Here is a 57671-nt window from a genome sequence, read left to right as displayed (position 1 = left end):
GCGCGGCTTATACCAAAGAATATCAAGAAAAAGCCCGCGAAGTTGCAGACAAATTATCGATTGATCTTCAGGAAGGCGTTTATCTTGGCATGACCGGTCCAACGTATGAAACTCCTGCGGAAATTCGGATGGCGCGGACGATTGGCGCGGATGCTGTCGGTATGTCAACCGTACCCGAAGTCATTGTTGCGGCACACAGCGGCATGAAGGTTCTAGGGATTTCTTGCATTACCAACTTAGCGGCAGGCATGCAAGCCAACCTGAACCACGCGGAAGTTGTGGAAACCACAGAACGTGTGAAAGAAGACTTTAAGAAACTAATCAAAGAAACTTTGGCAGTTCTGTAAGAAATTTATTAAGACGATAATTAATGAAGTAGGAGGAATACAATGAGCGTTCATATTGAAGCGAAACAAGGGGAGATTGCGGATAAAATTTTATTGCCAGGAGATCCATTGCGGGCAAAATTTATCGCGGAGAACTTTTTGGAAGATGCGAAATGCTATAACAATGTGCGAGGAATGTTAGGCTACACTGGAACTTATAAGGGTGAGCGTGTTTCTGTACAAGGGACTGGGATGGGAATGCCATCTGCTGGAATCTATGCGCAAGAATTGATCCAATCTTACGGCGTGAAGAAATTGATTCGTGTGGGTACCTGCGGAGCGTTGTCTAAAGACGTTCACGTGCGTGACTTGATTATTGCTCAAGGTGCGGTAACAAGTTCTTCAATGGTGAAAAAACATTTCCCAGATTTCCACTTTGCACCAATTGCCGATTTTGATTTGATGATGAAGGCCTATGAAGTGGCGAAGGAAAAAGGCTTCACGACACATGTTGGAAATGTGCTGTCAGAAGATACCTTCTACAAAGATGATTTGGCACCAACCTTTAAATTAGCCGAGTATGGTGTGATGGGCGTTGAAATGGAAGCGGCGATCCTGTATTACTTAGGCGCCAAATTCCACGTTCAAGCACTAGGTATTATGACCGTTAGCGATCATATGGTGACGGGAGAAGAAACAACTTCTGAAGAACGTCAAAATACCTTTAAAGACATGATGTATGTTGGATTGGAAACGTTGATTGCAGAATAATTTGGTAGAGACCGTTCTTCATTAATGAAGGGCGGTTTTGTCGTGCATTTCAAGATTGCTAGGTATAATGAAAGAAATACTCAGTAGGAGGAATAAGATGAAAGTAGTTGTACGTAAGCGCACAGTAGGAAATATTCCCTTGCTGGAGGTCGTCGCGGAGGATAAAATTTATGAACCGCTGCCGCTGATCATCTATTATCATGGCTGGCAGACAGCTAAGGAATTAGTATTGACGCAGGGACGGAAATTGGCGGCAAAAAATTTTCGGGTGCTGTTGCCGGATGCGGCGAATCACGGGGAACGTAAGACGAAAACATCGGAGATTCCTTCCCTGACGTTTTGGGATAGTATTCAAACAAACTTGTATGAGTTTGGCTATTTAGTGGATTATTTTGAAAATCTTGGCTTGGTCATGGGGAAAATCGGTGTTGGCGGAATTTCAATGGGTGGAATCACAACGTGTATGCTCCTGACGCATCACCCTGAGATTGATGTGGCGGCTTGTGTGATGGGCTCACCGGCACCAATCAAATACCGTGAACGAATCGCCATGCACGCAGGAGAACTGGGATTTTATTTACCGAAGGATTATCGTCAGTTGACCTCTTGGTTGGAAGGATATGATCTATCATTAGCCCCGGAAAAAGTTGCTGGTCGTCCAGTTATCTTTTGGCATGGAACGCAAGATGAGAAAGTCCCTTATCAACATACCGCGGACTTTATTGAAGCGAATCCACAGGATAATATCACATTTGTCAGTGCGGATGAACGGCATTTTGTTCAGATCGCCACGATGGATCAGATCACAGAATTTTTTGCAGATAATCTAAGCGTCTAACTCTTAATAAAGAAATCATTTTTCTTAAAATCGAAAAAAAATGAGTTTATTGTCGTCGCGCATACCATTTTTCTAATTACGCTGGTCTTCTCTACAATTATGGAGATAAATTTTTAGAAGAATTTATTCGGATTTTCGATGACATATCATTCTACTAACCTGTTAAAGCAGGAAGTATAACTGACAAAGCGTAAAGAAAAACTGGCAAGTTAGTTTCATTCTGGAAAGCTTTGGTTTATGCTTATTGGATAGAAGTAAACAGGGGGAATATTAAATGGAAAACTTTGATTTTCATGTAACAACGGATATTCGTTTCGGGAAAGACCGCTTGGCTGAATTACCAGAGGTGTTGAACCAATACGGTAAAAAAGTCTTAATCGTTTACGGCGGCGGCAGTATCAAGAAGATCGGTTTATACGATAAGGTGATGGAACAGCTGAAAGCCAATGGCAATGAAGTCTTTGAGTTAGCGGGTGTTGAACCTAATCCGCGTGTGGAAACGGTACGTCGCGGTGCGGAAATCTGTCGCAAGGAAAATGTCGATGTGATCTTAGCAGTCGGCGGTGGTTCAACGATCGACTGTGCAAAGGTCGTGGCAGCGGCGACGAAATTTGACGGAGATGCTTGGGACTTAGTCTTACAACGACGCAAATATCAAGGCGGTGCATTGCCATTAGTAACCATCTTGACGCTAGCTGCAACGGGTAGTGAAATGAACAGTGGTGCGGTTATTTCTAATCTTTCGACCCATCAAAAATTAGGAACAGGCAGCAGAGCGATGTTGCCTAAAGTATCTTTCTTAGATCCGCAAAATACCTTTAGCGTGAACAAATATCAAACAGCGGCTGGGTCTGCGGATATCATGAGTCATTTGATCGAAAACTATTTCAAACGGACGGAAGGGACCGATGTTCAGGATTCGGTTTCAGAGGGCTTGATGCGTTCGGTTATCAAGAATTGTCCGATTGCCTTGAAATATCCTGAGGATTACGATGCTCGTGCGAACTTGATGTGGGCAAGTACCTTGGCTTTAAATGGCTTGACTGGCAGCGGTAAAGCAGGTGCCTGGTCATGTCATCCGATGGAACATGAACTGAGTGCTTTCTATGACATTACGCATGGGGTGGGGCTAGCAATCTTGACGCCACGTTGGATGGAGTATGCCTTGAATGATGAAACAGTTGATAAATTTGCGAAATTCGCTTGGAATGTTTGGGACGTTGATGAAAGAGTTCCAATGCTGGCAGCACGTATTGGGATTCAAAAATTATACGACTATTTCAAAGCTTGCGGGATTCCAATGACCTTGCCGGAAGTCGGTATCAACGAAGAAAAATTTGATGAAATGGCTAAACAAGCCGTTGATCACAGTATGATCAAGACGGATGCCTATGTGCCAATGGACGAAGCAGCCGTTAAAGAAATCTTCACAGCTTGTTTAACCGAGAGTAATTTTGAATAGACAATAAATTAAAAACGGCGACTCATGACGAGTCGCCGTTTTTGTTGCCTTTGTTTGGCATAATAAAATGTAAAATTCGAGCAAGTGTTTTTCGCAGAATTTCTGTGACTTTTGGATGAGATAGCAGATAAGTAATAAAGACGCTGCCCGTCACTAAGAGAATCAAATGAAGAACAGGGTTATCTTCAAATTGTGTAAATTCAACTAATGGTGCCACTAGGTAAACATGGAGTAAATAAATAGCTAAAGTGCGCTGTCCCCATGTAGTAAAAAAGTGTGGCTTATTGTTGACGAGAGCCAGAAAGACGAAGATAAAGGCAAAGCCAATCCCGTATAAAAAGATGATCGTCAGTATATTCTGCAGCAGTGGAACAGGGAAGAACGCATAGGCACGATCACGCCATAATAGTTCTGGCGGCAAATTGTTTTTTGACCAAAAATAGGCATTCACCAAACCGAAAATGATGATTCCAAAGCTGATTGTTTTACGAAATGGAATTTTACGCAGTCGAGTAACAAGCTCTGGCGTAGTAAAATATCCAGCCAAGAAATAAGGGAGAAAGCCTAATGTCCGTGCCATCGCCATATAGGTTCCGAACTCGGTTAAAAAGCCGGAGAAAATCCCGATAATAAAACTTAAAATTAAGATTCTGCGTACTTTTACCAGGTCAGGTAGCAATAAACGCCAGATAAACATACAATATAAGTACCAAAGGGTCCATCCTGGACTCAAAATCATGAACTGATCGATTTTACCGATGGCCAGCATAATGAGGGTTAAAATTAAATTTAACAGCAAATAAGGGACAAGGAAAGTCTCCACTGCGGTGGAACGCCCCTTCTTCAGGTTTTTTGAAAAATAGCCAGAAATAAAGATAAAAACGGGCATGTGGAATAGGTAAATGAAAACGTAAAGAAATTCACCGACCTTGTTATCTAAACGAAAATATTCCAATGCGTGTCCTAAGACCACAAGTAAAATCAAGATGCCGCGAATATTATCAAAAAGGTACTCGCGATTTGGTTTTGTGATTGTGGACACCTCCTTCAGATTCCGTTATGCTTAAGAAGCAGACTGCAATAGTCCACCTTGTCTATTGTAGCATGAAAAGTCGGATTCTATGCGATTATGTGGGAATTATTTGGAGGATACAGCGATGCGCTATTCAGCAAAATTTGTAAAGAATGTGTTTAAAGTAATCAATATGAAAAAATTGGTGGGGGCGACGATGGTCGATCCGCCGAAGCGTCGGCGTTTGATCAGCCGTCAGCTTTCGCAAACGGATATCCCGCAAAAGATCACGGAGATCGATGGACATCAATTGATTACGTTATTTCCTGGTCATCCTACGAAGCGGCATGTGTTCTATTTGCATGGCGGCGGGTATGCGTTAGAAGCATCGCCCTTTCACAAGGAGATCCAAGAGCGTTTCGTTAAACGCTATAATTTAAAAGTAAGTTATTTCGATTATCCATTGGCGCCGGAAAATACGGCCGAAAAGACGGTACCTTTAACAGAAAAGGCTTTTCGTCAATTGACATATCTGTATCCCGATGACTGTTTCTTTTTATTTGGTGATTCAGCAGGAGGCGGGTTAGCGATGAGTTTGGCGCAGCATTTACGTAATATTGATCTGCCTAAACGTCCGAAAAAAATCGCGTTGGCCTCCCCGTGGTTGGACGCTTCATTAAGTGACCCACGTTCACAGGAGCTTCAAGAAAAAGATGTATTATTGGAAAAGGATTTATTGGCGGAAGCCGGGGAAAACTATGCGGGGAAATTACCGTTGACTGATCCCATGGTTTCGCCGATCTATGGCAGCTTTGATGACCTTGGTCGACTGTTGGTAGTAGCAGGGACCGATGAAATATTATATCCAGATGTTTTACGTCTTAGAGATCGAATCAGACGCAGTAAAGGAACTACGATGCGTTTGGAGGTCGTGGAAGGCATGATGCATGATTTTGTTGTTTACCCATTAAAGGAATCACTCCCGTATGTCGATCAGATCGGCGAATTTTATCAATAAGCCAGTTTTACTTCCTACTTTTAGTAGGTTAGTAAAATGGTTCGCGTGAAGACGATTGGAATCATTTTTCATGATTTTAGAAAAATAATTTCTTTAATAGGAATTAGCGTCAATCAAGTTCCGCAAGAAAATAATTATCTAAATTTCACATTTATGCACTTGTTAAGGAGGGGAAGGATGGCACAAAAAACGAGACAGCGCGCACCTTGGCAGCAAAAAGTGATTCAAATCGCACCTGTCGTTGGTCTAGCAGCGTTTATTCTTATATTGATCTATACTAGACGCTCCGGCATGTTCAGCTCGGTAGCGGACTTGCAGCATTTTATTAAGAATTTCGGTAATTTTGCGATCGTGGCTTTCATCGTCGTGCAGGCGATCCAGCCGATTGTTCCATTCTTGCCTGGTGGTTTTGCGACGATCGTAGGGATGCTGATGTTTGGCAATATCCCTGGGATCATCTATAGTTACATCGGTCTGGTGATTGGTGAAGTTGGATTATTCCTGCTGGTAAGGCGCTTCGGCCCGAAGTTTGCCCGACTGGTCTTATCTGAGAAGAATTTTGATAAATTTGAGACGACACTGCAGGATCATACGCAGGATATCAAGAAGCTACTAATCGTCTGTTTCATCTTCCCCTTCTTGCCGGATGATTTAACTTGTTTAGTGGCAGGGATGACTGATCTCTCTTTTCGGGAGTATTTGAAAATTGTGTTGATTTTTAAGATATGGTCTGTCGGTTCCTACGGCTACTTTTGTTTGTTTGTCTTGAACAAAACATTTGCAGGGCTCTAGAATAAATGATAATAGTAAAGGAAAAGAACTGGTTTATTCAAATCAGTTCTTTTATGTTCATTAGGGGGAAATAAAATGATACGTTACGGCATTTTAAGTACAGCACAGGTGGTTCCGCGTTTTGTAGCGGGAGTAAAGGAAAGTCAGGATGGCGTTGTGACTGCGATCGCTTCTCGCGGGATTGAAAAAGCGCAAAAGATGGCACAGGAACTGAAGATTCCTAATGCTTTTGGCAGCTACGAAGAATTGTGTCAAAGTGAGGAAGTCGATATTGTTTATGTAGCGGTTTACAACAAAGCTCACTATGATGCGGCTAAGTTGGCATTGCTGAATAATAAGCACGTTTTGTTAGAGAAGCCATTTACCATGACCCTTGCTCAAGCAGAGGAATTATTTGCGCTAGCTAGGGAACGCAACTTGTTCTTAATGGAAGCGCAAAAGGCACTGTTCTTACCGATCACTAAGCAAATCCAACAGATGATTCAAGCAGGAAAAATCGGAGCAGTTCGCTGGCTAGATTCAGTGACAGCCTATCCCAACATTGACCACATTTCTTGGTTCCGTGATCTAAGTGCGGGGGGCGGTGTTTTTCGCGGCGCGGGAACGTATCCGTTAGAGTATATGCAGCATTTATTAGCCGCTTCACCTAAAGAGTTCAAAGGAACTTTGACGTTTCCAGAGGACCAATCCGATGCTCAGGCACAGGCAACGTTGAACTTTCCCAATGGCGTGATCGGTACGATCTTTTTGACCGTTGATCTGGATTTATCAAAGCGCATGATTATTTATGGAGAGAAAGGCAAGATCGTTATTCCTGATTTTTGGAAGACAGATACTGCTGAGGTTCACTATCTAGATGGAAAAATAGAAACGCTCCATAGTACGCAAAATAGTGAGTTTGTCTTTGAAGTGAATCATGTGAATGAATGCTTGGAGCAAGGGCTGTTGGAAAGTCCAGTCGTAACCAAAGAATTGACGTTGAAAACCGTGGAGATTACCGAAACGATTTATAAGAACTATCAAAAATGATGGCAATGATCCAGCCGATGTGCTATAGTATGTCCCATGCGACGAGTCGAGTGGATCTGAAACATTGATCCTTCGATACCAGAGGCACAAAGACGTAAGTCACCTGTCGGATTTCAGGGTGTCGGAGAGTAGCTTAGTGGACGAAGAACCTTTCTATCAAATTTTTGATACTGGTCAAAAAACTCTTGGATTTTATTCCGAGAGTTTTTTTGTATACAAAATTAAGTTGAAAGAAATCCTTGACCTTTCCGTTACGTCAAGGTGTAAGATGGTTTTAGTCAGGAGGTGCAGGATGAGTTATACAGTTAAACAAATGGCGGAAATCTCTGGCGTCAGTGCACGGACGCTGCGGTTTTATGATGAGCGCTCATTATTAAAGCCAGCTTATCTAAGCGAGGCAGGCTATCGCATGTATACTGAAAGAGAAATTGATCGGCTGCAGCAGATTCTTTTGTATCGCTCAATGGGAATCCCATTGAAAACGATCAAAGAACTAATTGACCGCCCTGACGAAAAAATCGAGGACACATTGATCCAGCAAAAAAACCAGTTGGAGCAAAAGCGCGAAGAATTGGATAAGTTGTTGGAGACTGTCGAAAAGACCTTGAGTTACTATAAAGGGGAACTGAAAATGACAAATAAAGAAAAATTTGAAGCCTTCAAACAAGAAAAACTTGCGGAAAATGAAGCGAATTATGGCCAAGAAATCCGTGAAAAATATGGTGAAGAAACAGTCGAAGCATCGAATAAAAAATGGCAGAACATGAGTGAAGCCGATTATCAAAAGATGCAGGAAACCGAAGCTGAACTAATTGAAAAATTGCGGCAATACGTAACTGACGAAAATCCAGAATTGGCAGAAAAAATCTATCGTCTCCATAAAGACTGGATAAGCTTCAGCTGGGGGAAATACTCCGGTGAAGCGCATAAAGGATTGGCAGAGATGTATCTGGCTGACGAACGCTTCACCCAGTATTACGATGAAAAAAGCGGGACAGGAGCCACGGAGGCTTTGGTCCAAATTATTCAGGATTATGCATAGGCAAGCAAAAAAACAAATCAAAGGGGAAAAAGACTGACACTACCGTCTTCTTCCCCTTTTAATTTTACTTTGGAACCAGTAAAATAATGGAGTAAAAGCAACTATTTCGAAGTAATCTTTTTTATTTGTTTGGAAGAAGTGTGGAACAAATTGCCACCTCAAGAGAAATGAGTTGGCTTACTCAATGGGTTCAAGTTTTTTCATTAGGTGAAAGTGATTAAGTTTAAATTGGAGGGAAAGCTATTGTTGAAGCCGATTTTAGAGAACAAGGAAATGAAGGGTATTGAGAAAAGAAAAGCCATTATTGAACTGATAACGACGAATGAATTAAATGTAAAGGACTTAGCGGCAGAGAGTGTTGATTTGGATAGTAAGAAGCAGGTGATACTCTTTGAAGCGGTAGAGGCAATGACCAAGGAGAATCCGAGGCGATTTGATTCAACTATTGTAGATTTTATGAACGCTTATCTTTCAAATGAATCTAATCCAATAAAGAGAGAGACTTCAAGAATTATTGGCAATGTGGCAGTTGCTTATCCCGATAATTTAGAAGAAAGTATAGTATTGTTAATCCAAAATACTACGAATCCTGGGACGGTTGTTCGCTGGGGAAGTGCTTATGCCTTAAGTCGAATTTTGTTGCTTCCTAATTATGTGAACTCTTCTCTTTATGATACGTTGAAGAAGTTAAGCGATCAGGAAGAAGAGAACGGCGTGAAAAAGCAATATTTAAATGCCTTGAAAAAGGCAGATAAGAAGCGAAGCTGAAAAGATGGATAAAAAATATAACTAGAGCAGGTTAAGGAGTGCATTCTCAATAGGGAATGCGCCCTTTTTTTTATAGTCCTCAAATTGGAACGGCTATTATATACAACTTCTGCTGCACACATGATTTTTCAAGCGGTACTGCCATGATCAAATAATTGTTCACCATAAGTAACGTTTTGTCTTCCTACATCGATTGCTCTGAAATAGTGTGACTTGCTATTTAGAAGAAACTCGATAGTTTTTTGAATCTTTATGACTTCCTTGTATCCAGATAATTTTTTGCTCAGTGTGAATTTTCGTAACTGAAACAAACATTTCTTGTCTATGCTGCTTGGTTGTTCAGAGGGAGATTCCTGCTAGACTTTAAGTAAAGGAGGTAGGAATAATATGAAAAAGCCGAAGGAATTGACGATCAGTAAAAATTTGTGTTTTTTACGTAAGCAGTATCAATTTTCCTTAGAAGAAATCGCCGAGAAACTAGGAGTCACCCGTCAGACTGTGTCAGAATGGGAAACAGGGGAAGCAATCCCAGATTTGGTCAACACTTTAGCGTTCGCTGATCTGTATGATGTAACGGTTAACGATCTCGTAAGTTTTAATGAAACGGCGATCGGCTCGAAAATTCCGCCCAAGGGTAAGCACATGTTTGGCATCGTAAAGGTGCAGGAACGAGGACAGATCGTGATCCCTAAAGATGCTCGGAATATTTTTGACATCAATAAAGGAGACAATTTTGTTTTGTTGGGTGATGAATCGCCGGAATCCTTTGGTTTGGCTTTGGTTCCGGTTGAATTATTTTTAGGATTTTCTGATGTGCTGTTGGAGCAATTAAGGAATGGTGAAGGTCAGACTGGAAAGACTCGCGAAAGCTGACTATTTATCGAGAGAGTGAGTTTTTTAATTGTTGGCTGGATTTGAAAATACTTAAGTCTTTTAGAGAATAGTCTAAAGGGCTTTTTGTTAACGTCACATATAAATTTTGCAGTCGACTCAAAGGACGAAAGGATATAAATTTTTGACAAAATTTATGCTTATTTTCGTCGACATACCATTCTGCTAAACAGCTCGATTGATATGATAACTTTTACAAAATAAAAGAATTTCGAATAGTTAATTCTGCGAAAAGCAGAACTGGCAACTGACAGCTATCTCCAAAATAAGGAGACATTTTTCGAAACCCACGAAAAATGACATATCGTCGTCACGCATACGATTCTATTAACCTGCTAAGAGCAGGAAGTGGAACTCGCAGCTAGCTCATAAATAAGGAGAGAATTTTTCTAACGTAAAAATTCTTTCTATTTTCGTACGCATATCATTTTTCTAGCCACGCTAAAGCGTGAAGAAAAACTGACAAAATAAAGACGATCGAATATGTCGGTCGATCGTCTTTGTTCGTTAGTTTGGTTTTGGAAAGAGAAACTAACGGGGTCAGTATAACATAGAATTATTTTTTTGTTTTAAAGCAGTCTGTGAAATGAGTGGTTCTTTAGGAGCGTCTTTGCTCGAAATGGTTGAAAAGTTAAAATCATGTTCAAAAAGTGTGCACAATTTTAGTTTGCTTGCTGCAGCTTATTTTTTTCCATCATGATTTTACGGACCATGGATTGAACATTTTTCAAATCTTCGTATTTGTCTTTGCATTCTAAAAATAGAATCGGCTTGTTTTGGCTGTTTTCGATCGGGAAAAATTTATTAGTGCTGATAATTAAATCGACGGATTCATCTGCTAATAAAAAGCGATTCGGATCGACGAAGTTTAGTTTGACCAGCCCTCTGGTGCTCTTCATAAAGAATTTTTTCAGCCAAATGGAATTGAACTCGCCTTTTGAATCGTCAATAAAAATTGATAATTCGTATTCGGTCATAAATTCGTTGGCTAGGCTTAGAGCCGCATAAAGAAAGATCGCGTAGTCCAGCTGTGAATAGATCAAGCTGTTGCGCGGGCAAATCGTTTCAAAACGGACGCGCAGGTTTTCCTGAACAATCGCCATATCTTCAGGATAAAGATTGTGGTGCTCGCCGATCGGGACATAGTTATAGAAGCTTTTGAACAATAAGCGTGTGTGAATGACATAGAGTTCTTTTTCCAGTTCATCATAGTCAAACTGAAATTGATTGAAGAGCATGCCGATATTTTGGATGAAAAACTGATTGGCTTGATAAATATTCGAGTCGATCTCTTTATGGTATTTCTTTAGTTCATGGAAGAAATTGGTATTGCGATAAAAGACCATTTTTGATTGCAGGAATAATAGCATGAAATAGAGTTCGTCTTTGAAATTCGCGTATGCCGAGACATTTTCTTCCGTGATAAAGTGAAAATGCTGCACAAATTTATTGCCAATCAGGATCGATTCGACCGGCAATTCATTGTTCTCGATCTTATGTCCAGATAAATAGCGGATCAATGTGATATCTACTAAATAATCATATTGGATCTTGGTGATGGGATCGATTTGATCTGACAGCAAAAAACTCAGCTTCTCAAAAATAAAATTCTTCTCGGTCGAGTTTTCAATATTGAATGGGTGACCATAGCCGCCATACAGCTGCCAAAAGAAACTTAAGAAGAATAGCCGGATCGTCGGCTCTAACCCCGATAAGACCAACTCACCATTTCTGATATGAAGATCGATATTGGCTTCTCTGAGGAAATCCCGTACTTCGTAAACGTCCTTCTTTAAGGTGGAATAACTCAAGTTATATTTATCCGTCAACGAATCCATCGTATTTTCTTTATTTAATAGCAGGCCCTCCAGCAAGTCGATCTTGATGGAGATATGGTAGATAGCTAAGCAAAGTTCCTTATTTTGTGCATAATTTGTTTGGATGATTTGATAGTTTCGTTCAGAGGTAGTCAGCGGGGAGGTTCCGACTTGGTCCTTTACTTCATCGGAAAGCGCAGCTAAACGCTCCAGGTATTTGCTGGTTGTTCGTTTCTCAAAGCCGATTTGTTCTGAAATTTCATTGATATCATGAAAGCCAGGATGCTCTTTTAAATAAGTAAAGATGGCAAAAAGTGCCTGACTCTCAAAATCTAATAATAGATCAATGCTCATGAATTAACACTCCTTCAAGTTCACCAGTATAAGTCATCATCATTAAAGAAGGGATAAGCACTGTGTGAAAGTTGATTTAAAGATATCTGCGAGCTTTCTCCTTTTCTTTGAATTACTATCATTTGATTTAAATAAGCCTTGGATATTCCAAAAGTTTGCCGTGATTTTCTGCACAATTCAAACCTTTCTTGTTTTTTCTTAAAAAGCGTTTTTATCATAAGTCTGAATAAAAGTTGAAGTGATGATTATTAAAGGGTTTCTGCCATTTTGATGTCAGAATTATTTTTAATAAAGCTTCTAATAGAGGGATTAACAGTCGTTTGACTTTGATTTTTTAAGGGCTAATATGATGGCTGTAGTTCGGAAGTGCGCACTTCGATTGCAATGAATTTAAAGGATGTGTCACAAATGAATAACGAAGAGGAGAACACTTCTTTAAGCGATCACAACCAGCTTACGGGTGTTCAATTATTCTCAATGACTACTTCAATGGTCATGACTGTGTACGGTTTTGCGGCCTTTGCTAAACAAGGACCAACAGCTTTGTTCTTCCTATTTTTAGCAGGTATTCTATGGTTCATTCCCGTTACTCGTTCAGCGGGTGAAATGGCATCAGTCGATGGTTGGAGTAAAGGTGGAATCTTCACTTGGGGTCGTCACATGTTAGGCGAACGTCTAGGATGGTCCGCTCTGTTTTATCAATGGATTCATATTACGGTTGGTATGTGTACCATGATGTATTTCATCATTGGCTGTTTATCGATCACTTTCAATGTTCCGGTTATCAATACCAATCCATTGTTCAAATTCATCATTATGATGGTGATCTTGTGGGGCTTGATCTTCGCACAACAACGAGGAACAAAGATCACAGGGAAGATCGCTCAATGGAGCTTTACGATCGGTGTTATTATTCCAGTCTTTCTACTATTGTTCTTAACTGTTACGTACTTGGTTAAAGGGAATCCAATGTTGATCCATATCAACCCACATACGATCTTGCCAAAAAGCTGGAGCGGCAGTGTGTTAGTCGGATTTGTTCCATTTATCTTAGCCTTTGCGGGTGCTGAAGGATCAGCTACTCACGTAAAAGACTTAAAGAAACCATCTGTTTATCCTAAAGTTATGATGGCTTTAGCGATTTGTGCGATTGCTTCTGATATTATCGGAACCATTTCGATTGGTGCAACGATTCCAAACGCGAAGATTCAATTAAGTACGGGTATCGTTTATGCTTACGGCGCTTTGGTTCAACAATTTCCATGGATCAACGTGGTATTTATTGAACGCTTGATTGGCTTATTACTTGCGATCGGAATCATCGGCGAAATCAGTAGCTGGGTCGTTGGACCAAATGCTGGGATGTATGAAGCAGCTAAGGAAGGCTATTTGCCTGAACGTTTTGCCAAAACCAATGCATATGGCGTTGAAACCAACGTTATGATTTTGCAAGGTGTGATCGTTTCAATCATGGCTGCACTGTTGACCTTTGGTGCCGGCGGTGATAAATCAAATCTTTCATTCCAAACAGCAATGAGTTTGACCGTTGCTCTGTATACCTTAATGTATATGCTGATGTTCGTTACTTATTTGGTTTTAGTGTTCAAACACGACGATTTGAATCGGACGTTCCGAGCAGCGAAATCGAAAGTAATGCGTGTCATCATGGGTGTTCTAGGTCTAGTATTATCAGCTTTCGGATTTGTCGTAACATTCTTCCCGCCAGCTGCTTACACGATGCATCAAAAACATACGTATCTAACTTTGCTGTTATCAGCATTTATCGTCGTTTTCTTCATTCCATTTATCATGTATCTGTTCCACGGAAATTGGACATTGCATCATCATGATAAAACAGGAAACGACTTGCACCACCAAGCACATTAAAATATAAACAATTAGGAGATCTTTTAAATGCAAACAGATTATTTAGAAAGTTCATTTTTAGGAAGCAAAGAAGCTGCTCGCAGCATGCCTAAAGAAGTATTACCTGATGAGGGTATGAACCCTGACACAGCCGAGACGCTCGTCAATCATATTCGGTTGAATGAAGCCAAGGCGGATCAAAATTTGGCAACATTTTGTACCACTCAAATGGAACCACAAGCGGATCGCTTGATGCTTGGTTCACTTGAAACGAATGCGATTGACAAATCAGAATATCCAAAAACCACCGCAATGGAAAACTATACCATCAGTATGGTTGCTCATATGTGGAATATCGGTGAAGGTAAAAAATTATTTCAAGACTTCATCGGAACTTCAACAGTAGGTTCTTCAGAAGGTTGTATGCTAGGTGGACTTGCATTATTGCACAGCTGGAAACATCGTGCAAAAGCAGCCGGCTTAGATATCGACAACTTACATGAACACAAACCTAACTTAGTTATCAACTCAGCGTTCCAAGTTGTATGGGAAAAATTCTGTACGTACTGGAATGTCGAGATGCGGGAAGTTCCAATGGATGAAAACCATATGTCATTAAACACTGACACCGTCATGGATTATGTTGACGAAAACACCATTGGTATCGTAGGTATCCAAGGGATCACTTACACCGGCCGCGTTGATGATATTCAAAGACTAGATGAACTTGTTTCTGAATACAACAAAACAGCAAAATTACCAATCAAGATCCATGTCGACGCAGCATTTGGCGGCTTCTTTGCACCATTTGTTGATGGTTTCAAACCATGGGACTTCCGTTTAAAAAATGTAGCATCAATCAATGTTTCAGGGCATAAATACGGGATGGTCTATCCTGGTATTGGCTGGATTGTTTGGCGCGAAAATACGGAAGACTATTTACCAGCAGAAATGCGTTTCTCAGTTCCTTACCTTGGCAGCAGCGTAGATTCTATCGCTATCAACTTCTCACATAGCGGAGCACACATCGTTGCCCAATACTACAACATGATTCGCTTTGGTCGTGAAGGCTTCACTGCCATCATGAACAATGTTCGCAGCGTATCACAACGAATCAATCAAGAATTGAAGGACCTAGGTATTTTCGAAATCATCAATGATGGTTCACAATTACCTATCAACTGCTGGAAAATTGCAGACAATGTGGAATTAACTTGGAATCTTTATGACTTAGAAGATAAGTTGAAAGAATACGGCTGGCAAGTGCCTGCTTACCCACTTCCTGTAAGTCTGGAAGATGTCACAATTAGTCGAATCGTTGTTCGCCCATCCATGACAATGGCCATTTGTGATGATTTTATTGAAGATTTGACTCGGGCAATTGACGATCTAAATCGTAATCATTTGATTCATCACGCATCTTAACATATAATAGCATCTGTTATTAAAGCCCTGATAAAGTAAGTCATTTATTAGGGCTTTTAAACTGGAGGGAATCAAATTGAAAAAAGATAAAGTAGAAGTTACCGGCGACGTACGAGTTCGATACGCACCAAGTCCAACAGGTTTTTTGCATTTAGGGAATGCGCAATCCGCGTTATTCAACTATTTGTTTGCCAAACATTATAAAGGCACTTGGGTCTTACGAATCGAAGATACTGACTTGAAACGAAATGTGGAACATGGCGAAGAAAGTCAGATGGAAAATCTTCATTGGTTAGGTATCGACTGGGATGAAGGTCCGGATAAACCGAAAGTCGAATTTGCCCCTTACCATCAAAAAGATCGTGTGAACTTGTATCACAAATACGTACAACAATTATTAGACGCTGGTTTAGCCTATAAAGACTATGCCACCGAAGAAGAATTAAAAGAACTACATGATCAACAAATCGAAGCCAAAATCGCGCCTCATTATGACGGTCGCTGGTATGGTGCATCAGAAGAACAAATCAAACAAGCCGAAGCAGAAGGACGCAAGCCAACTGTTCGTCTGCATTTACCCGCCGACCATGTTTACGGCTGGGATGATATGATTAAAGGCCGAGTAGAGTTCAACTCTGATAACATCGGCGGAGATTTCATCATTGAAAAGAGCAACGGCATGGCGACTTACAACTTTGCGGTAGTTATTGATGATTATCTAATGAAGATGACCCACGTATTGCGTGGCGATGACCATATTGCCAATACGCCTAAACAAATCGCTGTATACGAAGCGCTAGGTATCCCACAACCGCTATTCGGTCATATTACACTGATCTATAGCTTGGATACTCATAAAAAATTGAGTAAACGGGATAAAAACACGCTGCAATTCATCAGCCAATATCGCAAATATGGTTATTTGAATGAAGCGTTGCTGAATTTTATCGCTTTCCTTGGCTGGTCACCAGTCGGAGAAAAGGAATTGTTCACGCGAGAAGAATTGATCGAAGCGTATGACATCAACCGGATGTCTGCATCGCCTGCTTACTTTGACCAAAAGAAACTCGACTGGACCAATGCAGAATATATCAAGAAAACTTCTGTCGACGAATTGACTAGACGGATCATGCTCTTAGTTGATGCTGCCGAAACCGATGTAGCAGAACAACTAAAAGCGATCAACATTGATAAGGATCTTGATTTCGTCAAAAAGGTCGTGGACATCTATCATACGGAAGCGAAAACCTTAATGACATTTATGGAAAAAATCTTGTTTATCAAAAATGCCAATCAAGTGACCTTCACTTATGCCGACTTGGCAGAATTTGATAGCGAAGGCGTCAAACAAATTTTAACCGCGATGTCACCAAAAGTGAAAGATGCAGTAGAACCAGTGGACTATCCAGCGATTCTTTCAGCCGTTCAAAAAGAAACTGAACAAAAAGGACGCAAGCTGTACATGCCATTGAACGTCGTCTTCACCGACAGTAAATCTGCTCCTCAAATCACGGATATCATGTCGGTAATGCCGAAAGAAACAGTTCAACATTTGATCGACAATGCGTTGACTTACTTAAATAAATAATTTCTCTAACTTGAGCGTTTAGTCCTGATTTCCACAGAACTGAACGCTCAAGTTTTTTTATTTGGTTGTAAGAGTTAGATTGTTCGAAGGTAAAATGTATTTCTTAACTGACTCTTAACTAGATGCTAAATAGACCTTAAGCGAGATTCTTTTCTTCTTTCCAAACACAATACACCAATTCTCTTTTCGTTTTTATTTCTCGTTTATCTGACCAAAATGCTGATTTTCCGATTTTCTTAAATGGAGTGTTCCGTGGGAGATCACACTTTTTTTTCTAATAAAATGAAAGATTTAAGAATTGAAGGAGTAAGCAAACGGATTGCTTATGGACTGTAAAAGTCCTATATTTTAGCCAGCAAAGGGAAACAAGTGAAAAGGAGATTGTCGTTATGAAAAGTGAAAAGATAAAAATCCTTTTGATCACAGGTAGTTCTTCAATCGACAAAAGTCCACCATGTCGAATGTGTCGCTTGTAGGTAAAAATCGACTAGAGGAATTTACTGAGATGGAGTGATCAAGATGTCAAAGAAAAAACAAGAAGCAATCAAAAAATTTAAAAGAGCTAAAAGAAAAGTAACCACACCGATCGTCGCTTTAGGAGTAAGCAGTCTATTTGCATTAGGCGCTCAAGCAATCAATGTTGCTGCTGAAACAACATCAACGAATAATGCAGCGATCACGAATACGATGAATGAGCAACAAAATTTAACTAGTAATATCAAAGATAGCATCACTGTTCCAGACAGCTATTTGAAGAATGCGAAATATCCTGGTCCATTCACTGCTGGTGTCAATCAAGTAATTCCGTTTGAAGCCTTTGGTGGGGACGGCATGTTGACACGTTTACTATTGAATTCTTCTGATGGTGCAGCATGGTCAGACAACGGCTCGGCTAAAAATAGCGCGTTACTACCAGTGGAAGGATTACAAAATGGTCAGTATTTCTATGAAGTTGATTTAGATGGCAATGCTGCTGGAAAACAAGATGACGCTTTATTGAGTGATTTGCAAAGTGGTCAGGCTACAAGCTATAACGCAACAGTGAAAGTTTATGCTGCCAAAGATGGCAAAGCTGATACATCTCAAGCAGTCGCTCAAAAGAATGTAAAAATCAATTTCGCCTCTGATATTCAAAAAGCTGTTTCAGCAAATATCAAAGACAGCATTACCGTTCCGCAAAACTATTTGGCTAATGCGAAATACCCTGGGCCATTCACAGCAGGAGTGAACCAAGTGATTCCGTTTGAAGCCTTCGGTGGGGACGGCATGTTGACCCGTTTGCTGTTAAACTCATCTGATGGCGCAGCATGGTCAGACAACGGCTCGGCTAAAAATAGTGCGTTACTACCAGTTGAAGGATTACAAAATGGTCAGTATTTCTATGAAGTCGATCTTGATGGAGATGCAGCTGGTAAACAAGATGCTGCATTGTTGAGTGATCTACAAAGTGGAAAAACAACAGCTTACAATGCCACTGTCAAAGTCTACGCTGCCAAAGATGGCAAAGCCGATACTTCGAAAACAGTCGCTGAAAAGAGTGCCAAAGTCAACTTTACACCCGCTGTTCAAAAAGATCTGACAACCAATATCAAAGACAGTATTACTGTTCCGAAAAACTATTTACTTAACGCTGTTTCACCTGGTCCATTCACAGCAGGAGTGAACCAAGTAATTCCGTTTGAAGCCTTTGGTGGAGATGGCATGTTAACTCGCTTGCTATTGAACTCATCTGATGGTGCACCATGGTCAGACAACGGCAGCAAGAAGAACGCCGCCTTATTACCAGTTGAAGGATTACAAAATGGTCAATATTTCTATGAAGTTGATCTTGATGGCAATGCAGCTGGCAAGCAAGATGCGTCTTTATTAGATGGTTTGAAGGCTTCAACCGCAACAAAATACAATGCAACAGTGAAAATTTACGCTGCTAAAGATGGCAAAGCCGATACTTCTAAAGTCGTTGGACAAAAAGCAGTGACAATCAATTTAGCATCAACTGTTCAAACGAATCTAGATGCGAATATCAAAGACAGCATTACTGTTCCAGCAAATTACTTGAAGAATGCCGTTTACCCAGGACCATTTACCGCCGGAGTGAACCAAGTGATTCCATTCGAAGCCTTTGGTGGGGACGGTATGTTAACTCGCTTGCTATTGAACGCTTCTGATAAGGCTCCATGGTCAGACAATGGCAGCAAGAAGAATGCCGCATTACTACCAATCGAAGGCCTGCAAAATGGTCAATACTTCTATGAAGTTGATCTAGCTGGAAATGCCGCTGGAAAAAGCGATGCCGCTTTATTGAAAGAATTGAAGGATGGCAAAGCGGACTCTTACAAAGCGACAGTGAAGGTTTACGCCGCTAAAGATGGCAAAGCCGATACTTCTCAAGTTGTTGGTCAAAAGAATGTGACCGTCAATTTGAAGCGTGACGCTGCAAAACCAGTCGTGGATAAAGGCGTCGTTTTATACCGTGCCTACAATCCAAATTCTGGTGAACACTTATATACAGCAGATAAGACAGAATTTGACAAAGCCGTCAAAGCTGGCTGGCATGATGAAGGAACTGCTTGGAAAGCAGCTACTTCAGGTACACCTGTTTATCGCTTGTACAACCCAAATTCTGGTGAACACTTCTACACAATGGATCTAAAAGAATACAACAAAGTCGCAGCAGCCGGTTGGCATAAAGAAGGTTTTGCCTTCTACTCAAATACAGCTAAGGGTACACCAATCTATCGTGCCTTTAATCCAAATGCCAAAGGTGCAGGTTCTCACTTCTTTACTTCTTCAGAAAAAGAATGGAATCACCTTGCTAAGGTCGGTTGGCGCCAAGAAGGCATTGCCTTCTATGGTGTGAAATAAGAAAAACACTACTGATAAATCCGAAAAAATGTCGCGGAATCTGCGGCATTTTTTTGTTTTAAAAAGAATAGACAAATCAAAAAGAAGCTTGCTATGATAAGGCTAACAAATGGGGGTGAGGTCATGATTAATCGTAGGGATATTCCAGCTTATCGAAATCGGCAGCGGATCATTTTTGGGAATGACGACTGTCTGTACATCAAGCCTCATCTAGCGTTACAGCCGTATATCTCAAACTATACGCTGACATTCCCAACAAGAGCGGCTATTTCTGAACAATACACGGTGATTCCCCATGGCTGTGGGACCTTGATTTTGGGCGTGAATGATCAGCAGATTGATAGCCAAATTTTTGGTCCGGCAACGAAAGCAGCTAGAGTTGGTAACCAAGCGACTAGTTTTGATCAGCTATTCATCGTGGAATTTCAACCGGCTGGACTGCATGCTTTTTTAGGCTTCAACCAACATGAATTAATGGATCAGCTTTTTCCCCTTGAGCTAGTGCATGCCCAGCTGAATCAGGGAATGCTGGCGTTGTTAGAAACTGTGGAAAGTGTTCAGGAGCTGTTGTTAGGTGTGGATCAACTGTTTTTAAGGGCTATTTTAAAAACTTGCCCACCAGAATTGACCACTTCGACTAAAACGATCGTCAATCGAATGGGCAATGTTTCGCTGAAGCAATTGTCCGAAGAGGCTTTTTACAGTGAGCGTCACCTGACTCGTTTATTCAACGAATATTTAGGGATGAGCACCAAAACATTTTCCCGCTTGGTTCGCATCAACCAGGCCCTTCGTTTATTGAATAATCCTGCCAACGGTATTACACAAGTCCACGAAGCAACGGGGTACTATGATGTCTCCCACTTCAACCGTGATTTTAAGCAGATCACCGGAAAGACACCGCAACTATATCGGCAAAAGATGTCCGATTTTTACAGTGAAATCGCTAAATTCTAGCGGTATAGTGGAGGAAATGAAGAGGGAGTTGGTGCTGGCTATGAATTATGGCGGAATAATGATCGCAGTCAAGGACATGAACAAGGCGAGACAGTTTTACGAAGAAGTGATGGAACAAAAAGTTATGATGAATCTGGATAATATGCATGTGGCTTATGAGAGCGGCTTTTCTATGCAAGCAGATTACGCGGGATTGCTGGACGTTCCATTGGAAATGAAGGAGCAGCCCAATAATTTTCAGCTCTATTTTGAAGTTGAAGATTTAGATATGTGGGAAGAAAAGCTTTCAAAAGTGGAAGGCATCGAGTTTCTTCATCACAGCAAGGAATATCCTTGGGGACAACGGGTGATACGTTTTTATGATCCTGACAAATTTATCGTGGAAGTCTCTGAAAGTATGACAAGTGTGGCGAAGCGCTACTTGGCCCAAGGGATGTCGGTAGAAGAGACGGCGGAAAAAACCATGTTTCCAGTGGAGTTTGTAAAAGAACTGGTTTAATAGGAACAAAGGATAGAGGTCTGAACCAGACCTCTATTTGCTAGCCGCCAACAATGCGCGTAGAATGACCTTAACAAGAGGGGGTCGTTGCAATGCATGAACATGATATTGTCCCGCCTATCCAACCTAAGGATTTTATTGATGAAGTGAACACCACATAGCGAATGTCGCAAAATTTTTCAAGGGAAGACCAGCAAGCAAACATTGAGATAAAGAAAGACAAAAACAATCAAGACGTTCTTGTTGTGATCCCTGATCCAAAGCCTGTTACGTTCGATCTGCAAAAAGATCTCGCCATGAAGGAAAAGCGAAGAATCAAAGGAGAGTTTGTCGAGGAACAAGATGAGTAATTATTAGAGTAAAGAAAAAGCTGCCGCGAAATTTGCGACAGCTTGTCTTTTTCTACTCATAACGCAGTGCATTAATTGGATCTAAACGTGCTGCTCGATTAGCAGGGAAGGTTCCAGCTAAAAAGGCAATTAGCATGATCACTACTAAGATGATCAGCATGGAAGGCCAAGAGAATTGCAGCAGGGTTAGGCCGGTTAAGCCATCCAAAAAGGATGTCGTAGCAAAATCATTTAAAAATTGTCCGGCTATAACTGCTCCGGCAATGCCTGTGACGCCACCCCAGAAACCAATTAATAAGGCTTCAATACTGAAGGTTAAAAAGACTTTGAAGCGTCCCATGCCCATCGCCTTCATCAAACCGATCTCCCTTGTGCGATCTTGAACGGACATGTAGAGAGTATTGATGATCCCAAAGCTGGCGGCTAATAATGCGATTGCTCCAAAGAGTGTCAATACGCCTGTGATCGCGTTGATGACTTGCCGGATCATACCAATTTCATCTTCAACCGTCATAGCGGTAAAGCCTTTTTTAGTCAGGCGTTCCTTCAACTGAGTAATTTGTGCATTGGATAAATTCTTATCCATCGTAGCGAAAAGCGTGCCGTATTTGTTTTTCATGTTTTCCGGCATACCGTTTTCGTTAATACGAACAATTCTATCTGATAATGCTTTACTCATGATCGACTGGCCTTGCTGAATCAAACTTACATTTCGAACGCCTACGATGGTTGCCTCTAGAAATTCCTGCTCACCAGTCGCTTGACTGCTGACAGCAATTTTAATGCGTTGGTTAAGTGCTGCTTTTGCATTTTTAAAGCCTAAAGCGTCCAGGTATTCTGGTGCTATATTGATTTCGTATTTGTCACCAGCGCTGTTTACTTCGCGACCAGCCTCTAAATCAATCGAAATATCACTGACACTAACGGCTGATAAAAGGTATTTTTTTCCATCCTTTCGCTGGACGTAATCGGTCGATAGAAAATGGAAAGGTTCAACCTTCTTGATTCCTTTTGTTGCTTTGATTTTATCTAAATCCTTGGTTGTCAGGTAATCAGCATCCGCGCCTGAGGATTTATCAGGATCGTATTCCTGTGGATCATCGTCAGCAGAACCCATTTGCGATTCAGGGAAAACCATCAATTGATCCTCACCACCAACACCGTTGATTTGACGATCAATATAATCGTTGACCCCGTTATTGACTCCAGTGGTTAAAGAGATCGTAAACGCACCAATAAAAATGGCGATTATCGTTAGAACCGTTCGTCCTTTATTACGCCATAAATTTGAGCTTGCCGATTTAATAATGTCAAATAGCTTCATGTTAGGCACCCTCCAATAGTTGACCGTCTTTAATGTGAATCTGACGATCGCATCGATCCGCTAATTCGGGATCGTGGGTGACAATGATCAAAGTAATCCCTTTTTTCTGATTCAATTCGAAAAGCAGTTTCTCTATTTTTTCACCAGTCACGGTATCTAAATTTCCTGTTGGTTCATCGGCAAAAATGATTTCCGGTTGATTGACGATGGCACGGGCGATACAGACACGCTGTTTTTGGCCACCTGATAAATCATTGGCTTTGTTGTCTGCTTTGTCACTCAATTCAACGGATTCTAAAGCATCCATGGCCATTTGCTTTCTTTTTCTGCTTGGAATTCCGGCAATTTTTAATGGCAATAAGACATTAGCCAGAACGGTGTCTTTCGGATTGATGAAAAATTGTTGAAACACAAAACCAAATGTTTCGTTCCGCATTTTATTCAGTGAACTATTTTTAATTTGGCGGGTATCTTGATTAAGTAAAGCGATTTTTCCAGAACTAGGTCGATCAAGCAATGCTAATATATGCATCAGAGTTGACTTGCCAGAGCCGCTCTTGCCGATAATTGCGACGGATTCCCCTTTTTTTATTGCGAAATTAACCCCTTTTAATGCTTCAAAAGCTGATTGTCCAGAACCATAAACTTTTTTCACATCTGTTACTTCAATTGCATTCATTGTTTTCCTCCTCTTAGCTAAAAGCTATGGATTGATTCTCCCATAAGTCGAAATGAATGAAATGGGGCTAAGGTAGTATTTTGTGATTATTTCTCTTTTTTTTGAAGTAAAATGCCTATTTTGTTTGCATAGGAGAAAAAATAGAGTAAATCAACGATCTACTCACAGACAGGGAACAATAGATTGTTCTTTGGAAAAAGTCGCCTTACACAATAAAAAAGCTGCCGCAAAAAATTTGCGACAGCCTTTTGTTTAGATAAATAAAGTTTTATATAATGCGATTGCGACGATTGAAGCTAATATCGGAGCAAGTACTGGTACCCATGAGTAACTCCATTGTGAATCACCTTTGTGTTTCAATGGTAAGATGGCATGCATGATCCGAGGACCTAAATCACGAGCTGGGTTCAATCCTGGTCCAGTTGGTCCGCCAAATGAAGCAACTAATGTCCATACTAAGAAACCTAATGCTAAGTGCGCTGTTCCTAAATTGTTTTGGAAGAAGGGTGCTTTAGTGATCCCTAGCGCACCAAAGAATAAAATGAATGAACCAAAGAATTCATTCACGAATCCGTTAAATTTAGAGCCGACACTATTGATGGTTGAGAAGGTTCCTAACACATGCAATTTGTCTTCTGTTTGATCGTAATAAGGTTTGTAGCTGGCTACTACGACTAATTGTCCCACCATCGCGCCAAGAATTTGAACGGCGATGTAAGGAAGAACTTCTGCCCACGGGAACATGCCGCTAACGGCTAAACCAATCGTAAATGCTGGGTTAATGTGGTTGCCGCTGATACCGCCAAAAATCATTGCAGGAATCATAACCCCGCAGCCATAACCTACTGCAATCAACATCCAGTCACTTCCGTAACCTTTTGTACCTCTTAAATCAACATTGGCAACTGCACCGTTTCCTAGCATTACTAGCAAAGCAGTTCCCAAGAACTCAGCCGCTAACCGAGTAGTCAGTGAATAATCCATAAAAACCTCCTAGAAAATTTGAAATGAAAATGTAAATGAAAATTCCATTTTATATCTTAATCCCATTCTTTGTAATTAGCAAATGTTAACCTCAGAAAAACGAGAAATTTCTATGAGAAATGACAACGGTCGTTATGAAATTGAATAAACACGGCTTTTTTGCGAAAAAACTGCTTTCCATAAAAAAAATCTCGTCCAATTGAACGAGATTCGGTCAGTTTATTAAAACTAGATGACGAAAGTTAGGATTGCTTTCGATCAATTTGTGAGCGCCGTAGAAATTTTTATCTGAGAAGCCGTTTAGCTGTGCGGTCAAAATTGATTTCAATTGATTCTTTTCCCATAAATAGACCAACAGCTCCATGACTGTGCGAGAATAGTCGATCCCTTCATCGGTAGTAAAGGAGTTCTCCAAGAATTCTTCGCAGTAAAAGTTTAGATAGTCGGGATCAAAGTTTTTGTTTTTCTTTTTGATAAAATGCAACAGCAAGACCTTAGCCGTGTCTTTGAATTCTGCCAGATGATCAAAGCTTTTTTCTTTTTCAGTATCCAAGTTGATCACGTAGTCAACCGGTGTCATTTCTTCGTTCGCCAATTCCCGTGATAGGTTAGTGGATTGTGAGAATACAGCATCGGCTCCCATGTTTTTGATCCAGATCTCTGAGTTGTTCTTATTGATCGTAGCGGCAACCTTCAAACCAGCCCACTTAGCCAGCTGGATAATGGTAGCGCCTAGTCCGTCAGAGGTATTCAGGATCAATAGATTGCCTTGGTTTTTCCCTGGCTTCGGTGTCAGCTGCAGCTGCTTGAAGAGGACTTCAAAGGCCAAGAAAAAACTATAGGAAAAAGCTGCGGCTTCATCTGTCGGAAAGGAATCCGGCAGTTTTACGATGGAACGGACATCCACGATCTGGAAATTACTGTAGCTGCCGTATTTTCCAACCTTATTCACGTAGAGTACGCGATCGCTGACATTCAAGTGCTGATTGCTGCTGCCCAGCCGCGTGATGATCCCCACGCCGCCAAAGCCTAAGATGTACGGCTTCTTCGCGCCTTTGATGTTTTGGCGAATCTGCGTGTCCAAGGTACTGATGGAGATGGCGGAGATTTTTATCATGACATCATTCTCCCGTAATTTTGGAAGCATGATCTTGTAGTGTTCAAATTTTTTATCTTCTTTTAAACGAAATTTTTTCTCGAACCCAATCGCGTCTGAAATCATTCGTTTTACCCTCCTCAGAAATAAATTTCTGAATCTTTAATATAAAATGGCTACTTATAATATACTTGATTTAACAAAGAGAAGGAAATAATTTCTGTGAAATAGCAAAAGAAACCGTCTGATTTAGCAATTTTTTGGATAATTGTTTGTCCAAAGTGTAGGTGTCTGAATCGTAGGATCATTTTTTCTGTAGAATTTGGGTACTTAACTTGTGAGGAAGCTGCAAGATAGGTACTATTAGGATACCAGCTAAACGTGTTTTTGCACGCACATATAGGAGGAATCAGATGTTCACTGAAAAAAGTTTTGAGGTTTTTACAGTCGAGGGGCTGGATGAACGGATGGCGGCGATTCGTCAAGAAATCCAGCCGACTTTTCAACAATTAGACGAAGTTTTTCAACAGGTATTAGAACCGCTGTTGGATGAAAAGCTATTTATCCACATCGCTCAGCACCGCAGACGAACGACGTATCCGCCGGAAAATACTTGGTCCGCCTTGAGTCGTCAAAAGCGCGGCTATAAGATGGAGCCGCATTTTCAGCTGGGAATTTGGCCGGACTATGTTTTTATGTGGCTATCATGCATCGATCAGCCAAAAGATGAAAAGGCGATTGCGCAAGCATTGCTGGATCACCCCGAGGTTTTTGAGAACTTATCCCCAGATTTTGTGTTATCCGGCGATCACACGAAGCCAAAGGTGGAGGAGTTATCACCAGAAAGCACAGAAAGGCTGTTGAAAAGGTTCCGTGATGTGAAAAAAGGGGAGTTCCAAGTCGGTCGGATCATTAAAAAAGACGATCCAATGTGGAAAAAACCGGAAGCTGCGCAGTCTTATATGGTAGAAACCTATGAAAAGCTAGTACCAATCTATCAATTGGCCAATCAGGCAAGTTTTGCACAGGTGGAAAACTAAAGAACATTTTGACGCGGCTGCATTCAAAAATCGAATGAGAATAGGTAGAAATTTACAGGAGAGATTTTGGCAGATAAGTCGGACAGCGAATTTTTCGCTGTTTTTTTTATCTGTCGAGGGATCAGCAGAATAATGGAAGGAATTGGTCAATCTGAAGCATTTTTTCAAGAGATTAGAATTTTTATTATTTTTTAAAATCAGGTTATTTTCAATGATATTTTAAAATAGTTATTGAAAGCGTTTTATAAAAATGTCCATTTCAATGGACACAAGAAAAAATGTACAGGAACAAAAAAGGGCTATATTAAGGACAAGGAGGTTGACCAAATGCAGCTAAGCAAACGTGAAACACAATTGATCGAACTGTTTATCAAACATGGGATGACACTCACCGCTCAAGAGTTAGCTGAATTTGCCAATGTTTCCACCAAAACAATTTACCGTACGATCAAAAAAATCAATGAAGCCTCCGATGTAGGAGAGCTCATTTCAGCCGAGGTCGGCAAAGGATTTCGGTTAGATTATGACAATTATCTGAAGGAAAGTGTTCGAAAAAAAGGCAGCGATACTGTGCAAGGCCCGTTGGAAAGAAGAAATACGATTCTATTGACCTTGTTATTCAAATCACCAAAGAAAGTGCTGATCCAGGATCTGTTTGATGAATACTATGTCAGCAACACCGTGATCAACAATGATTTGGTACGGATGACGGAATTTCTGATGGATCATCAGCTGGCTTTGATTCGCAAAGGGCAGCGGCTTTCGATCGAAGGAACAGAAAAGCATATTCGCAAGGCGGTCAATCACTTGATCAGTGCGAATCGTGTCTGGGAGGAAGACTTTTCCACACAGCAGGAAAAGATCAGTTCTTACGATATCAACTTCATTACTTCTTTATTGGAGTATATTGAGCAGAAATTACAAAATGGGATTGCGTATCCCTATAACAGCAACATCTTTTCCCATATCTATATCCTGATCAAGCGAGTGCGGGAGGGCGAGATCCACGCTGATACCTGCGCCGAACGTTTGGACCCGGATGAAGAGGAATTGATCATAGAATACGATCAGCTTTATCAGCTTTCGCGGATGGTCATCACGAAGCTGAATCATTATTTGAACATCGTATTGCCGGAAAGCGAGACTTTTTACTTATTCCAGTATCTGATCTCTTCACGGATGGAAAAGGAACCCATCAAGTTGAATCGAAAATCAAAGGAAGCGTTAGAAATCACCGAGTTTTTTGCGACAGAGATGAGCGATCTGATGGGGATGAAGGTTGACCAACAGCCGAATCGTCAGGATTTATATGAACACATTGATCCTTTATTGTATCGCTTGAAAAATGAGATTATCGTCAAAAATGATTTGTTAGGTGATATCAAGCTGGAATATCCAGAGATTTTTCAACAGGTTCAACAGGTCAGCCAAGCAGCTGAGGAAAAATATCAATTGAATGAAATTTCAGAAGACGAGATCGGTTTTTTAACCCTTTATTTTGTGAAGTATAAGGAAATGATCCACTCGAAAAAACGTGTGCTGATCATGTGCAGCAGCGGGGTAGGAACTTCGGAACTACTGAAGGTAAAGGTGCGCAAGGCTTTTCCCGAGTTAGAGATTGTGGATGTCTTATCGGCACGAAAGTTTTCAAAAGCGCCAGAGAAATACCAGAACATTGACCTGATTTTAACAACGGTCAATTTAACGATTGAAATGATGACACCAACGATTTTAGTGAATTCTGTATTTACTAAACAGGATGAAAAACGAGTGAAAGAAATGTTAGGAGAGATGTGAGATGACAGCAGAGCAAATGATGGATGACTTCAGTATCGCGGATGTGATCACCGAAGAGCTGATCCAACTAGAAATGAAAGCGACAACAAAAGAAGAAGCGATTTATGAGCTGACGCGATTATTGATGGCAAATGGTGATATCGAGGACGAGGAAGAATTTGCGGCAGACGTGTTTGCCCGTGAAGCAGAAGGGATGACTGGTATCGGCAATAGTATCGCGATTCCCCACGGAAAATCTGACAGCGTGATCAAGACCTCGTTAGTCGTGGGCAAAGCGACGACTCCGATCGAATGGGAATCGCTGGATGAAGAACCGGTTCGTGTGATTATCCTATTTGCTGTAAAAAACACGGATGCCAACACGATGCATATCAAGCTGCTGCAAAAAGTCGCGATGCTTTTAGCGGATGAAGACTTTATTGAAAATATGGTCAATGCCCAAACAAAAGCAGAAATGATGGAATTATTATCACGGGATCCAATGGAAGAAGAATAAAAAAAAGAAAATGGAGGAATAGATGATGAAAATTGTTGGAATCGCCGCATGTACATCGGGCATCGCCCATACGTACATCGCCAAACAAAAGCTGGAAAAAGCCGCGAAAGCTCTGGGGCACACGTGCCATATCGAGACTCAAGGCACGATTGGGACGGAAGACGAGTTAAGCATGGAAGAGATCAAGGCAGCCGATGTGGTGATCATCGCCGCAGATATCAAAGTCGGCGGAAAAGATCGCTTTGAAGGGAAAAAGGTGGTAGAGATACCGACGAGTATGGTAATCAAAGCACCAAAGGGATTGATCAATAAGATCGAAGAAGAAATCGTGAAGGCGTAGGTAAATAATTCTTTAATATGAAAAAGGATGCCAGTTCCACTCTTTGCAGTTTAATCAGTGAAGAAAACACAGCATAGAATTAGTCCACTGCATAAGAATAGAAATCCTAGTGGAATGGTATACGGCTTGAAAATCGAACTAATTTTTCCCTGGAAAAATTAATTCTTTAATATGAAAAAGGAGATGAACTAAATGTTTAAGCAGCTTCAATTGAAAAAGCATGCCTTGACGGCAATCTCGTACATGTTACCGGTTGTTGTTACGGCAGGGTTGTTGATCGCAATTGGGAATTTGACGGGTGGCGGAGTCATTGAGGATTACAAGGCGGCCTATTCGATCCCAGATGCATTAGTCTCACTTGGTGTGTTAGGTATGGGCTTGTTGGCTCCCGTCATCGCAGCGGCTATCGCGTATTCGATTGCGGATCGTCCTGGTATTGGACCTGGTTTGTTTATGGGGTTGATTGCAAATTCCATCGGCGCTGGTTTCTTAGGCGGCATGCTTGGTGGGTACTTGGTTGGTTTCTTCGTTCTATTTTTAGTGAAAAATCTGAAGGTTCCGAAATGGGCGCAAGGCTTGATGCCGATGATGATCGTACCGCTCTTATCAACATTGATCATTGGATTATTGATGTTTTTTGTCATCGGATTGCCGATCGTTTGGGCGACAGAGGCTCTGACAGAATTCTTGGAAGGGTTGCAGGGATCAGGTAAATTCTTGTTTGGTTCGATCGTTGGCGGAATGGCGGCCTTTGACTTTGGCGGACCAGTTAATAAAGTAGCTTCACTATTTGCCGATGGATTACTTTTGGAAGGTGTGCAGGGACCAGAAGCGGTGAAGGTATTGGCTTCAATGGTACCACCGTTTGGTGTAACGATTTCTTGGGTCCTATCTAAGATTGTCCGTAAACGCAAGTATTCTAAAGAAGAGGAAGACAATATCAAGATTGCGTTCCCAATGGGACTTTGTATGATCACAGAGGGTGTCATTCCAATCGCGGCAGTTGATCCGTTACGAGTGATCTTCTCTTGTACAGTTGGTGCAGCGATCGGCGGCGGTTTGAGCATGTCATGGGGCGTTGGGTCGCCCGTTCCATCTGGCGGGGTCTTCATTATCCCAGCGATGACTGATCCGTTGAAATTCACGTTAGCGTTACTGATCGGTTCAGCAATCACTGGCATTCTTTTGTTCGTACTTAAAAAAGAACCTGTTGAAAATGACATTAAGGATGACGAGGAAGAGGAAGAAGTAGATTTTTCTTCGATCAAGATTTCGTAGGAAGGACTTTTAGACATGTATGTTTCGATGAAAGAGATGCTGCAAAAGGCCAATCGTGAGAAATATGCCGTAATGGCGATCAATTGCTTCAATTTGGAAACAGCCAAAGCCGTTATCGAGGCGGCTGAAGAAATGCGCTCGCCGATTATTGTCGATCTGTTACAGGATCATTTGCAGGAACATCTGGATATTCGTTATTTGACCAAGCCGATCATTCGAATGGCCAATAATGCCAAAGTCGAAGTGGCGATCAATCTAGATCACGGACAAGATGTTGCATTCGTAAAGCAATGTCTGCATGAAGGCTTCTCCAGTGTCATGATGGATGCGTCCATGTATCCGCTGGAAGAAAATATTCGCATCACGAAGGCAATGGTGGAGCTGGCGCAAGTTTACAATGCCAGTGTCGAAGCCGAAGTTGGTGATATGGGGGCGGTGGCAGGCGATCATTTTACCAACGACGAGATGTACACTGATCCCGATGACGCGATTCGTTTTATTCATGAGACGGGTGTGGATTGTTTAGCACTATCGTATGGCTCGAGTCATGGGGATTATCCCGAAGGCTATGTGCCGGATTTCCGTTTCGATATCGTAGAAAAAATCAAAGCGGCGACGAATTTGCCGTTGGTGTTGCACGGCGGATCAGGTGCGGGTGAGAAAAACATTCTTCGTTCGATCGAATTGGGCATCAATAAGATCAACGTTGGTTCTGATTTTATGAAGGCGCAAAAAGCCGAAGTCCAGAAACAATTAAGTGAAAATCCAGAGGTGGATTATCCAACGCTCGTTCATCAAACGATGGCGGCAGGGAAAGAAGTTGTCAAACGGTACATCGAACTTTCGGGTTCTAAAAATAAATCTTAAAATGAGAATGGAGACCAAGTCAAATGTTAATTAATATGAAGCAAATGCTAGAAGTCGCAAAGGAAAACAAGTTCGCAGTGGGAGCCTTCAATGTGGCAGACAGCAATTTCTTACGCGTAGTCATTGAAGCGGCGGAAGAAAATGATGCGCCAGCGATCATCGCGGTTCATCCAACCGAATTGGATTTTACCAAAGATGAATTTTTCCAATATGCGGTTTCTCGGGCAAAAAATAGTTCTGTTCCATTCGTTATCCACATGGATCATGGGGATAACTTAGCTAGCATCATGCGGGCTGTCCACTGTGGATTCAGTTCCGTCATGATCGACGGTTCGTTACTGCCATTTGAAGAAAATATCGCAATCACAAAAGAAGTCGTGGATGTTTGTCACAAGATTGGTGTTTCTGTGGAAGGTGAGTTAGGCACGATCGGTAATACCGGAACATCTGTTGAAGGCGGCGTGTCAGAAGTAATTTACACAAAACCAGAGGATGCGGAAGAATTTATTGAGAAAACAGGAATCGATACATTGGCAGTGGCGATTGGTACGGCTCATGGAATTTATCCAAAGGACATCAAGCCTGAATTGAAGATGGATGTACTGGAAGATATCAAGAGCAGAGTCGATATTCCGTTAGTGCTACATGGCGGATCAGCGAATCCAGATGAAGAAATCGCCAAGGCGGTGCAAATCGGGATTCAAAAGGTCAATATCTCGTCGGATTACAAATATGCCTTCTATAAAAAATGTCGTGAGATTCTTTCTACGACAGAGTTGTGGGACCCAAATGCGATCTATCCAGAATGTATCGACGCAGCCAAAGCAGTCGTTAAACAAAAAATGGAACTGTTCAACTCGATCGGTCAAGCAGCCGTTTATCGTAAAGACAATGTGCAGCCTTGGAGACAAGAGCAAAACTAAATAATGAAGCAAACCCTAGTCTTTCTGACATGAGAGACTAGGGTTTATTTTTTGTATTTCTTTAGAAGTATTTGCACTGTGACAAAGCCCTTTTGCTGCTGTGACAAAATTAGGTTTGAAAACAAGAACAGCTCCTTCACGATTCTCGCTATAATGAAGATGTCAGGAGGGAAAGAAAATGAATGAACGGATCCGAAATATTCTGACCATACTAACAAAGCGGCCTGAAATAAAGATGGCTGAACTGACAAAAGAGCTTGGATTGACTAGAAGGCAAATTAATTATGCCATCAATCAATTTAATTCTGAATTGATCACTCAGAAGATTCCAAGTATCGAACGCAACCACGCGGGGGACTTTAATGTCCCGCTGGAAGTTTTGCAAATGATGTCAGCACAACAAAAACAAACGGAAGAGTTAACGAGTGTTCCTTCTGATGAGGAAAGAGCCGCGCTGCTTGCGATGTTTCTGATTACGAATACAGAGTACGTAAGTGTTGATCATCTCAGTGATTTTCTGGCTGTAGGCAAGACAACTGTTGCAGAGGATTTAAAAAGAGCCGATCAGCTGATTCAAAAGTATTATTTATCACTGAAGTACGATCGTTCAAAGGGCTATCAAATCAAAGGGTCAGAGCATAAGATTCTCCAGCTACTGGCTGATTTGGTAAAACGTTATCCGATCTTTAAACGCGATGAAGTGATTGAACACTTAAGCATTGATATATCAAGAGAGGAAGTTATTCATCTGATTCACAACATGGAGCAGATGCTGCATCTAAGCTATTCAGATGAATCACTGGAGTATCTAAAAACCACCATTCCGCTGCTCTTAGCTCGAGGAATTGGTGAGAGTAAGCTGGAAGTAGAAGATTTTTTTGAAGGTGAAGTAAAAGATACACCTGAGTACCGGTTTTTGAATGTTTTGATCAAGGAAACTGAATGGCAACTTTCTAGAGGCTATCTCGAATGGATGACACTGTTGTTTTTGATATCAAATATTTTTGAGAAGAAGACTACGCAGGAATTCGATTCTGATCGTCGGCTGAAAGAATTGATCAGAGAAATGGTCTCCAATTTTGAACGTCAAACATTCACAACGATTGAAGACCGTGAAAACTTTGAACGCCGTATTTTGAATCATTTGCGTCCGGCCTGTTTCCGGATCAAGTATAACTTGAGTTTGGGTGTGTATTCTTTAGACAGTTTGATCCAAGACAGCAATCACGCGATCTTGAGCGACTTGATGAAGGAATTGATCGTTCCAACTGAAAATTGGTTGAGACGCGCCTTTCCCAATGATGAATTGGAGCTTCTTTCTTATTATTTTGGTTTTCAGTTGAGCAATCAACATCTGATAAAGAAACAAAAGCCCAGAGCAGTCGTTGTTTGTACCAATGGCGTGATGGTTTCAAAGGTTATTCGGGAAAGCTTAGAAAAACTTTTTACCGAGCTGCAATTTCTATCATCATTTTCAGTGCGGGATTTTTATCAATTTGAAGTGGATTATGATCTTGTTTTTACAACGATTCCGCTGGAAACGGAGCTGCCTCAATTTATCATTGACCCGATCATGACCTATAAGGAACAGATCAGCTTACGTTATCGAGTGTTAAATGAGCTGGGGATTAATGAGGTTGATCAATCGGTTGATCGTTTGCTGGGGATCATCCAGAAATACTCCGATGTATCCAGCTCGAAGGAACTAAAGGAGGAGCTGCAATATTTTCTTCTGCAGGAAAAACAAGATTCACCACTAGAAAATACCAAAGTATTGCCTTCACTTACGTATTACTTAAAGCCGAATTATATCACGGTCATTGATGAAGAGATCACTTGGAAAGAGGCTGTCGTTTTAGCCTGTAAACCATTAGTGGATAATCAAGTGATCAATGATGAGTTTATTGCGGATTGTCTGCAGCAGATTCGTCAGCCCAACTATGCGGGATTTTTTGGAGAAAAAACCTGTATCCCTCATACAACCGTTGAGCATGGTGTTCAAAGAGAAGGAATCAGTCTATTAATCAGTAAAAAGCCGATTGATTTTCCTAATCGAAGAGGGGTCCAAATGATTCTTCCATTGTCCTTTCTTGATTTGACCAAACATTTGAAAGCGATTAACCAGATTGCGGATATCAGTACGAATCAGGATTTATTGCAGAAATTACTGACTGAACAAGAGACAAAATCAATTTACCAGTTGATTAGACAATTTACATGATAAGAGAGGTTTGACATGAAAAGAGCAGATTACCCACGCTTTACGATTATTATGCGCGGTTATACCTTTCAGCAGGCTGACGCAATTTTAACAGCCATGAAGGGGTTTGAAAAAGAGTTCGCAGTTGAGCTGACGTTAAACACACCGAATGCTTTGCAGCAGATTCAGCAGCTGACAGAAAAGTATGGGGATTCAATTTATATAGGTGCTGGCACGGTTCGCTCAATCGAGGATGTGAAGGAATCGATTCAAGCTGGAGCGCAATTTTTATTAGGACCTCATACCTTTACTCAGGAAATGCTGGATTATGCGAAACAACATCAGGTATTGAGTGTACCAGCGGCGATGACTCCCTCTGAGATCAATGACATGTTTGATCGAGGCGCGGATATGGTCAAGGTGTTCCCAGCCTCAGTGGTAACCCCACGATTTTTTAAAGACGTTCAAGCGCCATTGGGAAAACTACCGTTGATGGGAGTTGGCGGAATTTCGATCGAAAATGCCCAAAGCTTTCTTTCAAACGGCGCAAGCTATTTGGGGCTTGGATCAGGCATGTTTAACAAGAGCGATTTAGAGCATTTAGCTAGTGATGGATTAGCGAAATCTATGAAGAAATTGCTTTCCAGTGTGGAAGGAGTAGGTGTTTGATGGAATTATTTTTGCATGAAGAATTAGTATTTAGAGAAGTTTTGGCGAAGACAAAAGAGGATGTTTTGGCATTCTTGGCTGAGAAGCTATTTGAGAAGGGCTATGTAAAACACGAATACATCCAAGCGATTCAAGATAGGGAGCAGGAGTATCCGACTGGGTTGCCTTCGTCAGAGCCTGGCATAGCAATCCCTCATGCGAATTTTGAAATGGTCAACAAAACGACGTTGGCGATTGCGACGCTGAAACAACCAGTCGAGTTTCATAACATGGAAAAGAAACAGGCAGAGCTGCCGATTCAAATCGTGATTATGATGGCGATTGGCGAGCCGCATGGTCAGGTCGAAATGCTGCAAAAGATCGTTTCGATCATTCAGGATGAGCCATTGAGAAAAGCGATGGTCAATACAAAATCAAATAAAGAGCTACTGAAGCTTTTAGAACAAGCAGTTGCTTAAAATTAGGAGGAATATACAATGAAAAGAATTTTAATTGCATGTGGAAATGGGATCGCGACCTCAACCGTCGTTGCGACGAAAGTGAAGGAATATTTAGCTAGTCAAGGAGTTCAAGCTGATACTACTCAAACTAAATTGATGGAAGTTCCAAGTAAAGTACAAGACTATGACTTATTGATCACCACTGGCGAGTTTGAAGGTCAGACAGGAGATGTTCCGGTAGTTAAAGGGATGCCGATTCTGATTGGTATGGGTATGGAACAAACGATGGAAGAGATTTTGAACTATGTTAAATAAGCTGCCTTTTGAGGAGGGACAAAAATGAAAGCAATTATGAGTGTCTTTAACTTTCTGATGGCCGCTGGGCCAACGGTTATGCTGCCGGTAATTATTACAGTCATCGGCTTGATTTTTGGGTTGAAAATCACCAGAGCGTTCAAATCAGGTTTGACGCTGGGAATTGGTTTTGCTGGGATTAAGCTGATTCTTGATTTCATGACGACTAATGTGGGACCAGCCGCAAAAGCCATGGTTGAGCGGACTGGTGTTCAATTGGATGCGCTAGACGTTGGTTGGGGGTCAATCGCCGCGGTTACGTGGGCTTCGCCAATCATTGCTTTGCTGGTCTTTGCAATTTTGATCGTGAATATTATCTTACTAATTCTGAAACGGACAAATACACTGGACGTGGATATTTGGAATTATCATCATATGGCAATCGTCGGAGTGATGGTGTACTTTGTGACCAAAAACGTACTGTTGGGTGTCGGTGCTTCCGTTGTTATGGCTATTATCACCTTCAAGATTTCCGACTGGTCACAGCCGATGGTGGAGGGCTTCTTCGGAATTCCCGGGGTTTCCTTACCGACCGTCTCGGCCTTGTCATCACTAGTTATTGCTTGGCCATTGAATTGGTTATTGGATCGGATTCCATTATTCCGCAAATCAACCTTTACAATTAAGGATGCACAAAAATACTTGGGCTTCTTCGGTGATTCGATGATTATGGGTTTGGTTATTGGTCTGGTAATTGGGGTATTAGCAGGCTTTGATGTGACGCAAATATTCCAATTAGGAGTAAGCATGTCTGCTGTCTTGGTCTTGATTCCTAAAATGACCTCTTTATTTATGGAAGGCTTGATGCCGATCTCGGACGCGGCGCAAAAATGGTCACAGGCTAAATTCAAAGGTCGTCGTCTATTTATCGGATTAGATGCAGCTGTTGTTGTTGGAAATCCAGATGTTATTACGACTGCTTTGATCATTATTCCATTGACGATCGCTATGGCGTTAGTACTGCCGGGAAATCGTGTGCTGCCATTCGCCGATTTAGCCGTGGTTCCTTTCCGAGTAGCCATGGTCGTTGCTTTAACCAGAGGGAATCTGCTTAAGAACATTGTGATTGGGTTAGTTGTGACTGCTTCACTACTATGGTGTGGTACTGCTACAGCGCCTGTTTTAACCGCGATCGCTAAATCAGTCGGGATCGAATTAGGAGCCAATGCGATGCTGATCTCGTCTTTCGCGGCGACAGCGATGATCCAAAGTTACTTAGTTTTCTTAGCCTTTACCTTTAAACCAATCATTGGTATTCCAATCTTACTGCTGGTTTTTGCGGGAGCTTGGTATTACTTCGAAGGCGTTAAGAAAATCAATGTGGAAACTATGAAGGAAGCACCTACAAACTAAAAAAGGGAGTCCAATCGTGAAAATTTCAAAGATTAAAGTATATAAAGTAAAGCCCCGCTGGATATTTATCAAGGTCAGCACAGACGAAGGGATCGATGGCTGGGGCGAAATGATCTCGGGAACTAAGACGGAAACAGTGGTTGCTGGAGCTTATGAAATCGGGAATCGGTTGATCGGGAGAAATCCTTTTGAAATTGAACGCCTATTTCAAGAAATGCATCGTTCCTTTTTCCGCGGCGGTCCCATCAATGGAACGATTGTTTCGGGCATCGAGATGGCGCTTTGGGATATCAAAGGAAAAGCCTTTGGCGTACCTGTCTATGAATTGCTGGGAGGTGCCGCGCGCGATAATATCAAAGTCTATTCTTGGATCGGCGGTGACCGTCCCAGTGAAGTACTGGAGCAAGCGCAGGATCGTTTCGATCGCGGATTTACTGCGATCAAGATGAATGCGACTTCGGAGCTGCACTATATTGATTCTTATGAAAAAGTCGAAGAAGTCGTAGAACGCGTAGCATCGATTCATGATCATTTCGGCAGCAAAATGTCGATCGGGGTCGACTTTCATGGACGGGTACACAAACCGATGGCTAAGGTGTTGGCAAAAGCGCTCGAGCCTTATCATCCGATGTTCTTAGAGGAAGTGGTCTTACCTGAAAACGAAGAACACTTTAAAGAGGTGGCGAATGCTGTTGCCGTACCTTTGGCAACTGGCGAACGTTTATACACTCGTTGGCAATTCAAAAATATTTTCAATCAAGGTGCGATCGATGTGATTCAGCCGGATGTGGCTTTATGTGGAGGAATTCTTGAAACGAAGAAAATCGCGGCAATGGCAGAAGCCTATGACATCGCGGTTGCGCCCCATGCGCCGTATGGTCCAATCGCACTGGCGGCAACGCTGCAGGTAGATTCCTGTACGCCAAATGTGTTCATTCAGGAACAAAGCTTGGGAATTCATTACAACAAAGGCTTTGATCTGTTAGATTTCGTGAAGAATAAGGAAGTTTTCCAATATAAGGATGGCTATGTCGACTTGCCAGATAAGCCCGGCTTAGGACTTGAAATGGACGAAGAGAAGATTGAAGAGATCGCCCAAGAAGGACTGGTTTGGACGAATCCTCAATGGAAGAATTACGACGGAACGATAGCGGAATGGTAAAGGAAAGGTGATCAAGGATGGCAGAGGCGTTAATAATTGCTGGTTTCTTATTCTTATTGATAATTCTTCAATATAAGGAACAAAGAAAGATCGTACTGGCTGCTAAGAGTAATTGGATGAAAAAGCTGATCACTGTTGGTTTAGCTGCTTTATTATTGACTATTTTTTGGTCAAATCATCTGGCAGATCAGATAAAATTAGTTGTTTTTGCCATTCTGATCCTGCTCTTCGGCTTCATGAAGGAAGGCTTCAGCAAGGACCACTTGATCAAGCTTGGTGTTTTAGAAGGCGACTTTCACGCGTTCAAAAAGATCCAAATCGAAGAGCTGTCGAACCGGACGCAATTTGTTTCCTTCTACAAGAACAAAAACAATCGATTATCCCTGGTTTTTGACGCTACACAAGAAGAATTGATTGCCTATTTTGAAAAGAATGATTTACATGATCGGATCGTTATCGGGGAGGAGAATGAATGATTTACTTGGCACGGCACGGCCAAACGCAATGGAACATTGAAAAAAGAATTTGCGGACGTGCGGATGTTCCTTTGACAGAAGAAGGCTGTAAGCAAGCTTTATTGTTAGCTGAACAGGCCAAAGTACTAACGCAGCCTATCACTCAGATAATTTGTTCGCCCTTGATTCGAGCGAAGGAAACGGCTCAAATTGTCGCAAAGCAGCTGGGTTTGCCGATTACAGTGGAGGAACGGTTGATGGAAATGGACTTTGGTGTATACGATGGTCTGCCTATCCAAACAAAAGAGTTCCAAAACAGCAGAAATGAGTTTTCGCTGCCTTTTGAACAGGGCGAATCTATTTTAGATGTTGCCGGCAGAATCTATCCCTTGTTAACAGAATTAATCAGTCAAGAAAATGAAACACCATTATTGGTCAGTCACAATGCGGTAAGCCGGGTAGTGGATAACTATTTTAATGGAAAGCGCATGTCGGAATTTTTGAATTTCAATATTGAAAACACGGAATTAGTCTCCTATAGAAAAACTAAATAGTTTATGAAAGTACCTATTTCTTAGAGAGAAATAGGTACTTTTTTATCGACGTAAGCGAGAATCGCGTCAACCGCCTTTTTATACCCACCGGCATTAAGGAAAGATTGCTTGATGACCTTCAAATTGTTTAAATATTCAGGTTCGACCTGTACTTTTTCCACAGCGGCGTTTAATTCTGCGTTATCCACATGTTGATAATCTAAACGAATACTTGCCTTCAACTCGACGATGCGATCAGCAAGGGCGGGTTGATCGGAGCCCATCGGTAATGAGACAAAGGGGACTTCATTTAGGATCAGATCATTCATGCTGTTCAATCCGTTGTGGGTAATGGCGACATCGGCATATTTCAAGACTTCATTTTGCGGAATGTAGTCTTGCACGATAAAGTTTTCAGGGACAGTCAAGTCATCCAAACCAACCTGATGCGCCGCCATTACAACGAGATATTCAGAGTCTCCGAAGGCTTCGAAAACTTTTTGATATAGATCTTTCGCAAAGTCGCCAAAAATCGTACCAAAGGATACATATAAGACGTTTTTTGCTGATTTTAAACGTTCAATTGGAAAATCAGCCGTGTCTTCAAGTCGTTGATAGATATCCGCGCCAACTAAAACATATTTCTCATCAAAGAACCCTCGGTCACTTTCAGGCAGGAAGTATTCAGAAGTAAAGACGATATTCAAGGGCTCCACATTAAAGATCAAATCGAAAAAGCGAGGAGGCATCTGAACCGAAAGGGCCTGCTCGATTTTTTTGCTTCCAGCAGATAAGCGTCATTCATCGCCTTGAACTTTCCGACTAAAGGTGTTTTGTCTGGCTGCATAAAATCCTGCATTCCCATAAAGACGGCTAACATCGAAATCGCAGGCAAGTGCAAGTATTCCGCGATTTGTTTACTGAAGGGCATGGCAATGGAGTGGATGACGGCATCGAAGGATTCACCTTCGATTTGCCGCAGGATGTCTTGCATGACATCTAACCCGTGATCCAACAGCACATCAAAACCTTTTTTAAAAATGTTCAAATCATAGTGATAAGGTCGATAAACAGCTCCAGCGGCTTCGATCTTTTCCCGGAATTCTTCATTTGAAAAATAAACAACTTCAACACCTCGGTCGCTTAGTTCCTTGACTAAACCCAGTGAGGGATTGATGTGTCCATGAGTGGTTACATTTAGAAATAAAACTTTTGTCATAAGTGTTCGCTTCTTTCATCGCTTTTATTAAGGGTACCTTACGATTCGGTATAATACGGTACCCTGATTAAAAAGTCAAGAAAAAAAGTTTCCAGAAATCGGAAACTTAACGATACACCAAATTAGTAAAGGGCAATCTTTTGCCAAGCAAGACACCCAGATACCCCGCTGCCACGGCTTTGATCAAGCCTGGCAGAATGAAAGGGATCATTCCGGCTGAAAAGGCGGCATTCCAAGGCAAGCTGCCGCTGAATTTTAACCACAGAGAGCCAAAGAACAACGTGATGAAGGCACCGATCACATTGGCGAGGATCGACCAAAAATAGTTGAACCGAGCTTTTTCGATGATCAACCCAATGAAGTAGGCTTGGAAAATAAATCCGACTAAGAAGCCGCCTGTTGGTCCAAAGTAATGGGAGATTCCCGCCGAACCACCAGCTAGAACGGGTAAACCGATCATGCCCATCAACAGATAGATCGCCACGGCGATGGTTCCGGTCTTTTTGCCTAAGATGGTCACGACGAACCCAACAGCAAAGGTTTGCAGGGTCAACGGGATCGGACCAAAGGGAATGGTGAACTGGGATAAAATACTAATTACTGCCGCAAATAAACCGGCTAAAACAATTTCTCGACTGCTTAATTTCATAGACTCACTCTTTCGTTAACTTAATTATTTGTTTTGGTTAACGAAAGTATAATGGATGGTTAACGAGATGTAAAGAAAAAATTTTAAAGTTTTTCGGTACTTAGTAGAACAAAGTAGTTGACAATTCCAGTACTTAGTTATACATTATACTTGTACTTAATAATACTTAGTACAGAAGGAGCGAATATCATGGGAAATGCAATTGAAGTGGTGGATCTGGAAAAATCTTTTTCTGATCACAAGGTAATCGACGGTATAAATTTTAATGTAGCTTCTGGGAATATTTTTGCATTGTTGGGAACGAATGGTTCGGGGAAAACAACGACAGTCAAAATGATGACAACACTATTGAAGCCTGATAAGGGTGAAATTAAGATAGATGGTTTAGATGTGCTAACACAAATAGGCGAGGTTCAAAGCGAGTTCAGCTTGACGGGACAATTCGCGGCGGTGGATGAAGTATTGACCGGACGAGAAAACTTAGTGCTTATCGCGAAGCTGCGGCACTTGACTGATTATAAGCAAAAAGTCGATGAATTATTAACGGAGTTTGATTTGCAGGAAGCGGCAGATCGCCCGACACAAACTTACTCCGGCGGGATGCGGAGAAAACTAGATTTAGCTATGAGCTTGATCGGCGCACCAAGAATTCTCTTTTTAGATGAACCGACGACAGGACTTGATCCACAGGCGCGGGCGACTCTGTGGCAAATGATCCGCAGCTTGAAAAAAGCCGGGGTCACGATTTTCTTAACGACCCAGTATTTGGAGGAAGCCGAACAGCTCGCAGACACGGTGGCAATCTTAAATCGCGGCAAGATCGCGCTGCAAGGAACGGTGGCAGAGGTGAAGAAACATTTGCCGAAAGAAACGCTGGAGCTGACTTTCGCGGATGAAGAAACTTTAGCACGAGCAGCCGAACTGGTAGGCGGAAAGGTCAATCATGAAGAACTATCGCTAGTCGTCACGACCAACAATGAAGTGGCACGAATCACCGCTGTTTTAGCACAGCTGCAGGAAGCAAATATCACTATTTTAACATTCACACAAAAACAATCCACATTAGACGATGTCTTTTTCTACATTGTGGGGGATCAAGGAGAGGGAGAAAAATGAATGTACTGACAGATACGATGACCCTGACTGGCCGGATGATGAAGCATATGACGCGAAGCATCGATACTGTGATCACGGTCGTGTTGATGCCGATCATGTTGATGCTGGCGTTTATCTATATTTTTGGCGGAGCGATGACGATTCCGCAAGAGACGTATAAAGGGTTTATTGTGCCGGCAATTTTACTGTTTACGATCGCCAGCGGGGTTGGTTATACCTCGTTTCGCTTGAAAGGCGATATTCAAAATGGCATTTTCGAACGGTTTCATTCGATGCCTGTCGCAAAATCGGCGATTCTTAACAGTCATGTGATGACGAGTGTTGTGTTTAATACAGTTTCGGCGTTGATTGTTTTATTGGTAAGTTTTTTGATTGGTTTTCGTCCGAAGGCAGATGATTTGGAATGGCTGGTGGCATTCGTGCTGCTATTGGTGGTTACGTATGCGTTGTCATTGATTGCCGTGATTTTCGGTTTGGTAGCCAAGAGTATGGAAGGTGCGAGTGTTCTTTCCTACTTATTGATCGGTTTATTATTTATCAGCTCCGGCTTCGTGCCAACGGATACTTTGCCGAAAGTATTGCGGGGATTTGCGGATTATCAACCGATGACACCGATCATTAATTCATTGCGTTCGATCTTGACGAATGGGACGATTCCGTCAGATATTTGGGTCGCTTTTGCCTGGGGGATTGGCGCAATCGTGGTTTTCCAAGTATTATCAATGTATATCTATCGAAAAAAATTGCGGTAGACAGCGAACTGGGAAGGATGATCAAGATGGAAGGCATTACCGGAATGCTGAAGGGTGTGCTGGAGGGGATGATCTTGGAGATCATTAATCAGCATGAAACCTACGGCTATGAAATCACGAATAATTTACAAGCGCACGGCTTTGACGATATTGTGGAGGGCACAGTTTATACCGTCTTATTACGGTTAGAAAAAAAGAATCTGGTGACCGTCACGAAAAAGAAATCATCATTAGGTCCGATGCGGAAGTTTTATACTTTGAATGAGGCAGGCAGAGAAGAATTAGCGTTGTTTTGGCAACGTTGGGCATTTATCTCTGGTCAAATCGATAAATTAAAGGAGAGTCAGAACGATGAGTGATAAAAATGTATTTGGCTATTTCAAAAGGGTTTATACAGACAAAGCAGAATATAGGAAGCAGATGGCTGGATTAAAAAAATTGCCTCATGAGTATCAAGTGGTTTATAAAGAAATACAAAACTTTTTATGGGAATTCACAGCGGGGGACGGCATGGATATGCTAACGCCAATGTATGAACTGCTGGCCTTTTTCGAAGAAGGAGCTAACAATAATGTTCCTGTATTGGAATTAGTTGGCGAGGATGTTGGCGAATTCGCGGAAAACATGCTGCATGATATCCAAGCGAAAACCCGGATTGATGAATTAAAACGAAAGATGAATGAGCGGGTCGCAAAAGAAATTAATAAAGAAGATTAATAGAGAGCATTGTCAGGAAATTAGCTGGCAATGCTTTTTTATTTATTAAAGGGAGTATAAAATATCGAGTGCTCAAAAGTTGATGAAATCAATCTTTTGAGCACTTTTCATTTGATCAAAACAAAAACACTAAATATTTTCTTCTTCATAAAATAAATGAATATTTCTTTCATATTATCGACTTTACTAGACTACTGAAATACGAGAAAAAGCATTTCAGTAAAAAAATTCTTGAAAGCTGTATTCAGAATGGTTTATTTCAAGAAGAACTTAAGTATTTTTAAGTTTATTCGTTGTTGTCTTTAAAGTCATTCAAAGATGTTTATCTCACTAATTACTTCCCCCGTTTTACATTCCATCAATGATAATCACAATAAAAAAGCAGGACAAAATAATAAATCTGAAGCTTTTGATATAAAAAAAGAAATACCATATTTCTTTTTTTGTTCCTAATTCTTGGATTGGAATTTCAAAATTTGATTCAGTACCATTAAACCATAGATAGATAAAAACAAATTTTTATTATTACTACAACACCTTATCTGCTTAGGCTACAGGAAGTACTAATGCTCAGGGAGGATATGGTTATAATACACAATAGACTATCCCGCATTAGAATCAATACTAGTATGAATACCTTTTTCGCTTAATTGTTCAGTTACCAACATGTAAAGCAAGACAAAGTGATATGTTTTGGTTGCAAGTTTAACTCCTTCCATTGTTAAACTTGCAACTAGAACTGTTTTAAATACTGCCGATTGAAAAAGGAGAAGTTATTATGCGTAATATATTAAATAATAAATTATTGTTTTTTATTTTTTTTGGAACCTTCCTTATTACTCTTTATCTATTTAATAATGTTAATGAGCAAGGACGATTTTATGAAGAAAATAGAGACTATTATCAAATGAAAATTAAATCAGACTTTTTAACGGGAATACCTTATGAAAAATCAAACTTACTTACTGGAATAGAAAAGCTAACCTCTTCCTCGTCAATCATTGAATTTGATTTACCAAATTATAATGTACAAAGTAATACAAAGATTATCCTTCCCCAAAGATCGCTTAAAAATCCACTCATGGCAGAAGGGAAATACTTCGATACTGAGGATACTCGAGCAGTAGCTGTTATTGGAAAAGATGTTTTTGAAACATTATCTCGATCTGAAAGAAAGACAAGAAGACTCAATATTTTAGGAGAAAATTATCGTGTAATAGGCATTTTAAAGAATTCTCCTTATAATGAGTCAGTACTCATAAATGGAAATCATGCACTAAGTAGGAAAGAGGTTTCTTCATTAGTAAGAAATATGTCAATTCTCTCACCCTTCCTGAACCAATCTAATCAAGAGCTTATATCAATTAAGATGTTTTTTGGCTATCCACCTCCTGATCCTAATAATGGTCGTCGATTTGAAGTACAGCCTGACGCTGAAAATTTCACCAAGATGTCTGGAGATTTTAAAATCTTTGCTATTGAGCTGTTCATTGTTGCTGTACTTTCCATAGCTATTCAATACTATCAAAAATTTGACTACTGGAAAAAGGAGATTGGAATCAGGAAAATGATTGGAGGCACAACCTTAGGTATTATCAGAACAACATTTTCCAAATATTTAAGTTTGTTATCCGTTGCATTTATTGCTGCGGTTCTCATCTTTTTAGTATCAATTCAGTACTTTTCTTTAGGTACTGACTATGGTCTGACAGTAGCTCTTAAGTCTTGTTTAGATGTTGGCGGACTATATTTAGGCTTATTAATAATTCTTTTACTGTCAACAACATTTTACGTTAAACGAATGTCGATTATATCGATACTGGCAGGTGAAGACGAATGAGATATTTTAAGTACATTTTATCCGAGTTGACAACATTTACTATTATCAGAATTTGTTTAGTAGTAGCTTTAGGAATCACCTGTTTCAATTGCATTCAGTTTTTCGATTCATACTTTAATTATTCAGATAACAAAAAGATGATTGAAGAAAAGATTGGAAACCAAGCGGTCTACAGAATTATTGATAATAAAGGAAGCGCTTTTTCAAGTAATGCTAATTTTAGGGTGATTCAAGATCTGTCATCCTCTATTTCAAAAAAACCGTATTACTATGTAAAAAATCAAAATTTTATGACAGAAGACAAAAATTCTTTCTATCATGATGGAGAAGAAATACAATCTTCAAAAGGGTCTACAGTATATCGAACCAACTTACTAACCTTGAATCACGAATTGATGAAAAAGGAAGGATTAACATCGGATTTCTCAAAGAAGGATTTTACCGGGGAAACAAGCGGAGTGATTCTAGGTAACAGTTATCGAGAAAAGTACCATATCGGTGATACTATTGAACTTTCCAGGGCAACTGGTTCGTCGGAAATTGGAAGTGTTTCATTAGAAAATAAAAGCTTTAAAGTCAGAGGTTTTATACCGAAATCGAAGAAAATTATGGACTACAGTCAAGGTTCCAGCGAAGCCATCTCTTTAGATACTTATCTTATCTTGCCTTTGTCAAACAAAATGGAGCAAGATTCGAACGATGAATATGAACAGACACAGATAATGGATTACTTTTTCCTTCTTTCAAAAAAAGAGGATCAGAAAATTTCTTATTTAAATTTGGCACGAGAAATAAAAGAATTAGGTGATAAACACCAAATGTCAAATTTAATATTTCAAAATGATCAATCTCTCTTTTACTATGATTTACAGTTTTACACTGAAACTTTTGAGAGCCAGTCGATAATGATGGTTTTATTCTTTTGTTTTTCCGTCATTCAACTCGGCATCATTATATACTTCCTTTATAAAAAAAGAAGAAATGTATATGAGGTGTATTATTCGATTGGTTCAACAAAAAAAGAAATTTTCTTAATAGTTTTCCTTAGTTATGCTCTTCTGTTGGTGGCAGGTGTAACAGGACTCGGTGTTCTGAACGAACTATACTTATCCAAGCAATGGTCATTTCAAGGAATTCTATTTGGTACAGGAGTCTATTTTATTGCTCATATACTATTAATTTTTATAGCCGTGGGCAGGAACTTTATTAAGCCCAAAAGGAGGTTAAAATAATGATTGAGCTAAATAAAATTAAGAAGAATTTTTATCAAGGAAAAGAGACATTCACAGCCTTAAACATTGAAAATTTTTCATGTGAATCAGGGGAGCTATTAGCCGTTGTAGGAGAGTCGGGAAGCGGAAAAACAACGTTTCTTAATGTCTTGGGGCTATTAGATGATTTTGACGAAGGTAAGTATCTCTTCTCTAAAAATGATGTGTCAACTTGGTCGAAAAAAAATCAAGCCAGAGTGAGGAATCAAAAAATTGGGTTTGTCTTACAAACCTTTGGACTCCTCAATGATTACAAAGTGAAAGAGAACATTCTATTGCCGACTACCTATCTTCCGAGAAAAGATAGGCTAGAAAAACAAAATAATTTAGCTAAGATAACTAAGTATTTAGGAATCAACAACCAGTTAGCGAAATATCCTCATCATCTTTCTCGCGGACAGCAACAGAGAGTAGCAATTGCCAGGGCACTGATCAACGATCCCTCTATCATTTTAGCAGATGAACCCACCGGTAATTTAGACTCTAAAAATTCTGAAGCCGTTATTGACCTGCTTATCAAAGAAAATCAGAAAGGAAAAACGGTTATCATTGTTACTCACGAGCAGAATATTGCAGATCGATGTACACGGCAAATTAGGATTCATGATGGATCGATAGTTTAGCGTCAAGGATTTGTCAAATGATCCTACAGAAGAACCGAAAATGCTTCCCATTATCCATCAGGTTCCAGTTCTAGAATCAGACTCTAATGAATCCTATTCCTAATTTCGTTAGGGGTATACTTGGTTTGTACTCAGATTTTGGAATTTTTTTTATGGAGAATACTTGCAATAGTAGGAATGGTCTATTTAGGAGTATTCAGGCTTGATGAAACGGAGATGTATATTGTTGGTAATGTAGGTCTTATCTTCTCTGGGTTGTTCAATCGGCGATGACGTCGGCGAATTCGCGGAAAACATGCTGCATGATATCCAAGCAAAAACCCGTGTTGCAAGAGAAATTAATAATGAGAAGTAAGAAGCAGCAGCGTTGGGAATAATCCTAACGCTGCTGCTTTCCTGTATTCACTGCAAGGCGCACTCTTTTTTATTGATAAGATTTTCGTAATCTCATTGATCCTATAATGAATCGCCCAATTGCTGCAATCTTTTTCTATAATCTTTTGGAGATTCGTGGAAGACGGCATAGAACTTTTTGTAAAAAAAATTGATATTTTTGTACCCAGATTGTTGAATAATGGCTTCGATTGATAAATCAGTGGTTCTAAGGAGTGTTGTGGCTTGATTCAAACGGATTTCTTGAATTAGATCGATGAAGGATTTCCCAACATTTTTCTTAATGAAGCGACTAAGGTAATTGCTATTGAAATTAAAAACCCGGGCAAGATCGCTGAGCGTACAATTTCCTTGTCTTTGTTCGATATAAGTTAAGATATCGCCGATATATAATTGATTGTGACTTTGATAATATTGAACTTTTTTCTCGTGAAATGATCGTAGCAGTTCGGAAAAGATAATCATCATGTAGGTATCAATTACTTCTTTTGAGAATATAGAAGGTTCAAGGTAATGGGTTAGGATACCGAAAATCGCATCTTCAATAAACTCATGGTTCACCGTTTCAAAAACAATGAATTGATTGTGTTTTTGATCCTCTGAAAGAGCATCAATTGCAAATTTTGAAAGAGTACTATTATGAGCGATCTTACTCACCATTTTGGTTGAGAAATATTCTCTTTTGATCAAAATATTGATTAAGATATCCTTCTCTGCTGTATCCAGAATTTGATGGATTACGCCAGTGTCCAATAAACAAAAGTCTCCTTGGTTCAAAGAGATTTTTTCTGAATTGATAACCATGTCGATTTTTCCTGAATACACATAGCACATTTCAATATAATCATGTGAATGGGGAGGTAAGCTTGAGAAGCGGGCATGCTTAACGATCAATAGCTGACTGTCATTTAGAAAGTCGCGCATTTTTTCATTTTTTGATATCGCATGATCCAAGGTCTTGTTATAAGAAAGTTCTTCATTCGTTTCTATATTAAACGGATCGGACTTCTGACTAAGAGCGCTGCGCTCAGTGTCCGTATAGCTGAGAAGGTAGTCTCTTATTTGTTGTTTATTCATACGTATTCTTCGCTCCTTTTATCCAGTCGGTAACTTCACACGGTTTAGTGTTTCGCTATTTTTGATATCTTAGCATTTGTTTCATAAGTAATAAATGGTTAGTGTTTTGGTTTTTTATGGTCATTGAACATCTGTCTGAATCTCTTATAATAAGGTTATGGTAGCGCTACCGAAATGATACTCTGATCAGCAAAATAAGTCAAAAGGAGAAAAATATGAATAAGAATAAATTGACCTTTAGTGACAAGTTTCAGAGCAAGTTGGGGATGTTCGCTGATAAAGTCAATAAGAATATTTATGTAATGGCAGTTCGTGATGCGATGTTAGCCTACATGCCGTTTACCTTTATTGGATCGATCTTTCTAATTATTGCCTTTTTTCCAATTGTACAAGTAACCGATTTTATCACCTCGATTTTTGGTCCGACATGGGTAGACAAACTGCTTTATGTTAACAACGCGACCATCGCAATTGGCGGTCTGATAGTGGTTATTTCTTTAGCTAAAAGTTTGGCAGAAAAACTGGAAACCGATGTATTGCAATGTATTTTAACAGCTCTTGTTTCATTTATATTGTTAACGCCTCTTGATGTTACTGATACTGGCAGCTTCATCAGTATGACGAAAATTGGTGCCCAAGCGATGTTTTTGGGGATTATCGTTAGTATTGTTACGGTACTTACCTATAAAAAGATTGATGAGAAAGATATCAAGATTAAAATGCCGGCAACTGTGCCGCCAGCGGTCTCAAAACCTTTTGAATCAATCATTCCTTCCTTTATTGTTGTGACGCTTTTCTTTGTTATCCGTCTCATTTTGGAGCTCGGCTTACATACAGAGGCGATGTTACTCATTAACAGTACGTTAGGCATTCCTTTAACAATGGTCGGCGGTTCAGTAGTAGGGATGGTTTTTATTAAAATATTTGAGCAGTTTCTGTGGTTCTTTGGTTTACATGGTAGTTCAATCGTTCAAGCGATCACCGATCCGATTCATCAAGTTTTAGAGGATCAAAATAGAGCGGCGACGATTGCGGGTGAACTTCCACAAAACATCATAAATATGAGCTTCAAAAATCATTTCACCTCAATTGGTATTATCGGTTCAATCATTGCGATTATTCTGATAGCTAAAAGCCGTCAGTATAAAGAGGTGGGGAAAATTGCTGGACCACCCTATATATTTAATATTGGAGAGCCAACATTATTTGGTGTCCCTTTGATGTTGAATGTCAGCTATATTATTCCTTTCTGCTTAGGCAATGCCTTGAGTACAGTTATTGCATATGCTGCCTTTGCCTTGCACTTGGTTCCAATTCCTACCGGAGTAGCACAATTACCGTGGACAACGCCAATTTTGATTAGCGGTTATTTCGTCACGGGAAGTATCTCAGGAGCTCTTCTTCAACTGGTTCAGCTGGTTGCTTGTGTTCTGCTCTGGATGCCGTTTGTAAGAATGGTTGATCGAAAAATTTACTTAGAGGAACAAGGGGAAGATATATCACAAGTTAGTCAAGGAATCGTAGAGCAAGAACTGGAAACAAAGGAACAGGAAGCAACGGTAGAATAACAGGTTGTCTATTCACGATCATTGATCTTAGAAAATGGTAGTGAGTAGGCAATTTTATTGAAAGTGGTGAGATGATTGAATGATATACAACTAAAAGTTAATGGACAAGTAAATCCGCTGAATATTGACTTAACAGAACCAATCTTAGTAACTTGGAAAGTATTTGGACAAACGAGCTATTCGCTGGAGCTTCTTGACAATAAGCAGCGAAGTCTTTTCAAAGTTGAGGAGAATTCAATTAAACAAGAACAGCAGATTGATTTACCTAATCACTCTGAACGCAGAGGGTATACGGTTAAGCTTGTGTGTTACAAAGAACACCAGGAAATTGCCCATATAAGCGGTGAATTTTATACGAAAAACCATGAATTGCAGCAAGCAAACTGGATCACTCGATTAGACAATCCAATCGAGAAGGAAAATCTATACTTCAATGATAAGCCGAATATTGTTTTGAAAAAACAGGTTGAGTTAAAAGGAAAATCTCAAGCAGCTTTTATCGATATCTGTGGTTTAGGTTATTATACCTTGAAAATCAATGGACATAGAATTTCGGATGCTTACTTAAATTCAGATGTCACGAGTTATGACCAGAGAATTTATTACGATACCTATCGGATAGACGACTATCTGGTCGTTGGTAAAAACACATTCACAGTCGAATTAGCCAATGGCTGGTACAATCCAGCGCCTATCTTGATTTTAGGCAAATACAATATTAGAAAGCAGCTTGCAATCGGTAAGCCTACGATGATTTGCGACATACGAATCGAAATGCCCACTTACTCTGAACGAATCATTTCAGATACGGATTGGAAGAGTTCCTGTGGACCGTTTCTACAAAATGATCTTTATATTGGAGAAGTCTTCACGGATCAGATAATGCCTACTGCGAATGTTCGGGAACAAACCGTATGTATTTCGGGACCGACAGGGGAACTGGTTCCTAGCTTCATTCCGAAAATCACTCGTCAGGAAAAAATAGTTCCGCATTCGATTATTGAAAATGAACAAGGATGGGTCATTGACTTCGGACAAATTATCAGCGGTCAGTTGGCTTTTACGCTGCCTGCATCAATGACTGGTATTGTTGAAATCACTTATGGGGAAGCGATCGACGAAACGAATCAGCTAGATTATGCCTCGACGATCAGCGGTACTTATGGACAATTGAAGGGAAAAGAGTTTCATCAATTGATCATCCAAAAAGATCAGATAATTAAAAAGAGACAAAAAGCTTTATCCTTCAGCAACCAGTATACCTATCACTCGTTTCGATATGCTTTTGTAAGAAAACAAACGAACATCGATACTTTTCCTCTAGAAGAAGTACATGCTTATCGTATTTTTTCTGCGGTGGAAGTTATCACTGAATTTGACTCTTCTTCAGACAAACTCAATCAGCTCTGGCAAGCGGCCTTAAATACCCGTCAAAATAACATGCATTCGTATTTTGAAGATTGTACAAGAGAGCGCTTTGGTTACGGCGGAGATGTCGTAGCACTCTTATCTTCCCATGTAGCGACGAGTAATATAAAGGATCTTGTCAAAAAAGTATTTCTTGATTTTGTAGATGCTCAGATAGCTGATGGCGGAATACCTCAAACAGCTCCTTTTGTGGGGATCATGACAAATGGTCCATCGAATAATGCAGGCTCATTGGGCTGGCAGTTAGTATTACCGACTCTTGCACAGTCTTTGTGTGAAAATTATCACGAAGAGGTGTTTGTCCAGCAGTATCAAAACATCTTAGACAAACATATACAGTATTTGCTGCGCTTTGATTTTTCATTTATACGCGCCTGTTGTCTGGGAGACTGGGGAGCGATTGATTCACAAGAAGAAGACGGTGTTATCTCCTCGCCGGATCAATCCTTTTGTACAGGATGTATGTATGTGATCCTGTTGAATGCTTATCTCAAATTGATAGCTGAGGGTATTATTCCGCCAACTCATTTCGCAAGTCTAAATAAAAAAATGACGATTGCCAAACAAACGCTACTTGAAGATTTCAATGTTGAGACAGGTGATTTTGCCGGGGGAACACTTTCCAGCGACATTTTTGCCATTCAGGCTGGCTTGGTAGAGGAGGAAGATCGAGAGCGGCAAATGACTCATTTAATCAATAAAATTAAGAAAAATGATACGATCTTTTCCTTTGGTATTTTTGGCATGTCGTGGGCATATGAGCTTCTTTTCGAAGCTGGAGAGAATCAACTCATCTATGACTGGCTGATGCGAGAGAATAGTCCCAGCTACTATGACATGTTGAAAACTGGAAATGCCGCCTTAGCAGAATACTTCCCTATCCCCACTCAGAAAAAAAGACAGCCTGGTTCGCTGAATCATGCGATGTTCTCATCGTATTCCAACTGGTTTGTGAAAGCATTGTTGGGATTACAACTTACAAATCATCAATTGGAAATTAATCCAGCTATTGATTTGCCAATTGAATGGATAAGTGGATCAATTAAAACGGAAGTAGGAAAAGTAGCAATCAATTATCAAAAAATGCCTAAAAGTATCGTTATTGAAGTGAGAATTCCTAAAGAACTTCCTTATGTAGAAAAAATTAGTCAGAACTATGAACACAGTGAATCCTTCTTAATTGAAGGTGAAACCGAAAAAGTACTAACAATAAAGGTACCAATAAAGAAACCAATGAATGTTTCTTATTCGTGAGAAGAATTATTGCTACCCCAAATCAAACAACACAAATTTAAAGGATCGTTTGGAAAGGCAGAAAAGAGGGAAGGTCATGTTTAAAGAATTATTCTCACCAATAAAAATCAATTCAATGATGGTAAAAAATCGTATCGTCGCGGCGCCACTCAATGATACATTCGAGGAGAAGGCACTGGGGGGAGCAGGTATCGTCATTGCTGGACACACGATCGTAGAACCATATCGGTCCAGTTTCAAGAGTCCAGACGAACTGCCAGTTTTCAGCAAATATGAGTATGAACAGACTCGCAGAAAGATTTTGAAGATCCAACAAGCCGGTGCTAAGGCTTCTATTGAGATTTTTCATGGTGGAAGAGAGGCTCGCTGCTATGAATATGCGAAAGGTCCGTCCTCATATGTGAGAGCGGATGGCATTGAAGTAAGAGCGATGGACGAGGCCATGATGGATGAGACCTTAGACTATTATTACGAGGCAGCGAAAGAGGCCAAAGAGCTTGGTTTTGATACGATTTTTATGCATTTCGGCCATGGCTGGTTACCGGCGCAGTTTCTTTCGCCTTACTTTAATCAACGTAAGGATGAATACGGCGGCAGTTTGGAAAATCGCGCCAGATTTCCATTGCAAATATTGGAAACGGTCCGTAGAGCAGTAGGCAAAGAGTTTCCCATCGATATGCGGATCAGCGCCTATGAGTGGGTCGATGGCTCGATCGAATTTGAGGACGTGGTGGCGTTTATCCAGATGGCAGAAAAGCATATCGATATGGTTCAGATTTCGGCAGGATTGGATATGAATCGCGATGCGAATGTTCATATGGCAACAACTAATTTTGAACCGCTGATGCCCAATATTCATTGGGCAAAAGAAGTGAAGCAAAAGGTTCATATTCCTGTCAGTGTAGTGGGCGCTGTCTTATCACCAGAAGAAGCCAATGCTTTGATTGCTGATGGAGTGGTGGATTTAGTAGCTTTTGGACGCAGTTTCGTTGCCGATCCCTATTGGCCCAAGAAAGCGCTTGCCGGACATCCTGAGGATATTCACGCTTGTATCCGCTGTTTGCAGTGCTACCATATAGCGACCAATCATAAGAATGTAGGCTGTTCCGTCAATCCAAGATACAACAATGAAGACTTCATTTCCATGGAAATAAAACCTGCTAAACAAACAAAAAATATCGTCATCGTCGGTGGGGGACCGGCGGGTATTAACGCCGCAATTACTGCTGACAAAGCCGGTCATAAAGTCACTCTTTTAGAAAAATCGAATGCTTTAGGTGGACAGCTAAAATATGTAGCAAAAGAATATTTCAAAATTGAAATTGCTCGCTTGCTGAAGTTCTATCAGACACAAATCAATAAAAGCAAGGTGAACGTCCAGTTGAACACTGAAGCAACACCTGAGACGATTAAGGATTATCAGCCAGATGCTTTGATTGTTGCAGTTGGTGGGCAGGAGTTTATCTCACCCATCCCAGGCATTGATAGTGAAAATGTGTTAACGGGAACACAATCGATTGAGCAGGAAAAATTACTAGGTGATAAGATTGTTGTTCTTGGTGGCGGGACAATCGGTGCGGAAATCGCGCTTGAACTATCGTTGATCCATCATAAAACTGTCACACTGGTAGAGGTGTCAGAAGAGTTGGCCGCGCAAGGTAATGAGTTGTATAAAATCGCCTTGAAGCAAAAAATAAATCAGGCTGAAACATTATCTGTTCTTTTTAAAACAACGTGTAAAAAAATTGAGAAGAATCACTGCATCGTAGAGTCTAGTGATACAAATGAACAAATACTTGATTTCGATCACTTGATTGTTTGTACGGGTGTGCGGTCAAACCGTGAGCTCGCCGAGTCTTTTTATGGTCTTGCTGAGCAGACAGTGATGATTGGCGACTGCAATCGTGTAGGTAAAATAATGGATGCGACATTTGAGGGGTATACGATAGTGCAGAATCTATTTGATTACTGAGAGAAATCAATGACAGACACTTTATGGATCACGAGTGGTGCAAAGATATTGGGTCAAGAAGTTATACGACTTAACTGAAAACTTAAACCCATAAAAAAACAAATGTTCTTCGGTCTAAAGGACTAGTCGGAGTTTGTACTTTCGTTGGAAGCCGTTCCCTTTACTTTCCTCTAAAATTTATAGAGTAAACAAGTGAAAGAATTCTATAAAGGGAAGGAATGGCGTTAAAAATGAAAAAAATTCTTATTGGTATCGGAGTGTTGGTGGTTGCGGGGGCTGGTTTTTTTCTCTATCAAAACACCCAAGCAAATGCGAAAGATGATACCTCAGTGGAGATGTACCAAGTCAGCAAGCAAACGCCGCTGCATTTAAAGGGACAGGTCCAATCTACGAAAAAACAAACGGTTCTAGTGAACGCGGAAAAAGGACCGGTTCAAACGATTCACGTTAGCGAAGGGGACCATGTGACGAAGGATCAGATTTTAGTGACCTATCGCTGGGGTGAAGTGATTCGCGCGGCGAATGATTCAGTTGTGACATCGATGAATGAAGACGCGAAGAATGATCCACAGCAGGCTTTGATGGTCTTGAAGAGTGAAGAATCAGCCATCAAAGGAACGGTGACAGAATATGACCGTTCGAAGGTGGCTTTGAATGAACCGATCGAGATCAAGTATGCGAACAACGAAAAAACCGTTAAAGGAAAAATCATTTCATTAGCGGAAATGAATAATGAACCAACAAAAGAGGACACGAATAGCTTAGTAACCTACAATTATACAGCGGTTCCCGATGAAGCAATTCCTGTGGGCTATTCCGTTGAGTTGCTGATTCCTCGCAATGAAATTCATTTGCCGCTTAAGAGTGTAGTAGAAAAAGACGATGAACAAGCTGTTTATACGGTCGTTAAAGGGAAAGCGAAAAAACAGGCAGTAACTGTTGAAAAAGGCAATGGCTACTACATTTTGCGTGAAGGCTTGAATGAACACGACAAAATTATCAAAGATGCAAAAGGCGTCAAGGATGGGATGGATGTGACCGTTGAATGATTGTGATGGAAAATATCAACAAATTATACACAGCCGATCAGGAGCGCATCCATGTCTTGAAGGACATCAGTCTGACCATCGATGAGCACGAATTTGTCGCGGTGATGGGTCCGTCTGGCTCGGGAAAATCGACCCTGATCAATACCATTAGTTTTCTGGATGGGGATTTTGAAGGAACGTATCGCTTTGAGGGGGAGGACGCTTATCGTTTTAATGATGAGAAGCTTTCGGCGCTGCGAAACAAATCCGTGGGCTTCGTTTTTCAAGCCTTCCAGCTGATCGATAACAATACGGTGATGGAAAATGTGGCGCTGCCGCTGCTATATGGCGGGATGAAGCAGAAGCAAACCAAGCCGCTGGTGATGGAGGCTCTACGAAAGGTCGGCATCGCTGATAAATACAATAAACTGCCGAAGCAGCTTTCCGGTGGTCAGCAGCAGCGGGTAGCGATCGCCCGGGCAATCGTTGGCAATCCGAAATTTATCGTAGCCGATGAACCAACGGGGGCGCTAGATAGTCATACTTCTGAAGAAATCATGCAATTATTTAAACGTTTGAATGAGGAAGAGAAGGTCACGATCCTGATGGTGACCCATGACCCTGATGCAGCAGCCTATTGTCGGCGGATCATCACCGTAAAAGATGGTGAGATCTTGGAAGAAGGTGTTGCCCATGCGGTTTAGTGAAGTATGGAAAACCTCCTTCAGGGCAATCGGGAAAAATAAACGCCGCAGCTTTTTGACGATGATCGGCTTGATTATCGGTGTATCTGCCGTAATCACCGTCTTTTCAATTGGTCGTGCGTTTGAAAATTATGCGTCGGAATTTATCGGCTTGGATCAGTTTGACGGAAGCGTCGGGTATACCTATACACCGAAAAATGGGGACTTCTATGAGAATGGATTAGATGCGTTTACTGAAGAGGATATCAGTAAGATCGAGAGTATCCCTGGGGTGCAATCGGTGAGCTATTATGACAATTCCCGCAATGGCATCAAGTACGCGGATCAAACCTTTGATGATGTTGGGAATGATGGTCGTTGGAATTGTTTCAAATTATTGAAAAATGAAGGGAGCGAGGTC

At 40.8% G+C, this 57671-nt stretch carries 55 protein-coding genes (2 of these 55 cut by a window edge); 45 read left to right on the top strand and 10 right to left on the bottom strand.

Going from position 1 to position 57671, the window contains the following annotated elements; translation table 11 throughout:
- The 4 genes from E6139_RS07465 to E6139_RS07450 all read left to right on the top strand — a co-directional run.
- On the top strand, positions 1-347 hold the 3' portion of the coding sequence (locus E6139_RS07465; protein WP_316402437.1) for a purine-nucleoside phosphorylase. Its footprint begins 472 nt before the window's first position; the window shows 347 of its 819 coding nt (coding positions 473-819); its start codon lies beyond the left edge, outside the window; its stop codon occupies positions 345-347.
- A 42-nt stretch (positions 348-389) separates the two neighbouring features.
- Positions 390-1097 (top strand): purine-nucleoside phosphorylase, encoded by a 708-nt coding sequence (gene deoD, locus E6139_RS07460; protein WP_316402436.1) that lies wholly within the window; start codon positions 390-392, stop codon positions 1095-1097.
- Between the two features lie 97 nt (positions 1098-1194).
- Entirely contained in the window at positions 1195-1935 is a 741-nt protein-coding gene (locus tag E6139_RS07455; protein WP_316402435.1) for an alpha/beta fold hydrolase, read from the top strand.
- A 274-nt stretch (positions 1936-2209) separates the two neighbouring features.
- Positions 2210-3397: an iron-containing alcohol dehydrogenase gene (locus E6139_RS07450; protein WP_316402434.1), complete on the top strand. Its 1188-nt coding sequence runs from the start codon at positions 2210-2212 to the stop codon at positions 3395-3397.
- Between the two features lie 22 nt (positions 3398-3419).
- Here the strand turns inward: E6139_RS07450 and E6139_RS07445 are convergent, their stop codons facing one another.
- On the bottom strand, positions 3420-4439 hold the full coding sequence (locus E6139_RS07445; protein WP_316402433.1) for an acyltransferase family protein: 1020 nt from the start codon (positions 4437-4439) through the stop codon (positions 3420-3422).
- A gap of 115 nt (positions 4440-4554) precedes the next feature.
- Here E6139_RS07445 and E6139_RS07440 point away from each other — a divergent pair, with 115 nt between their 5' ends.
- The 6 genes from E6139_RS07440 (at position 4555) to E6139_RS07415 (ending at position 9931) form a co-directional block, all read left to right on the top strand.
- Positions 4555-5427 carry an alpha/beta hydrolase fold domain-containing protein gene (locus E6139_RS07440; protein ID WP_316402432.1) on the top strand — a complete coding sequence of 291 codons (873 nt, stop codon included), beginning with the start codon at positions 4555-4557 and terminating at the stop codon, positions 5425-5427.
- 177 nt (positions 5428-5604) lie between these two features.
- Positions 5605-6219 carry a TVP38/TMEM64 family protein gene (locus E6139_RS07435; RefSeq protein WP_316402431.1) on the top strand — a complete coding sequence of 205 codons (615 nt, stop codon included), beginning with the start codon at positions 5605-5607 and terminating at the stop codon, positions 6217-6219.
- A 75-nt stretch (positions 6220-6294) separates the two neighbouring features.
- Complete coding sequence (locus tag E6139_RS07430; RefSeq protein WP_316402430.1) at positions 6295-7248, top strand: Gfo/Idh/MocA family oxidoreductase; 954 nt, start codon at positions 6295-6297, stop codon at positions 7246-7248.
- Between the two features lie 292 nt (positions 7249-7540).
- Positions 7541-8290, top strand: a complete 750-nt coding sequence (locus E6139_RS07425) for a MerR family transcriptional regulator (protein ID WP_316402429.1) — start codon at positions 7541-7543, stop codon at positions 8288-8290.
- A gap of 243 nt (positions 8291-8533) precedes the next feature.
- The gene (locus E6139_RS07420; protein ID WP_316402428.1) at positions 8534-9058 is read left to right on the top strand and encodes a hypothetical protein; all 525 of its coding nucleotides are present in this window, start codon (positions 8534-8536) and stop codon (positions 9056-9058) included.
- Between the two features lie 387 nt (positions 9059-9445).
- A complete protein-coding gene (locus tag E6139_RS07415; RefSeq protein ID WP_316402427.1) occupies positions 9446-9931 on the top strand; it encodes a helix-turn-helix domain-containing protein in 486 nt (161 codons plus the stop codon).
- 680 nt (positions 9932-10611) lie between these two features.
- Here the strand turns inward: E6139_RS07415 and E6139_RS07410 are convergent.
- The gene (locus E6139_RS07410) at positions 10612-12120 is read right to left on the bottom strand and encodes a helix-turn-helix domain-containing protein (protein ID WP_316402426.1); all 1509 of its coding nucleotides are present in this window, start codon (positions 12118-12120) and stop codon (positions 10612-10614) included.
- Positions 12121-12528: 408 nt separating this feature from the next.
- On the opposite strand from E6139_RS07410, the gene E6139_RS07405 reads away from it, so the two are divergent.
- The 7 genes from E6139_RS07405 to E6139_RS07375 all read left to right on the top strand — a co-directional run bounded on the left by E6139_RS07405 (position 12529) and on the right by E6139_RS07375 (position 21670).
- On the top strand, positions 12529-14007 hold the full coding sequence (locus E6139_RS07405) for an amino acid permease (RefSeq protein ID WP_316402425.1): 1479 nt from the start codon (positions 12529-12531) through the stop codon (positions 14005-14007).
- A 27-nt stretch (positions 14008-14034) separates the two neighbouring features.
- Complete coding sequence (locus tag E6139_RS07400; RefSeq protein ID WP_316402424.1) at positions 14035-15411, top strand: glutamate decarboxylase; 1377 nt, start codon at positions 14035-14037, stop codon at positions 15409-15411.
- Positions 15412-15487: 76 nt separating this feature from the next.
- A complete protein-coding gene (gene gltX / locus E6139_RS07395; RefSeq protein ID WP_316402423.1) occupies positions 15488-16999 on the top strand; it encodes a glutamate--tRNA ligase in 1512 nt (503 codons plus the stop codon).
- Positions 17000-17518: 519 nt separating this feature from the next.
- On the top strand, positions 17519-19864 hold the full coding sequence (locus E6139_RS07390; RefSeq protein WP_316402422.1) for an SSURE domain-containing protein: 2346 nt from the start codon (positions 17519-17521) through the stop codon (positions 19862-19864).
- A gap of 123 nt (positions 19865-19987) precedes the next feature.
- Positions 19988-20821, top strand: a complete 834-nt coding sequence (locus E6139_RS07385; protein ID WP_316402421.1) for a helix-turn-helix transcriptional regulator — start codon at positions 19988-19990, stop codon at positions 20819-20821.
- Between the two features lie 16 nt (positions 20822-20837).
- A complete protein-coding gene (locus tag E6139_RS07380; RefSeq protein ID WP_316402420.1) occupies positions 20838-21320 on the top strand; it encodes a VOC family protein in 483 nt (160 codons plus the stop codon).
- 164 nt (positions 21321-21484) lie between these two features.
- Entirely contained in the window at positions 21485-21670 is a 186-nt protein-coding gene (locus tag E6139_RS07375) for a hypothetical protein (protein WP_316402419.1), read from the top strand.
- 52 nt (positions 21671-21722) lie between these two features.
- Here the strand turns inward: E6139_RS07375 and E6139_RS07370 are convergent, their stop codons facing one another.
- The 4 genes from E6139_RS07370 to E6139_RS07355 all read right to left on the bottom strand — a co-directional run bounded on the left by E6139_RS07370 (position 21723) and on the right by E6139_RS07355 (position 25879).
- Positions 21723-22994 carry an ABC transporter permease gene (locus tag E6139_RS07370; RefSeq protein WP_316402418.1) on the bottom strand — a complete coding sequence of 424 codons (1272 nt, stop codon included), beginning with the start codon at positions 22992-22994 and terminating at the stop codon, positions 21723-21725.
- A 1-nt stretch (position 22995) separates the two neighbouring features.
- Complete coding sequence (locus tag E6139_RS07365) at positions 22996-23673, bottom strand: ABC transporter ATP-binding protein (protein WP_316402417.1); 678 nt, start codon at positions 23671-23673, stop codon at positions 22996-22998.
- 252 nt (positions 23674-23925) lie between these two features.
- Positions 23926-24657, bottom strand: a complete 732-nt coding sequence (locus tag E6139_RS07360; RefSeq protein ID WP_316402416.1) for an MIP/aquaporin family protein — start codon at positions 24655-24657, stop codon at positions 23926-23928.
- 214 nt (positions 24658-24871) lie between these two features.
- Positions 24872-25879, bottom strand: coding sequence for an alcohol dehydrogenase catalytic domain-containing protein (locus E6139_RS07355; RefSeq protein ID WP_316402415.1), 1008 nt, complete (start codon positions 25877-25879; stop codon positions 24872-24874).
- Between the two features lie 287 nt (positions 25880-26166).
- Between E6139_RS07355 and E6139_RS07350 the strand changes: the two genes are divergently transcribed.
- The 15 genes from E6139_RS07350 to E6139_RS07280 all read left to right on the top strand — a co-directional run bounded on the left by E6139_RS07350 (position 26167) and on the right by E6139_RS07280 (position 39681).
- Positions 26167-26793 carry a DUF1054 domain-containing protein gene (locus E6139_RS07350; RefSeq protein WP_316402414.1) on the top strand — a complete coding sequence of 209 codons (627 nt, stop codon included), beginning with the start codon at positions 26167-26169 and terminating at the stop codon, positions 26791-26793.
- Positions 26794-27120: 327 nt separating this feature from the next.
- A complete protein-coding gene (locus E6139_RS07345) occupies positions 27121-28590 on the top strand; it encodes a BglG family transcription antiterminator (RefSeq protein WP_316402413.1) in 1470 nt (489 codons plus the stop codon).
- 1 nt (position 28591) lies between these two features.
- Positions 28592-29086 (top strand): PTS sugar transporter subunit IIA, encoded by a 495-nt coding sequence (locus E6139_RS07340; protein ID WP_316402412.1) that lies wholly within the window; start codon positions 28592-28594, stop codon positions 29084-29086.
- 25 nt (positions 29087-29111) lie between these two features.
- Positions 29112-29426: a PTS fructose transporter subunit IIB gene (locus E6139_RS07335; protein WP_316402464.1), complete on the top strand. Its 315-nt coding sequence runs from the start codon at positions 29112-29114 to the stop codon at positions 29424-29426.
- A gap of 192 nt (positions 29427-29618) precedes the next feature.
- On the top strand, positions 29619-30704 hold the full coding sequence (locus E6139_RS07330; RefSeq protein ID WP_316402411.1) for a PTS fructose transporter subunit IIC: 1086 nt from the start codon (positions 29619-29621) through the stop codon (positions 30702-30704).
- A 15-nt stretch (positions 30705-30719) separates the two neighbouring features.
- The gene (locus tag E6139_RS07325) at positions 30720-31571 is read left to right on the top strand and encodes a class II fructose-bisphosphate aldolase (protein WP_316402410.1); all 852 of its coding nucleotides are present in this window, start codon (positions 30720-30722) and stop codon (positions 31569-31571) included.
- A gap of 23 nt (positions 31572-31594) precedes the next feature.
- Positions 31595-32494 carry a ketose-bisphosphate aldolase gene (locus E6139_RS07320; RefSeq protein WP_316402409.1) on the top strand — a complete coding sequence of 300 codons (900 nt, stop codon included), beginning with the start codon at positions 31595-31597 and terminating at the stop codon, positions 32492-32494.
- A 178-nt stretch (positions 32495-32672) separates the two neighbouring features.
- Positions 32673-34715 (top strand): BglG family transcription antiterminator, encoded by a 2043-nt coding sequence (locus E6139_RS07315; RefSeq protein ID WP_316402408.1) that lies wholly within the window; start codon positions 32673-32675, stop codon positions 34713-34715.
- Positions 34716-34730: 15 nt separating this feature from the next.
- The gene (locus tag E6139_RS07310) at positions 34731-35363 is read left to right on the top strand and encodes a bifunctional 4-hydroxy-2-oxoglutarate aldolase/2-dehydro-3-deoxy-phosphogluconate aldolase (RefSeq protein WP_316402407.1); all 633 of its coding nucleotides are present in this window, start codon (positions 34731-34733) and stop codon (positions 35361-35363) included.
- Complete coding sequence (locus E6139_RS07305; RefSeq protein ID WP_196004097.1) at positions 35363-35821, top strand: PTS sugar transporter subunit IIA; 459 nt, start codon at positions 35363-35365, stop codon at positions 35819-35821. Before E6139_RS07310 ends, E6139_RS07305 begins: the two co-directional genes overlap by 1 nt.
- Positions 35822-35839: 18 nt before the next feature.
- Entirely contained in the window at positions 35840-36118 is a 279-nt protein-coding gene (locus E6139_RS07300) for a PTS sugar transporter subunit IIB (RefSeq protein WP_316402406.1), read from the top strand.
- 24 nt (positions 36119-36142) lie between these two features.
- On the top strand, positions 36143-37510 hold the full coding sequence (locus E6139_RS07295; protein WP_316402405.1) for a PTS galactitol transporter subunit IIC: 1368 nt from the start codon (positions 36143-36145) through the stop codon (positions 37508-37510).
- A gap of 16 nt (positions 37511-37526) precedes the next feature.
- On the top strand, positions 37527-38672 hold the full coding sequence (gene dgoD, locus E6139_RS07290; RefSeq protein WP_316402404.1) for a galactonate dehydratase: 1146 nt from the start codon (positions 37527-37529) through the stop codon (positions 38670-38672).
- Positions 38673-38689: 17 nt separating this feature from the next.
- Positions 38690-39148, top strand: a complete 459-nt coding sequence (locus E6139_RS07285; RefSeq protein WP_316402403.1) for a hypothetical protein — start codon at positions 38690-38692, stop codon at positions 39146-39148.
- A complete protein-coding gene (locus E6139_RS07280; RefSeq protein WP_316402402.1) occupies positions 39145-39681 on the top strand; it encodes a histidine phosphatase family protein in 537 nt (178 codons plus the stop codon). Before E6139_RS07285 ends, E6139_RS07280 begins: the two co-directional genes overlap by 4 nt.
- Positions 39682-39701: 20 nt before the next feature.
- Here E6139_RS07280 and E6139_RS07275 read toward each other — a convergent pair whose 3' ends face one another.
- The 3 genes from E6139_RS07275 to E6139_RS07265 form a co-directional block, all read right to left on the bottom strand.
- A complete protein-coding gene (locus E6139_RS07275) occupies positions 39702-40409 on the bottom strand; it encodes a nucleotide disphospho-sugar-binding domain-containing protein (RefSeq protein WP_316402401.1) in 708 nt (235 codons plus the stop codon).
- A complete protein-coding gene (locus E6139_RS07270) occupies positions 40385-40879 on the bottom strand; it encodes a hypothetical protein (RefSeq protein ID WP_316402400.1) in 495 nt (164 codons plus the stop codon). The genes E6139_RS07275 and E6139_RS07270 overlap by 25 nt, the downstream gene beginning before the upstream one ends.
- Before the next feature lie 106 nt (positions 40880-40985).
- Complete coding sequence (locus E6139_RS07265) at positions 40986-41528, bottom strand: biotin transporter BioY (RefSeq protein ID WP_316402399.1); 543 nt, start codon at positions 41526-41528, stop codon at positions 40986-40988.
- Between the two features lie 189 nt (positions 41529-41717).
- Here E6139_RS07265 and E6139_RS07260 point away from each other — a divergent pair, with 189 nt between their 5' ends.
- From E6139_RS07260 to E6139_RS07230, 7 genes are all read left to right on the top strand, one after another.
- Entirely contained in the window at positions 41718-42644 is a 927-nt protein-coding gene (locus E6139_RS07260; protein ID WP_316402398.1) for an ATP-binding cassette domain-containing protein, read from the top strand.
- On the top strand, positions 42641-43396 hold the full coding sequence (locus E6139_RS07255; protein WP_316402397.1) for an ABC transporter permease: 756 nt from the start codon (positions 42641-42643) through the stop codon (positions 43394-43396). The genes E6139_RS07260 and E6139_RS07255 overlap by 4 nt, the downstream gene beginning before the upstream one ends.
- A 26-nt stretch (positions 43397-43422) precedes the next feature.
- On the top strand, positions 43423-43755 hold the full coding sequence (locus E6139_RS07250) for a PadR family transcriptional regulator (RefSeq protein WP_316402396.1): 333 nt from the start codon (positions 43423-43425) through the stop codon (positions 43753-43755).
- Positions 43748-44113: a DUF1048 domain-containing protein gene (locus E6139_RS07245; protein WP_316402395.1), complete on the top strand. Its 366-nt coding sequence runs from the start codon at positions 43748-43750 to the stop codon at positions 44111-44113. The genes E6139_RS07250 and E6139_RS07245 overlap by 8 nt, the downstream gene beginning before the upstream one ends.
- A 778-nt stretch (positions 44114-44891) precedes the next feature.
- Positions 44892-45953, top strand: coding sequence for a hypothetical protein (locus tag E6139_RS07240; RefSeq protein ID WP_316402394.1), 1062 nt, complete (start codon positions 44892-44894; stop codon positions 45951-45953).
- Positions 45950-47185, top strand: coding sequence for a hypothetical protein (locus E6139_RS07235; protein ID WP_316402393.1), 1236 nt, complete (start codon positions 45950-45952; stop codon positions 47183-47185). The genes E6139_RS07240 and E6139_RS07235 overlap by 4 nt, the downstream gene beginning before the upstream one ends.
- Positions 47185-47847, top strand: a complete 663-nt coding sequence (locus E6139_RS07230) for an ABC transporter ATP-binding protein (RefSeq protein ID WP_316402392.1) — start codon at positions 47185-47187, stop codon at positions 47845-47847. Before E6139_RS07235 ends, E6139_RS07230 begins: the two co-directional genes overlap by 1 nt.
- A 456-nt stretch (positions 47848-48303) precedes the next feature.
- Here the strand turns inward: E6139_RS07230 and E6139_RS07225 are convergent, their stop codons facing one another.
- Entirely contained in the window at positions 48304-49317 is a 1014-nt protein-coding gene (locus E6139_RS07225; RefSeq protein WP_316402391.1) for a helix-turn-helix transcriptional regulator, read from the bottom strand.
- A 215-nt stretch (positions 49318-49532) separates the two neighbouring features.
- Here E6139_RS07225 and E6139_RS07220 point away from each other — a divergent pair, with 215 nt between their 5' ends.
- From E6139_RS07220 to E6139_RS07195, 6 genes are all read left to right on the top strand, one after another.
- Complete coding sequence (locus E6139_RS07220; RefSeq protein WP_316402390.1) at positions 49533-50885, top strand: PTS sugar transporter subunit IIC; 1353 nt, start codon at positions 49533-49535, stop codon at positions 50883-50885.
- A 75-nt stretch (positions 50886-50960) separates the two neighbouring features.
- Positions 50961-53567, top strand: coding sequence for a family 78 glycoside hydrolase catalytic domain (locus E6139_RS07215; RefSeq protein WP_316402389.1), 2607 nt, complete (start codon positions 50961-50963; stop codon positions 53565-53567).
- Positions 53568-53643: 76 nt separating this feature from the next.
- Positions 53644-55539, top strand: coding sequence for an FAD-dependent oxidoreductase (locus E6139_RS07210; protein ID WP_316402388.1), 1896 nt, complete (start codon positions 53644-53646; stop codon positions 55537-55539).
- 230 nt (positions 55540-55769) lie between these two features.
- Complete coding sequence (locus tag E6139_RS07205) at positions 55770-56588, top strand: efflux RND transporter periplasmic adaptor subunit (RefSeq protein WP_316402387.1); 819 nt, start codon at positions 55770-55772, stop codon at positions 56586-56588.
- The gene (locus tag E6139_RS07200; RefSeq protein ID WP_316402386.1) at positions 56585-57271 is read left to right on the top strand and encodes an ABC transporter ATP-binding protein; all 687 of its coding nucleotides are present in this window, start codon (positions 56585-56587) and stop codon (positions 57269-57271) included. The genes E6139_RS07205 and E6139_RS07200 overlap by 4 nt, the downstream gene beginning before the upstream one ends.
- On the top strand, positions 57261-57671 hold the beginning of the coding sequence (locus tag E6139_RS07195; RefSeq protein ID WP_316402385.1) for an ABC transporter permease. 804 nt of this gene lie beyond the right edge of the window; only the first 411 of its 1215 coding nucleotides appear in the window; it begins with the start codon at positions 57261-57263; its stop codon lies off the right edge, out of view. The genes E6139_RS07200 and E6139_RS07195 overlap by 11 nt, the downstream gene beginning before the upstream one ends.

Origin of the sequence: Enterococcus sp. (genome assembly GCF_032555305.1) — a bacterium.
Lineage (GTDB): Bacteria > Bacillota > Bacilli > Lactobacillales > Enterococcaceae > Enterococcus_A.
This window is presented reverse-complemented; position numbering and strand designations above follow the sequence as displayed.

Bases quoted from the DNA above. Each gene is read 5' to 3' on its own strand.
- E6139_RS07435 (WP_316402431.1), top strand. From the start codon at position 5,605: ATGGCACAAAAAACGAGACAGCGCGCACCTTGGCAGCAAAAAGTGATT.
- E6139_RS07355 (WP_316402415.1), bottom strand. From the start codon at position 25,879: ATGATTTCAGACGCGATTGGGTTCGAGAAAAAATTTCGTTTAAAAGAA.
- deoD (WP_316402436.1), top strand. From the start codon at position 390: ATGAGCGTTCATATTGAAGCGAAACAAGGGGAGATTGCGGATAAAATT.
- E6139_RS07220 (WP_316402390.1), top strand. From the start codon at position 49,533: ATGAATAAGAATAAATTGACCTTTAGTGACAAGTTTCAGAGCAAGTTG.
- E6139_RS07385 (WP_316402421.1), top strand. From the start codon at position 19,988: ATGATTAATCGTAGGGATATTCCAGCTTATCGAAATCGGCAGCGGATC.
- E6139_RS07440 (WP_316402432.1), top strand. From the start codon at position 4,555: ATGCGCTATTCAGCAAAATTTGTAAAGAATGTGTTTAAAGTAATCAAT.
- E6139_RS07200 (WP_316402386.1), top strand. From the start codon at position 56,585: ATGATTGTGATGGAAAATATCAACAAATTATACACAGCCGATCAGGAG.
- E6139_RS07245 (WP_316402395.1), top strand. From the start codon at position 43,748: ATGAGTGATAAAAATGTATTTGGCTATTTCAAAAGGGTTTATACAGAC.
- E6139_RS07345 (WP_316402413.1), top strand. From the start codon at position 27,121: ATGCAGCTAAGCAAACGTGAAACACAATTGATCGAACTGTTTATCAAA.
- E6139_RS07250 (WP_316402396.1), top strand. From the start codon at position 43,423: ATGGAAGGCATTACCGGAATGCTGAAGGGTGTGCTGGAGGGGATGATC.
- E6139_RS07210 (WP_316402388.1), top strand. From the start codon at position 53,644: ATGTTTAAAGAATTATTCTCACCAATAAAAATCAATTCAATGATGGTA.
- E6139_RS07315 (WP_316402408.1), top strand. From the start codon at position 32,673: ATGAATGAACGGATCCGAAATATTCTGACCATACTAACAAAGCGGCCT.
- E6139_RS07310 (WP_316402407.1), top strand. From the start codon at position 34,731: ATGAAAAGAGCAGATTACCCACGCTTTACGATTATTATGCGCGGTTAT.
- E6139_RS07360 (WP_316402416.1), bottom strand. From the start codon at position 24,657: ATGGATTATTCACTGACTACTCGGTTAGCGGCTGAGTTCTTGGGAACT.
- E6139_RS07330 (WP_316402411.1), top strand. From the start codon at position 29,619: ATGTTTAAGCAGCTTCAATTGAAAAAGCATGCCTTGACGGCAATCTCG.
- E6139_RS07295 (WP_316402405.1), top strand. From the start codon at position 36,143: ATGAAAGCAATTATGAGTGTCTTTAACTTTCTGATGGCCGCTGGGCCA.
- E6139_RS07300 (WP_316402406.1), top strand. From the start codon at position 35,840: ATGAAAAGAATTTTAATTGCATGTGGAAATGGGATCGCGACCTCAACC.
- E6139_RS07380 (WP_316402420.1), top strand. From the start codon at position 20,838: ATGAAGAGGGAGTTGGTGCTGGCTATGAATTATGGCGGAATAATGATC.
- E6139_RS07255 (WP_316402397.1), top strand. From the start codon at position 42,641: ATGAATGTACTGACAGATACGATGACCCTGACTGGCCGGATGATGAAG.
- E6139_RS07365 (WP_316402417.1), bottom strand. From the start codon at position 23,673: ATGAATGCAATTGAAGTAACAGATGTGAAAAAAGTTTATGGTTCTGGA.
- E6139_RS07280 (WP_316402402.1), top strand. From the start codon at position 39,145: ATGATTTACTTGGCACGGCACGGCCAAACGCAATGGAACATTGAAAAA.
- E6139_RS07235 (WP_316402393.1), top strand. From the start codon at position 45,950: ATGAGATATTTTAAGTACATTTTATCCGAGTTGACAACATTTACTATT.
- E6139_RS07325 (WP_316402410.1), top strand. From the start codon at position 30,720: ATGTATGTTTCGATGAAAGAGATGCTGCAAAAGGCCAATCGTGAGAAA.
- E6139_RS07400 (WP_316402424.1), top strand. From the start codon at position 14,035: ATGCAAACAGATTATTTAGAAAGTTCATTTTTAGGAAGCAAAGAAGCT.
- E6139_RS07340 (WP_316402412.1), top strand. From the start codon at position 28,592: ATGACAGCAGAGCAAATGATGGATGACTTCAGTATCGCGGATGTGATC.
- E6139_RS07335 (WP_316402464.1), top strand. From the start codon at position 29,112: ATGAAAATTGTTGGAATCGCCGCATGTACATCGGGCATCGCCCATACG.
- E6139_RS07225 (WP_316402391.1), bottom strand. From the start codon at position 49,317: ATGAATAAACAACAAATAAGAGACTACCTTCTCAGCTATACGGACACT.
- E6139_RS07240 (WP_316402394.1), top strand. From the start codon at position 44,892: ATGCGTAATATATTAAATAATAAATTATTGTTTTTTATTTTTTTTGGA.
- E6139_RS07375 (WP_316402419.1), top strand. From the start codon at position 21,485: ATGTCGCAAAATTTTTCAAGGGAAGACCAGCAAGCAAACATTGAGATA.
- E6139_RS07230 (WP_316402392.1), top strand. From the start codon at position 47,185: ATGATTGAGCTAAATAAAATTAAGAAGAATTTTTATCAAGGAAAAGAG.
- E6139_RS07455 (WP_316402435.1), top strand. From the start codon at position 1,195: ATGAAAGTAGTTGTACGTAAGCGCACAGTAGGAAATATTCCCTTGCTG.
- E6139_RS07430 (WP_316402430.1), top strand. From the start codon at position 6,295: ATGATACGTTACGGCATTTTAAGTACAGCACAGGTGGTTCCGCGTTTT.
- E6139_RS07425 (WP_316402429.1), top strand. From the start codon at position 7,541: ATGAGTTATACAGTTAAACAAATGGCGGAAATCTCTGGCGTCAGTGCA.
- E6139_RS07415 (WP_316402427.1), top strand. From the start codon at position 9,446: ATGAAAAAGCCGAAGGAATTGACGATCAGTAAAAATTTGTGTTTTTTA.
- E6139_RS07350 (WP_316402414.1), top strand. From the start codon at position 26,167: ATGTTCACTGAAAAAAGTTTTGAGGTTTTTACAGTCGAGGGGCTGGAT.
- E6139_RS07320 (WP_316402409.1), top strand. From the start codon at position 31,595: ATGTTAATTAATATGAAGCAAATGCTAGAAGTCGCAAAGGAAAACAAG.
- E6139_RS07305 (WP_196004097.1), top strand. From the start codon at position 35,363: ATGGAATTATTTTTGCATGAAGAATTAGTATTTAGAGAAGTTTTGGCG.
- E6139_RS07390 (WP_316402422.1), top strand. From the start codon at position 17,519: ATGTCAAAGAAAAAACAAGAAGCAATCAAAAAATTTAAAAGAGCTAAA.
- E6139_RS07370 (WP_316402418.1), bottom strand. From the start codon at position 22,994: ATGAAGCTATTTGACATTATTAAATCGGCAAGCTCAAATTTATGGCGT.
- E6139_RS07205 (WP_316402387.1), top strand. From the start codon at position 55,770: ATGAAAAAAATTCTTATTGGTATCGGAGTGTTGGTGGTTGCGGGGGCT.
- E6139_RS07450 (WP_316402434.1), top strand. From the start codon at position 2,210: ATGGAAAACTTTGATTTTCATGTAACAACGGATATTCGTTTCGGGAAA.
- E6139_RS07405 (WP_316402425.1), top strand. From the start codon at position 12,529: ATGAATAACGAAGAGGAGAACACTTCTTTAAGCGATCACAACCAGCTT.
- E6139_RS07260 (WP_316402398.1), top strand. From the start codon at position 41,718: ATGGGAAATGCAATTGAAGTGGTGGATCTGGAAAAATCTTTTTCTGAT.
- E6139_RS07275 (WP_316402401.1), bottom strand. From the start codon at position 40,409: ATGCCTCCTCGCTTTTTCGATTTGATCTTTAATGTGGAGCCCTTGAAT.
- E6139_RS07285 (WP_316402403.1), top strand. From the start codon at position 38,690: ATGGCAGAGGCGTTAATAATTGCTGGTTTCTTATTCTTATTGATAATT.
- E6139_RS07265 (WP_316402399.1), bottom strand. From the start codon at position 41,528: ATGAAATTAAGCAGTCGAGAAATTGTTTTAGCCGGTTTATTTGCGGCA.
- E6139_RS07410 (WP_316402426.1), bottom strand. From the start codon at position 12,120: ATGAGCATTGATCTATTATTAGATTTTGAGAGTCAGGCACTTTTTGCC.
- E6139_RS07270 (WP_316402400.1), bottom strand. From the start codon at position 40,879: ATGACAAAAGTTTTATTTCTAAATGTAACCACTCATGGACACATCAAT.